The sequence below is a fragment of the Nocardia sp. NPDC003693 genome, assembly GCF_053981095.1.
The window spans coordinates 1-55,673 of record NZ_JBSFNO010000025.1; the positions used below are offsets into that span (position 1 = coordinate 1).

At 69.4% G+C, this 55,673-nt stretch carries 58 protein-coding genes (1 of these 58 running past the window's edge); 24 read left to right on the top strand and 34 right to left on the bottom strand.

The window, feature by feature from the left end; all coding sequences use genetic code 11:
* The coding region (locus ACWDOP_RS24940) for a glycosyltransferase family 4 protein (RefSeq protein WP_456347000.1) at positions 1-1,127 on the bottom strand (1,127 nt) is incomplete at its 3' end.
* 244 nt (positions 1,128-1,371) lie between these two features.
* Positions 1,372-2,514 carry a cell division protein ZapE gene (gene zapE / locus ACWDOP_RS24945; protein ID WP_456347001.1) on the bottom strand — a complete coding sequence of 381 codons (1,143 nt, stop codon included), beginning with the start codon at positions 2,512-2,514 and terminating at the stop codon, positions 1,372-1,374.
* Between the two features lie 79 nt (positions 2,515-2,593).
* Between zapE and ACWDOP_RS24950 the strand changes: the two genes are divergently transcribed.
* Complete coding sequence (locus ACWDOP_RS24950; RefSeq protein ID WP_456347002.1) at positions 2,594-3,328, top strand: TetR/AcrR family transcriptional regulator; 735 nt, start codon at positions 2,594-2,596, stop codon at positions 3,326-3,328.
* Positions 3,329-3,344: 16 nt separating this feature from the next.
* On the opposite strand, the gene ACWDOP_RS24955 is transcribed toward ACWDOP_RS24950, so the two are convergent.
* Both ACWDOP_RS24955 and ACWDOP_RS24960 read right to left on the bottom strand, forming a co-directional pair.
* Positions 3,345-3,653 carry a hypothetical protein gene (locus tag ACWDOP_RS24955; protein WP_456347003.1) on the bottom strand — a complete coding sequence of 103 codons (309 nt, stop codon included), beginning with the start codon at positions 3,651-3,653 and terminating at the stop codon, positions 3,345-3,347.
* Positions 3,654-3,737: 84 nt separating this feature from the next.
* Positions 3,738-4,085 carry a DoxX family protein gene (locus ACWDOP_RS24960; RefSeq protein WP_456347004.1) on the bottom strand — a complete coding sequence of 116 codons (348 nt, stop codon included), beginning with the start codon at positions 4,083-4,085 and terminating at the stop codon, positions 3,738-3,740.
* A 121-nt stretch (positions 4,086-4,206) separates the two neighbouring features.
* Between ACWDOP_RS24960 and ACWDOP_RS24965 the strand changes: the two genes are divergently transcribed.
* From ACWDOP_RS24965 to ACWDOP_RS24975, 3 genes are all read left to right on the top strand, one after another.
* Entirely contained in the window at positions 4,207-4,401 is a 195-nt protein-coding gene (locus tag ACWDOP_RS24965) for a DUF5808 domain-containing protein (protein WP_454204797.1), read from the top strand.
* Between the two features lie 68 nt (positions 4,402-4,469).
* Positions 4,470-4,688, top strand: a complete 219-nt coding sequence (locus tag ACWDOP_RS24970) for a type II toxin-antitoxin system VapB family antitoxin (protein WP_354989745.1) — start codon at positions 4,470-4,472, stop codon at positions 4,686-4,688.
* Entirely contained in the window at positions 4,685-5,119 is a 435-nt protein-coding gene (locus ACWDOP_RS24975; RefSeq protein WP_354989746.1) for a PIN domain-containing protein, read from the top strand. Before ACWDOP_RS24970 ends, ACWDOP_RS24975 begins: the two co-directional genes overlap by 4 nt.
* Before the next feature lie 140 nt (positions 5,120-5,259).
* On the opposite strand, the gene ACWDOP_RS24980 is transcribed toward ACWDOP_RS24975, so the two are convergent.
* From ACWDOP_RS24980 to ACWDOP_RS25005, 6 genes are read right to left on the bottom strand one after another with little or no spacing between them, the layout of a single operon-like run.
* Entirely contained in the window at positions 5,260-6,435 is a 1,176-nt protein-coding gene (locus ACWDOP_RS24980; protein ID WP_454204789.1) for a lipid-transfer protein, read from the bottom strand.
* Positions 6,432-6,845: a MaoC family dehydratase gene (locus ACWDOP_RS24985; protein WP_454204788.1), complete on the bottom strand. Its 414-nt coding sequence runs from the start codon at positions 6,843-6,845 to the stop codon at positions 6,432-6,434. Before ACWDOP_RS24985 ends, ACWDOP_RS24980 begins: the two co-directional genes overlap by 4 nt.
* A complete protein-coding gene (locus ACWDOP_RS24990; RefSeq protein WP_456347005.1) occupies positions 6,842-7,807 on the bottom strand; it encodes a bifunctional MaoC family dehydratase N-terminal/OB-fold nucleic acid binding domain-containing protein in 966 nt (321 codons plus the stop codon). The genes ACWDOP_RS24985 and ACWDOP_RS24990 overlap by 4 nt, the downstream gene beginning before the upstream one ends.
* 19 nt (positions 7,808-7,826) lie before the next feature.
* Positions 7,827-8,996: an acyl-CoA dehydrogenase family protein gene (locus ACWDOP_RS24995; protein ID WP_454204786.1), complete on the bottom strand. Its 1,170-nt coding sequence runs from the start codon at positions 8,994-8,996 to the stop codon at positions 7,827-7,829.
* A complete protein-coding gene (locus ACWDOP_RS25000; protein WP_456347006.1) occupies positions 8,981-10,048 on the bottom strand; it encodes an acyl-CoA dehydrogenase family protein in 1,068 nt (355 codons plus the stop codon). Before ACWDOP_RS25000 ends, ACWDOP_RS24995 begins: the two co-directional genes overlap by 16 nt.
* Positions 10,049-10,073: 25 nt before the next feature.
* Positions 10,074-12,242 (bottom strand): acyl-CoA dehydrogenase, encoded by a 2,169-nt coding sequence (locus ACWDOP_RS25005; protein WP_456347007.1) that lies wholly within the window; start codon positions 12,240-12,242, stop codon positions 10,074-10,076.
* Positions 12,243-12,400: 158 nt separating this feature from the next.
* Here ACWDOP_RS25005 and kstR point away from each other — a divergent pair, with 158 nt between their 5' ends.
* The 5 genes from kstR to ACWDOP_RS25030 all read left to right on the top strand — a co-directional run bounded on the left by kstR (position 12,401) and on the right by ACWDOP_RS25030 (position 19,114).
* Positions 12,401-13,048, top strand: coding sequence for a cholesterol catabolism transcriptional regulator KstR (kstR, locus tag ACWDOP_RS25010; protein WP_454204783.1), 648 nt, complete (start codon positions 12,401-12,403; stop codon positions 13,046-13,048).
* Positions 13,049-13,324: 276 nt separating this feature from the next.
* Complete coding sequence (otsB, locus tag ACWDOP_RS25015; protein ID WP_456347008.1) at positions 13,325-15,895, top strand: trehalose-phosphatase; 2,571 nt, start codon at positions 13,325-13,327, stop codon at positions 15,893-15,895.
* Positions 15,896-16,300: 405 nt separating this feature from the next.
* On the top strand, positions 16,301-17,257 hold the full coding sequence (locus ACWDOP_RS25020) for a metal ABC transporter solute-binding protein, Zn/Mn family (protein WP_456347009.1): 957 nt from the start codon (positions 16,301-16,303) through the stop codon (positions 17,255-17,257).
* A 10-nt stretch (positions 17,258-17,267) separates the two neighbouring features.
* Positions 17,268-18,239, top strand: a complete 972-nt coding sequence (locus ACWDOP_RS25025; RefSeq protein WP_456347010.1) for a metal ABC transporter ATP-binding protein — start codon at positions 17,268-17,270, stop codon at positions 18,237-18,239.
* Positions 18,236-19,114, top strand: a complete 879-nt coding sequence (locus ACWDOP_RS25030; RefSeq protein ID WP_456347011.1) for a metal ABC transporter permease — start codon at positions 18,236-18,238, stop codon at positions 19,112-19,114. Before ACWDOP_RS25025 ends, ACWDOP_RS25030 begins: the two co-directional genes overlap by 4 nt.
* A 329-nt stretch (positions 19,115-19,443) precedes the next feature.
* On the opposite strand, the gene ACWDOP_RS25035 is transcribed toward ACWDOP_RS25030, so the two are convergent.
* Complete coding sequence (locus ACWDOP_RS25035; RefSeq protein WP_456347012.1) at positions 19,444-20,313, bottom strand: A/G-specific adenine glycosylase; 870 nt, start codon at positions 20,311-20,313, stop codon at positions 19,444-19,446.
* 130 nt (positions 20,314-20,443) lie between these two features.
* Between ACWDOP_RS25035 and ACWDOP_RS25040 the strand changes: the two genes are divergently transcribed.
* A complete protein-coding gene (locus ACWDOP_RS25040; RefSeq protein WP_454204777.1) occupies positions 20,444-21,067 on the top strand; it encodes a carbonic anhydrase in 624 nt (207 codons plus the stop codon).
* Positions 21,068-21,428: 361 nt separating this feature from the next.
* Positions 21,429-22,097, top strand: a complete 669-nt coding sequence (locus ACWDOP_RS25045; protein WP_454204776.1) for a hypothetical protein — start codon at positions 21,429-21,431, stop codon at positions 22,095-22,097.
* A 747-nt stretch (positions 22,098-22,844) separates the two neighbouring features.
* Here the strand turns inward: ACWDOP_RS25045 and radA are convergent.
* A complete protein-coding gene (radA, locus tag ACWDOP_RS25050) occupies positions 22,845-24,233 on the bottom strand; it encodes a DNA repair protein RadA (RefSeq protein WP_456347013.1) in 1,389 nt (462 codons plus the stop codon).
* A 245-nt stretch (positions 24,234-24,478) separates the two neighbouring features.
* The gene (locus ACWDOP_RS25055) at positions 24,479-25,111 is read right to left on the bottom strand and encodes a hypothetical protein (RefSeq protein WP_456347014.1); all 633 of its coding nucleotides are present in this window, start codon (positions 25,109-25,111) and stop codon (positions 24,479-24,481) included.
* A gap of 356 nt (positions 25,112-25,467) precedes the next feature.
* On the opposite strand from ACWDOP_RS25055, the gene carD reads away from it, so the two are divergent.
* The 6 genes from carD (at position 25,468) to ACWDOP_RS25085 (ending at position 30,379) form a co-directional block, all read left to right on the top strand.
* The gene (gene carD, locus ACWDOP_RS25060) at positions 25,468-25,956 is read left to right on the top strand and encodes an RNA polymerase-binding transcription factor CarD (RefSeq protein ID WP_067569016.1); all 489 of its coding nucleotides are present in this window, start codon (positions 25,468-25,470) and stop codon (positions 25,954-25,956) included.
* A 2-nt stretch (positions 25,957-25,958) separates the two neighbouring features.
* The gene (gene ispD / locus ACWDOP_RS25065) at positions 25,959-26,687 is read left to right on the top strand and encodes a 2-C-methyl-D-erythritol 4-phosphate cytidylyltransferase (RefSeq protein WP_456347015.1); all 729 of its coding nucleotides are present in this window, start codon (positions 25,959-25,961) and stop codon (positions 26,685-26,687) included.
* 17 nt (positions 26,688-26,704) lie between these two features.
* Entirely contained in the window at positions 26,705-27,172 is a 468-nt protein-coding gene (gene ispF, locus ACWDOP_RS25070) for a 2-C-methyl-D-erythritol 2,4-cyclodiphosphate synthase (RefSeq protein WP_454204836.1), read from the top strand.
* A gap of 94 nt (positions 27,173-27,266) precedes the next feature.
* Positions 27,267-28,667, top strand: a complete 1,401-nt coding sequence (gene cysS / locus ACWDOP_RS25075) for a cysteine--tRNA ligase (RefSeq protein WP_456347016.1) — start codon at positions 27,267-27,269, stop codon at positions 28,665-28,667.
* A 227-nt stretch (positions 28,668-28,894) separates the two neighbouring features.
* Positions 28,895-29,878, top strand: a complete 984-nt coding sequence (gene rlmB / locus ACWDOP_RS25080) for a 23S rRNA (guanosine(2251)-2'-O)-methyltransferase RlmB (protein ID WP_454204771.1) — start codon at positions 28,895-28,897, stop codon at positions 29,876-29,878.
* Between the two features lie 222 nt (positions 29,879-30,100).
* Positions 30,101-30,379, top strand: a complete 279-nt coding sequence (locus ACWDOP_RS25085) for a DUF4190 domain-containing protein (RefSeq protein WP_454204770.1) — start codon at positions 30,101-30,103, stop codon at positions 30,377-30,379.
* Positions 30,380-30,434: 55 nt separating this feature from the next.
* Here the strand turns inward: ACWDOP_RS25085 and ACWDOP_RS25090 are convergent, their stop codons facing one another.
* From ACWDOP_RS25090 to ACWDOP_RS25100, 3 genes are all read right to left on the bottom strand, one after another.
* Positions 30,435-31,247, bottom strand: a complete 813-nt coding sequence (locus ACWDOP_RS25090; protein ID WP_454204769.1) for an enoyl-CoA hydratase/isomerase family protein — start codon at positions 31,245-31,247, stop codon at positions 30,435-30,437.
* A gap of 30 nt (positions 31,248-31,277) precedes the next feature.
* Complete coding sequence (locus ACWDOP_RS25095; protein ID WP_454204768.1) at positions 31,278-32,447, bottom strand: acyl-CoA dehydrogenase family protein; 1,170 nt, start codon at positions 32,445-32,447, stop codon at positions 31,278-31,280.
* A gap of 183 nt (positions 32,448-32,630) precedes the next feature.
* On the bottom strand, positions 32,631-33,401 hold the full coding sequence (locus tag ACWDOP_RS25100) for an alpha/beta fold hydrolase (protein WP_456347017.1): 771 nt from the start codon (positions 33,399-33,401) through the stop codon (positions 32,631-32,633).
* A 73-nt stretch (positions 33,402-33,474) separates the two neighbouring features.
* On the opposite strand from ACWDOP_RS25100, the gene ACWDOP_RS25105 reads away from it, so the two are divergent.
* From ACWDOP_RS25105 to ACWDOP_RS25115, 3 genes are all read left to right on the top strand, one after another.
* On the top strand, positions 33,475-33,789 hold the full coding sequence (locus tag ACWDOP_RS25105) for an antibiotic biosynthesis monooxygenase family protein (protein WP_454204766.1): 315 nt from the start codon (positions 33,475-33,477) through the stop codon (positions 33,787-33,789).
* Between the two features lie 202 nt (positions 33,790-33,991).
* A complete protein-coding gene (locus ACWDOP_RS25110; protein WP_354988220.1) occupies positions 33,992-34,189 on the top strand; it encodes a CbtB domain-containing protein in 198 nt (65 codons plus the stop codon).
* The gene (locus ACWDOP_RS25115) at positions 34,180-35,001 is read left to right on the top strand and encodes a CbtA family protein (protein ID WP_456347018.1); all 822 of its coding nucleotides are present in this window, start codon (positions 34,180-34,182) and stop codon (positions 34,999-35,001) included. The genes ACWDOP_RS25110 and ACWDOP_RS25115 overlap by 10 nt, the downstream gene beginning before the upstream one ends.
* 121 nt (positions 35,002-35,122) lie before the next feature.
* Here ACWDOP_RS25115 and ACWDOP_RS25120 read toward each other — a convergent pair whose 3' ends face one another.
* The 4 genes from ACWDOP_RS25120 to ACWDOP_RS25135 form a co-directional block, all read right to left on the bottom strand.
* Positions 35,123-35,566, bottom strand: coding sequence for an OsmC family peroxiredoxin (locus tag ACWDOP_RS25120; RefSeq protein ID WP_456347019.1), 444 nt, complete (start codon positions 35,564-35,566; stop codon positions 35,123-35,125).
* Between the two features lie 139 nt (positions 35,567-35,705).
* Positions 35,706-36,146, bottom strand: a complete 441-nt coding sequence (locus tag ACWDOP_RS25125) for an SRPBCC family protein (RefSeq protein WP_454204764.1) — start codon at positions 36,144-36,146, stop codon at positions 35,706-35,708.
* A gap of 69 nt (positions 36,147-36,215) precedes the next feature.
* Complete coding sequence (locus tag ACWDOP_RS25130) at positions 36,216-36,536, bottom strand: DMT family transporter (RefSeq protein WP_456347020.1); 321 nt, start codon at positions 36,534-36,536, stop codon at positions 36,216-36,218.
* Position 36,537: 1 nt separating this feature from the next.
* Positions 36,538-37,185 (bottom strand): FMN-dependent NADH-azoreductase, encoded by a 648-nt coding sequence (locus ACWDOP_RS25135; protein ID WP_456347021.1) that lies wholly within the window; start codon positions 37,183-37,185, stop codon positions 36,538-36,540.
* Between the two features lie 101 nt (positions 37,186-37,286).
* On the opposite strand from ACWDOP_RS25135, the gene ACWDOP_RS25140 reads away from it, so the two are divergent.
* Positions 37,287-37,889 carry a TetR/AcrR family transcriptional regulator gene (locus ACWDOP_RS25140; protein WP_454204761.1) on the top strand — a complete coding sequence of 201 codons (603 nt, stop codon included), beginning with the start codon at positions 37,287-37,289 and terminating at the stop codon, positions 37,887-37,889.
* An 11-nt stretch (positions 37,890-37,900) separates the two neighbouring features.
* Here ACWDOP_RS25140 and ACWDOP_RS25145 read toward each other — a convergent pair whose 3' ends face one another.
* Both ACWDOP_RS25145 and ACWDOP_RS25150 read right to left on the bottom strand, forming a co-directional pair.
* Complete coding sequence (locus ACWDOP_RS25145; RefSeq protein ID WP_456347022.1) at positions 37,901-38,893, bottom strand: ABC transporter permease subunit; 993 nt, start codon at positions 38,891-38,893, stop codon at positions 37,901-37,903.
* Positions 38,894-38,904: 11 nt separating this feature from the next.
* The gene (locus tag ACWDOP_RS25150) at positions 38,905-39,801 is read right to left on the bottom strand and encodes an ABC transporter ATP-binding protein (protein ID WP_456347023.1); all 897 of its coding nucleotides are present in this window, start codon (positions 39,799-39,801) and stop codon (positions 38,905-38,907) included.
* Positions 39,802-40,194: 393 nt separating this feature from the next.
* Here ACWDOP_RS25150 and ACWDOP_RS25155 point away from each other — a divergent pair, with 393 nt between their 5' ends.
* From ACWDOP_RS25155 to ACWDOP_RS25165, 3 genes are all read left to right on the top strand, one after another.
* Complete coding sequence (locus ACWDOP_RS25155) at positions 40,195-41,412, top strand: sensor histidine kinase (RefSeq protein ID WP_456347024.1); 1,218 nt, start codon at positions 40,195-40,197, stop codon at positions 41,410-41,412.
* Between the two features lie 154 nt (positions 41,413-41,566).
* The gene (locus ACWDOP_RS25160; RefSeq protein WP_456347025.1) at positions 41,567-42,229 is read left to right on the top strand and encodes a response regulator; all 663 of its coding nucleotides are present in this window, start codon (positions 41,567-41,569) and stop codon (positions 42,227-42,229) included.
* A 168-nt stretch (positions 42,230-42,397) separates the two neighbouring features.
* Positions 42,398-43,192: an LLM class flavin-dependent oxidoreductase gene (locus ACWDOP_RS25165; RefSeq protein ID WP_456347026.1), complete on the top strand. Its 795-nt coding sequence runs from the start codon at positions 42,398-42,400 to the stop codon at positions 43,190-43,192.
* 77 nt (positions 43,193-43,269) lie between these two features.
* Here the strand turns inward: ACWDOP_RS25165 and ACWDOP_RS25170 are convergent, their stop codons facing one another.
* The 12 genes from ACWDOP_RS25170 to ACWDOP_RS25225 all read right to left on the bottom strand — a co-directional run.
* Positions 43,270-45,828, bottom strand: a complete 2,559-nt coding sequence (locus ACWDOP_RS25170; RefSeq protein ID WP_456347027.1) for an ATP-dependent Clp protease ATP-binding subunit — start codon at positions 45,826-45,828, stop codon at positions 43,270-43,272.
* Positions 45,829-46,097: 269 nt separating this feature from the next.
* The gene (locus tag ACWDOP_RS25175; RefSeq protein ID WP_456347028.1) at positions 46,098-46,982 is read right to left on the bottom strand and encodes an esterase/lipase family protein; all 885 of its coding nucleotides are present in this window, start codon (positions 46,980-46,982) and stop codon (positions 46,098-46,100) included.
* Positions 46,983-47,262: 280 nt separating this feature from the next.
* Positions 47,263-47,904: an anthrone oxygenase family protein gene (locus tag ACWDOP_RS25180; protein WP_456347029.1), complete on the bottom strand. Its 642-nt coding sequence runs from the start codon at positions 47,902-47,904 to the stop codon at positions 47,263-47,265.
* 150 nt (positions 47,905-48,054) lie between these two features.
* Positions 48,055-48,678, bottom strand: coding sequence for an FHA domain-containing protein (locus ACWDOP_RS25185; protein WP_454204753.1), 624 nt, complete (start codon positions 48,676-48,678; stop codon positions 48,055-48,057).
* 198 nt (positions 48,679-48,876) lie between these two features.
* A complete protein-coding gene (locus ACWDOP_RS25190; protein ID WP_354988234.1) occupies positions 48,877-49,239 on the bottom strand; it encodes a histone-like nucleoid-structuring protein Lsr2 in 363 nt (120 codons plus the stop codon).
* A 117-nt stretch (positions 49,240-49,356) separates the two neighbouring features.
* A complete protein-coding gene (gene lysS, locus ACWDOP_RS25195) occupies positions 49,357-50,823 on the bottom strand; it encodes a lysine--tRNA ligase (protein WP_454204834.1) in 1,467 nt (488 codons plus the stop codon).
* A 418-nt stretch (positions 50,824-51,241) separates the two neighbouring features.
* Entirely contained in the window at positions 51,242-51,676 is a 435-nt protein-coding gene (locus tag ACWDOP_RS25200; protein ID WP_454204752.1) for a rhodanese-like domain-containing protein, read from the bottom strand.
* On the bottom strand, positions 51,673-52,299 hold the full coding sequence (locus ACWDOP_RS25205; protein ID WP_456347030.1) for a cysteine dioxygenase: 627 nt from the start codon (positions 52,297-52,299) through the stop codon (positions 51,673-51,675). The genes ACWDOP_RS25200 and ACWDOP_RS25205 overlap by 4 nt, the downstream gene beginning before the upstream one ends.
* A 234-nt stretch (positions 52,300-52,533) precedes the next feature.
* Positions 52,534-53,331 (bottom strand): type III pantothenate kinase, encoded by a 798-nt coding sequence (locus ACWDOP_RS25210; RefSeq protein WP_454204750.1) that lies wholly within the window; start codon positions 53,329-53,331, stop codon positions 52,534-52,536.
* 95 nt (positions 53,332-53,426) lie between these two features.
* Positions 53,427-53,849 carry an aspartate 1-decarboxylase gene (gene panD / locus ACWDOP_RS25215; RefSeq protein WP_456347031.1) on the bottom strand — a complete coding sequence of 141 codons (423 nt, stop codon included), beginning with the start codon at positions 53,847-53,849 and terminating at the stop codon, positions 53,427-53,429.
* A gap of 13 nt (positions 53,850-53,862) precedes the next feature.
* A complete protein-coding gene (gene panC, locus ACWDOP_RS25220) occupies positions 53,863-54,789 on the bottom strand; it encodes a pantoate--beta-alanine ligase (RefSeq protein ID WP_456347032.1) in 927 nt (308 codons plus the stop codon).
* Positions 54,789-55,673, bottom strand: the 3' portion of a protein-coding gene (locus tag ACWDOP_RS25225) for a Rossmann-like and DUF2520 domain-containing protein (protein WP_456347033.1). The gene runs 66 nt beyond the window's last position; the window shows 885 of its 951 coding nt (coding positions 67-951); its start codon lies beyond the right edge, outside the window — the gene reads right to left on this strand; the stop codon is at positions 54,789-54,791. Before ACWDOP_RS25225 ends, panC begins: the two co-directional genes overlap by 1 nt.

The window sequence follows — 55,673 nt, forward strand, 5'->3', positions numbered from 1 at the left end:
GCGGACCAGGATCGGTCGCGCACACTGCGCTGTGCCGCGGCGGCGGTCCGCTCCCGCAGGCGCGGATCGTCCACCAGGCGGCGCACGTGGTCCACCAGGGCCGCCGTGTCACCCGGCGGGTACAGGAATCCGGCCCCGGGATCGACCACGTCGATGGGACCGCCCGAGCGCGGCGCGACCACCGGCACACCCGAGGCCAGCGCCTCCTGGGCTGCCTGACAATAGGTTTCGTGCCGGCCGGTGTGCACGAAGACGTCGAGCGAGGCGTAGGCCGCGCCCAGCTCGTCCCCGTGCAGCACACCCAGGAAGGCCGCGCCCGGCAGCAGTTTGCGCAGGCGCTTCTCCTCCGGGCCACCGCCGACCACGACCAGGCGCACGCCGGGCAGCGGGCGCAGATGGGCCAGGAGTTCGAGTTCCTTCTCCGGGGCCAGGCGGCCGACGTAGCCCACGAGGGTTTCCCCGTTGGGCGCGAGGCGTTCTCGCAGTTCCGGCGAGCGGCGGAAGGGGCCGAACTGCTCCAGGTCGACCCCGCGCGGCCAGCGCGCCAGGCCCGGGATGCCCATCAGCTCCAGCTGGCGCAGGCTCGCGGTGGACGGGGCCAGGGTGCGATCGACCTGCAGGTGGATGCGGCGGGTGAGCGCGGCCATGGTGCGCACACCGCCCGGCAGGTCGTAGCGTTCGGCGAAGCCGACCAGATCGGTCTGGTAGATGGCCACGGTGGGGATGCCGAGTTCGCCCGCCACCCGCGCGGCCTGATAGCCCAGGGTGGCCGGGGAGGCGATGTGCACCACGTCGGGCTCGAATTCCCGGATGACGCGGCGCAATCGGCGGCGGGTCTCGAGGCCGATGCGGAAGTCACGGTAGAAGGGAAGTCGCGCCCCCCGCACCACGTGTACCCGGAAGCCCGCGTACCTGGGTGGTCCGGTGGGCGCGACGAGCACCGCCTCGTGGCCCTTGGCGGCCAGGTGGTCGAGAACCCGGCGGACGGAATTGGTGACGCCGTTGACCTGGGGAAGAAAGGACTCGGCGACAACCAGCACCCGCAGCCGGACGCCGGGGATGCTCGGATTCCGGCGGCCGGAACCCCGGGATTGCTGGGCCTTGGCGGTCTGCTCGCGGATTCGCATCGGTCCCCTCCGGTTCGGTGCTGCCTCCTCCAGCACGGTAGAAAGACGGCCGCAACGCGAGACCCCGTGCGCGTGGCCGGAACATGAATCCCGCGCGTCGATCTGGTCGGCGGGTTCACCCGGGCGTCGCCAGGCGGTTGTTCGCCGGACTCCGGGTGCGGGGTGGGGGCCGGCGGGCACGCCCGAGCATCAGCCGGGTACGCGGGTCCAGCCGGGGACGACACCGGTCGCGAGCACCGAGCGGCTAGCGAGTGGCGGGCTGCGGCTCGAGGGTCAGCTCGCCGAGGCGGCTCAGGGTGCGGTAGAGGTCGGGGACGCGGGCGACCTGCGCGCCGAGGGACGTGCGCGGGACGTCGGCGTAGAGGGTCAGGGGGAGGTCGGCGTCGTAGAGGATGTCGACCAGGTTCACGAAGCGCATGACCCAGTCGGCGGGGACGGTGGTGAGGTCGGGGACGGCGCACACGGTCCAGTGATGGAAGCGCTCGGTCAGGGGCAGGTAGTCCGAGGCGGCGACCGGGATTCCGCACAGGTCGGCGAAATCGACCGTCAGGGCATCGTTCTCGGCGGCGCGGGCCGTCATGCTGCGGTGGGCGATCGGGACCTCGGCGTGGCCCGTCAGCGGGCAGGGGCCGACGATGTAGGACCCGGCCGCGAAGCCGGTGTTCCGTTCGCCCAGGGTGCGGTAGTCGACCGGGCCGTTCACCGGGAGCACGTCCAGGTGTTCCAGGAGGAGGTCGATCGTCGGCTCGAACATGCTGTGGAACAACGGGTTCGGGAGCAGATCGCGGGGTGCGTAGTTCGAGGTGAGCACCAGCGTGATCGGGCGGGCGAAGAGCACCTCGAGCAGGCGGGTGACCAGGCGCGCGTCGCCGCTGTCGTGCACGTGGAATTCGTCGAAGCAGATCAGGTCGGCGTCGCCGAGCAGGGCGAGGGCGGCGGCGTCCACGTCGCCGTAGTCGTGAATGGCGGCGTGCAGTCGGGCGTAGAAGCCGTGGAAGTGGAAGCGGCGGGCGCGTTTCGGGTCGACCTCGGCCAGGAAGCGGTCCATGAGCATGGTTTTGCCGCGGCCGGGGCCGCCGTGCAGGTAGAGGCCGCGTGGGGGCGGGGAGGTCCGGTGCGCCGGGGCATGGGATGTGAACAGCCCGGACAGTCGGCGGGCCCACCGTCCCGGCTGATGGTCGCGCCGGGAACGCGCCGGCGGCATGATCCGGTCGCCGGGCTCCGATGCTTCATCGCCGACGGACCGGCCATCGATACCTCGGCCGTTGCCCCGAAGGCGGTGATCGGACGGCTCTCGGCGGCCCCAGCCCGCCGTGCGGGTCAGGGCGGCCAGCCGGTCGGCGGCAATGCGCTGGTCGTGGTCGAGAACCAATCCACAGGTATCCACAGCAAACCTCCCAAGCTCTCTACATTCGTAGAGGAACCTCTATAGTTGTAGAGGATTGCCGGGGCGAAGAGGAGCGAAGGTGACCATCTCCACAACCGATCGGCGCGTGCTGATCGTGGACAGCGCGATCGATCTCGTTGCCGCGCAGGGACTCCGGGCCCTGACTCATCGCGCGCTCGACACCACGCTGGAGCTGCCCGCGGGGTCGACGTCCTATTACTTCCGCACCAAGCGCGCGTTGATCGAGGCGATCGTCGACCGCATCGCGCTGCGCTCGCGCACCGATTTCGCGGCCGCGGGTGGCATGTTGCCTGCCGATGGAACTGCAGGGCGGCCGGCCGGCGCGGACCCGGATTCGGCTGCGGGAGAAGAAGGTGAGCCGTTCGGCGCAGACCTGCATCCGGCTGCGGCAAGCGATGCAGGCGTCACGAAGGCCGGTGTGGAACAACCGCCGAGGTCCGGCATCGATCCGGCCGTACCGGCGCGCGGCATCGCCGAGTGGCTGGATCGCCTACTGGCACAGCGCCGTAACCACCTGATAGTGCGCCACGCCTTGATCATCGACCTGCTACCCGACGCCGAACTGCACTCCAGACTCGTCGGCTGCCTCTTCTCGCATCGGCACGCCACCGAGCTGTGCCGAGCCCTGGGCGCGGCGGCGCCCGCCGACGCGGCGGCCGATCTCATCGCGGTGATCGAGGGCCTGGTCTTCGACAGGTTCGCCGGGGCCAGAACAACTCTCGCCGCGGGGACGCCCGACAGCGTCCGGCAACTCGAACGCGTCCTGACGACCCAACTGAGCGGCTACCGCTAGCGCTCGGCCCGATCCCTCAGCAGGTGCTGGTGATCCGGATATCCGGCCACGGCGGGCGACGTAGCATGGCCCCGGTCGCGAAGGCGGCCGCGATCAATCCCGTCAGCACCCCCAGCAGCGCGACCAGTTGCTTGTCGGTCGCGGGCTCCCAGGTGACCTCTCCCCCGTGCACCACGAACACCCCGAGCGGGCGCGGGCGGGGCCGGAAGAACCCACCGGTCCCCGTCACCGTGATGACGGTGGCGCCGTCGGCGGTCTCGTGCGGTGGCCCGTAGATGAGCGAACCGTCTACCGCCGCAATGTCTCTGAATCGATCCTGAATCATCCCCAGCCCCTTCCCGTGCCCGGCCATCTCCCAAACTACGCTCGTCGGCCGGGCACGACATCCCCTGGCGAAACTTCGCACCCCTCACACCGCGAGCTGCAGTACCAGCGTCGCGATGGCCGGAATCATGTACAGCAGCGGGAAAGGCAGCGTCTTGTACGACCGCGCCCGCAGAATCGTGATCTCCGCCCCGGCGAAGTACAGGATCAGCCCGATGGCCGCCGCGATCCCCACGGCCGGGATGAAGAACCCCACGATCAGCCCCAGCGCGCCGGCCGCCTTGGCCAGCCCCAGCCAGTTCCACCAGCTTCCCGGCACCCCGTACTCGACGAGCGGCTCGGCGACGAACGCCTGCCTGGTGACGATCGAGTACGCCGAGAACCCGATCCAGAGAGCGGCGACAACCCCGACGACGTGGTAAGCGGTGTTCATGATCGTGTCCTTCCAACGGTGTGGATCCATGTTCACGAGAAGGACGACACGACCCCCCGAGGTGTGACATCCCGGCCGCGCGGTTCCACCCCCGCCCGCCGAAAAGCTGTTAACTGGCCTCATGACCGAATCCGACCGCGTACCTCCCCCCGATCCCCAGGGCCACTTCCTCGGCATGCCCTACGACTGGCGCCGCCCGACCCGAGCCCGCGCGAAGGCCCGCTGGTGGAATCCCGACGACCCCCGGTTCCTGACCCCCAAAACGTTCGGCTGGGGCTACGACTTCAACCTCTACCGCCTCTTCCACCGCCGCTGACCCATCCATCGGGCCCGTCGCCCCGAATCCTCCAGCAATATTGCTGAGCATATTGCCGGAGACATATCATGAGACATATGAAAACGATGATCGACCTGAACGACGAAGCGCTGGCGCTGGCGGCCAAGGAACTCGGGACGACCACGAAGAAGGACACGGTCAACGCGGCACTGGAGTTCGTGGCGCAGCGCCGGCGGCGGATAGAGCAGGTGCTCGATGACCCGTACGGCTTCGGCGTCGGACCGGACATCGGCGATCCGGAAGTCATGCGCAAGGCTCGCCGTTGACCGACCCCACACCGCTGCGGCTGCATTTGATCGACACCTCCGCGGCAGCGCGGTTGCGCCACGAGTCCGTGCGCAATGTTCTGACCGGCCTCATCGCGGACCGAGCCGCGGCGACCTGCGTGACGGTGGATCTGGAAGCGGGCTACTCGGGCCGAAACCTCGCCGATGTGCAGAACATCGCACAGCGCCGCCGCGCCATGTACATCAACCTGCCGATCAACGAGGCCATCGCCGATCGCGCCCGGGAAGTGCAACAACTGATGGCCCGCCAGGGTTTACATCGAGCCGCGGGCATCGTCGACCTGCTGACAGCGGCGGTGGCCGAGTACCACGGCGCCGTTCTGGTCCACTACGACGCCGATTTCGAACACATAGCCGCCGTGACCCGGCAGTCTCAGGTGTGGGTCGCCCCTTCCGGCAGCGTGGACTGAAGCGTGCCGCGCTGACGAGGAGCCGAGAATACGAAAATGACTGAGCGAGAAGATATCTCGCTCAGTCATTTCGTTCGATAGATTCAGCTGACGAAGCTACCGGAACCAAGCCGCTGACGCCGATCGGCGACACGCGATGCTCAGTTCGTGGTCAGGACCAACCCCGAGGTCGGGACGCCGGTCCCGGCGGTCACCACGATGTTCTCCAGGCCCTGGACCTGGTTCACCGACGTGCCGCGGATCTGGCGGACGCCCTCGGCAATTCCGTTCATCCCGTGGATGTAAGCCTCGCCGAGCTGGCCGCCGTGGGTGTTCAGGGGGAGGCGGCCGCCCAGCTCGATCGCGCCGTCGGCGATGAAGTCCTTCGCCTCGCCGCGGGCGCAGAAGCCCAGTTCCTCGAGCTGCATCAGTACGAAGGGGGTGAAGTGGTCGTAGAGGATCCCGGCCTGCATGTCCTCGGGGCGCAGACCGCTCTGGGACCACAGCTGGTCGCCTACCAGCTTCATCTCCGGCAGGCCGGACAGGCCGTCGCGGTAGTAGCTGGTCATCACGTACTGGTCCGCACCGGAACCCTGTGCCGCACCGGCGATCAGGGCCGGCTTGTTAGGCAGATCCTTCGCGCGCTCGGCGGACACCACCACGATCGCCACGCCGCCGTCGGTCTCCTGGCAGCAGTCCAGCAGGTGCAGGGGCTCGGCGATCCAGCGGGACGCCTGGTGCTCCTCGAGGGTGATCGGCTTGCCGTAGAAGTGCGCCGCCGGATTCACCGCCGCGTGCTTGCGATCGGCGACCGCGACGCGGCCGAAATCCGCACTGCGCGCGCCGTATACGTGCATGTAGCGGCGCGCCACCATCGCCACCTGGGCGGCGGGGGTGCCCAGGCCGTGGGTGTAGGAGAACCCGTTGTCCACGCCCGAGGAACTCGGATTGCCGGTCGCCAGGTGAGTGGCGAACTGGCCGAAGCGATTTCCCGAACGCTCGTTGAACGCGCGGTACGCCACAACCACATCCGCGACACCGGTCGCGACCGCCATGGCGGCCTGCTGCACGGTCGCCGCGGCCGCGCCACCGCCGAACGGGATGTTGCTGAAGAACTTCAGGGACGGAATACCGGCGGCGCGTGCCACGGCGGCCTGGGTATTGGTGTCCATGGTGAAGGTCGTCAAGCCGTCCACATCGGCGGGGGTGAGCCCGGCGTCGGCCAGTGCGGCGGTGACGGCCTCGGCGGCCAGGCGCAGCTCACTGCGGCCCGAGTCCTTGGAGAAATCGGTCGCGCCGATGCCGACGATCGCGGCGGCGCGGCTCAGGCCACTCACTGCGCCTCCTTCAGGGAGATAACGGCTTTCGCCGTGATGTGATCGCCGAGCGAATCCTTGCCGACCACGTCGATGGTGATATCCGCGCCGTCCACGGCCGCGACCGTGCCCGACAACGTCAGGGTGTCCCCCGCGTACAGCGGCACGCCCAGGCGCAGCGCGATCGACTTCACGCGGGCGCTCGGCCCGGCCCAGTCGGTCACGAACCGCTGCACCAGGCCGGTGTCGGTCAGGATGTTGACGAAGATGTCCTTGGACCCGCGAGCCAGCGCCTTGTCCCGGTCGTGGTGCACGTCCTGGAAGTCCCGGGTGGCCAGCGCCGTCGAGACGATGAACGTGGTGTCGGCGTGAATCACCAACTCCGGCAACGCGGTTCCGACCTGCACGGCCGACAGTTCGACGGTGGTCATTTGACGGCCTTCCAGTAGGGCACGGTGTTGTCCTCGTCCAGCGCCAGGAAGCCCGCCTCGACGGCCATCCCGATCTCGACCTCGGACGGATCGACGCCGGTCAGCTCACCGAGCATGCGCACGCCCTCCTCGAGCTCGACCAGCGCGACCACGTACGGCAGCTGCCGTCCCGGCACCCGGGGCGCGTGATGCACCACGAAGCTGAAGACGGTGCCGCGCCCGGAGGCCACGACGTAGTCGCTCTGCTCGGAGTGGTCCTGCCACAGCGCCGGAACCGGCGGATGCTGCAGCGAGCCGTCGGGCCGCCGCTGGATGCGCAGCTCACCGGCTTTGACGCCGTCCCAGAAGAATTCGGTGTCCTTGGAGACCGTCGGCCGCACTCGCTTGGCGAGATCCTCGGCCGGCACCGCACCGGAAGCCTCGGGGGCAGTAGTCTTTCCGGTCCCGGGCGCGAACTTCAGCATCCGGAACTTCATCTCGGTCACGAGCTCGTCGCCCACGTACCAGTTGGTGAGGTAGGTGGTGAACCAGCCGTCCCCGAGCCCGGTCTTCTTGGGGCCCACGATGTCCCCGATGCTCGAGCGCACCGTGACCTGCTCGCCGACCTCGAGGTAGCGGTGGTAGACCTGCTCGCAATTGGTGGCCACCACCGAGGTGAACCCGGCCGCGTCGAACAGATCGTTGGTGCGGGTCATCGGATCGTCGTCGGCGCGAATACCGCCCAGCCCCAACATGGTCCACACCTGCGCCATGGCCGGCGGCGCCACGATCCCGGGATGCCCGGCCGCCCGCGCGGCGGCCTCGTCCACGTAGATCGGGTTGACGTCGCCCAGGGCCTCGACCCAGTTGTTGATCATGGGCTGATTGATCGGATCGCGGCCCGCGCGGGGCGCGGACTCACCGTCGGCCTTGATCTTCTCCAGGCCGTCGCGGATCTCGTCGGCCGTGAAACTCTTCGTCACGCTCTCACTCCTTCGCGAACTAGCGCGGCACCCGCGGCAACCGCAGGCCCATCTGGGCGATCAGCTCGCGCATCACCTCGTTGACGCCGCCGCCGAAGGTCACCACCAGGTTCTGCTTGGTGCGCCGGTCCAGCCACACCAGCAGCTCCGCGGTCGCCGGCTCGGCCGGGTCGCCGTAGCGGCCCACGATCTCCTCGGCCAGGCGACCGGCCTCCTGCAGCGCCTCGGTGGAGAACACCTTGGTCGCGGAGGCGTCGGCGATCACGTCGGCCGGATCGGCGTCCGGGCGCTCCATGTTGGAGGACACCTGCCAGTTCAGCAGCTCGTTCAGCCGCACCATGGCGTGCAAACGGCCCAGCGAACGCCGCACGTCGGTCTCGCCGAGCACGCCGTTGGCCTGCGCCCAGTCGCGCGTGCGCTCGTAGAGCTGCTCGATCTTGCCGGACGGGCCCAGACCCACGCGCTCGTGATTGAGCTGGGTGGTGATGAGCTTCCAGCCGCCGTTCTCCTCGCCGACGATCATGTTGGCGGGAACGCGCACATTGTCGAAGTAGGTGGCGTTGGTGTGATGCGCGCCGTCGGCGGTGATGATCGGGGTCCAGGAGTAGCCCGGATCCTTGGTGTCCATGATCAGGATCGTGATGCCGCGGTGCCGCGACTCCACCGTGCCCGTGCGCACGGCCAGCCAGATGTAGTCGGCCTCGTGCGCGCCGGTGGTGAAGATCTTCTGCCCGTTGACGATCCAGTCGCCGTTGGCGTCCTTGACCGCGCTGGTGCGCAGCGCGGCGAGGTCGGTGCCCGCGTCCGGCTCGGAGTAGCCGATCGCGAAATGCACGTCACCGGTGAGGATTCCGGGCAGGAACTTCTTCTTCTGTTCCTCGGAGCCGTAGGTCTGCAGGGCGGGACCGACGGTCAGCAGCGTCACCAGCGGGACGGGCACGTCGGCGCGCACCGCCTCGTTGTAGAAGATCTGCTGCTCGAGCGGCCCGAAACCCTGCCCGCCGAACTCCTTCGGCCAGCCGACGCCCAGCTTGCCGTCCGCGCCCATGCGCTTGACGACGGCCCGATAGGCATCACCGTGCCGGTTCACCAGCATCTCGGCCTCCTCTTCGGGAGTGACGAGACTGGTGAAGTACGAACGCAATTCGTCCCGCAATCCGCGCTGTTCGGCGGTCAGTTCGATGAACATCTGGCTCCCAAACGGTCCAGCCGGAACGATTCGCCGCCCAGCCAGCGCGCGATGTCCTTGGCCTGTGAGTAGTAGCGGTGCAGGGGGTGGGTGATATCGACGCCCAGGCCACCGTGCAGGTGATGACACTTCTGCATGGCCGCCGGCAGCTCCGAGGCCACCGTGTACGCGAGCACGTCCAGATCGTCGTCGGTGCGCTCGCGGTGTTCCGCGCCGGCCTCGTCCTGCGCCAGTGCCCAATTGGCGGAGGCCGCGGCCGCGTGCAGCGTACGCGAGACCACGTACACGTCGGCGATCTGCTGTGCGACGGCCTGGAACTCGGCCAGCGGGCGGCCGAACTGCTCGCGGGTGCGCACGTGCTCCGCGGTCAGGGCGAGCACGCCCTTGAGCAGGCCGTCCGCGACCGAGCCGATGCCCGCCAGGGCCAGCCGGTGCAGGTCGGCGATGCCGCCCGGCAGCAGCTGCTCGGCCGGAATCGAGACGCCCTGCAAGCGCACCGAGAACTCGGGCACCCCATCGGACGTCGGCCCCGCGGTCTTGACCAGGCCCGCCGCCTCGCCGTCCACGACGGCGAGCCCGGAGTCGGTGGGCACCAGGATCCAGCGCGCGGTGCCCGCGTAGGGCACCGCGACCTTGGTGCCGGTGATGCGCACCGTGGCGCCCTCGGACACCGCGGTGGTCTCCGGCTTCTCGGTGAAGGGCGCGCCCGCCTCGTGCAGCGCGGCGGTCAGCACCGCGCCCTCGGCGACGGCCGGAAACACCTTCTCCGCCAGGGCATCCGGGATACCGGCCGCCAGCAGCGGCAGCACCCCGAAGGCCAGGGTGGTCAGCGCCGGAATCTGGACCGCGTCGGTGGCGAGCTCGGTGAGCATGGCCGACACCTCGAGCAGCCCCATCTCGTCGCCGCCGAAGCGCTCCGGCAGCGGAACGGCCAGCAGACCACTGCCCGCGAACACCGGCCAGAGGGCGATATCACGCGCGCTTTCACGTTCTAGCAAACTTACGACAACCTCGGCGACAGCGTCCTGGCTCTCGTCCCTGGTGAAGTCCAATGCAATGCTCCCGTTGAGGTGTGGACTAGGCGTGCGACTCGCGCGGCAGCCCGAGAATTCGTTCACCGGCGACGGTCAAAAGAATCTGCTCGGTACCGCCCGCGATCGACAAACAGCGCGTGAGCAGGAATTCTTTCACCACATCGGTTTCCAAGGCACCCGCCGCGCCAGCCACTTCCACGGCAAATTCGGCGACCGCCTGACGGTGTCTGACACCGACCAGTTTGCGAACGCTGCTCTGCGGGCCCGGGTCCCCGCCGGACAGCAGCTTCTGCGCGGCACGCGCGTCCAGCAACGTTCCAGCAATCGACTCGGCGACCAACCCGCCGAGTCGGTCGGCCACCAGTTCGGCGCCGGGACCGGACTTCGGGGCGGCGGCGATCAACGCCTCCAGCTCCGCGCCGATTCCCTTGCCGCCCATGGCGACCCGCTCGGCCGAGAGCGTCGAACGAGCGATCTTCCACCCGTTGCCCAGCTCCCCGACCAGGCAGTCGTCCGGGACGAAGACATCGTCGAGGAAGACCTCGTTGAAGCGCGCCTCACCGGTGATCTCGATCAGCGGCCGGATGTCGATCCCGGCGCTCTTCATGTCCACCAGGAAGTAGCTGATGCCGCGGTGCTTGGCCGCGCTCGCGTCGGTGCGCGCCAGGCAGATGCCCCACGTCGCCTCGTGCGCCAGCGAGGTCCAGACCTTCTGACCGCGCAGCTTCCAGCCGCCCTCGACCCGCTCGGCGACCGTGCGCAGCGCCGCCAGGTCGGAACCGGCGCCCGGCTCGGAGAACAACTGGCACCAGATGACCTCACCGGTCAGCGTCGGCAGCGCGTAGCGCTCGATCTGCTCGGGCGAACCCCACTGCAGCAGTGTGGGAATGGCCCAGTTGGCGATGGCCAGCTCGGGCAGCTCGATCCCCGCCTTGCGGATCTGATCGTCGAGCCAGGTGCGCTGGATCGGGCCCGCGCCCCGGCCGTACGGCGCCGGCCAGTGCGAGGCCAGCAGCCCGGCGGCGGCGAGCGCGCCGCGCTGCTCGGCGGCGGGCAGGGCGGCGATGTTGGCCAGTTCGGCCGCCAGCACCGCGGCCTCCTCGGCACTGGAACCCACGGCGTCCCAATTCGGTTCGCCCGCGGTGCCGTCCGCGGTCAGGTCGAGACCGACCGTGCGGCGCACACCCGCGACGGTGAGCTCGGTGACCCGCGCCCGCCAGTGCGCGGAACCGCCCAGCAACTGGCGCGTGGCGGTGGCCCGGCGCAAATACAGGTGGGCGTCGTGCTCCCAGGTGAAACCGATTCCACCCAGGACCTGAATGCAATCCTTGGCGGTTTCCACGGCGGCGTCCAGCGCGATGGCCAGCGCGACCGCGGCGGACAACTGCAGTTCCGCGCTACCACTGTCCACGGCGGCCGCGGCATCGGCGGCTACGGCGCGAATTTGTTCGGCCCGGCACAGCATCCACGAGCAAATGTGTTTCACCGCTTGGAATTCGCCGATCTTTCGACCGAATTGCTCACGCACCTTGGCGTATTCGACCGCGGTCTCCAGGCACCAGCCGGCAATTCCGGCGGCCTCGGCGGCGGCCAGCGTGGCGGCGATGTCCAGCACCGAGTTGGCGGGCTCGAAGATATGGTCCGGCGCCACAGCAACATTCGCGCATTCGACACGCGCCAGCGGCACACTGCGGTCGATCGTGTCCAGCGGCTCGATGGCGAGACCCTCGGCGCCGGCGTCGATCAGACACCACAGCGTCCGCTCACCGTCGCGCACGGGCACCAGAACGGCGGTTCCGGGGGCGGCGCCCGGCACCGAATCCCAGACCCCGGTCAGGGTGAGGCCGGACGCCGGGTCGATCGGGGCCGATATCGCGATTTCGCCCCCGAGGGCGACACCGCACGGCGTATTCTCGTCGAGCATCTCCCCGGCAACGAGGCCGGCGAGCGCCGTGGTGAGAACCGGTCCGCCGACCAGATCATGCGCCGCCTGTTCCACCAGGACAGCGAGATCGCCGACGGAACAACCGGCGCCCCCGGCCTCCTCCGGCACCGCGACCCGGAAAATTCCGAGATCGGCCAGACGCGACCAGTATTCGCGCCAATAGTCGGGCCCACCGGAACGCATTGTTGCAATTGGGCGCACCGACGCCGCCCATCCGCGCATGGACTCCTGAACGGCTTTATGCTCGTCAGTGGTGGCTATGGTCACACTCCATACCGCCTTTCTGGGGTGACTTCCACTCCTAGAACATGTTCTAATGTTCGAGCCGGGCGTAAGTCAAGCGCCGCCCGGCTGGTACGAACTCGTAGCCAGCCGACGCTGGGTGAGTGCACCGAACGATTCGTGCAGGAAAGGACTCTCAACCGATGGCCAGTCCCTCCCGATCGCAGGCTGCCGACGGGCCCGCCGCCGCGCGCACCGCGCCCGCCACCACCCTGAGCGAGGAGGATCTGAGCTCCGCCGCCCAGCGTGACCGGCGCAAACGCATCCTCGACGCGACCTTGGCGCTGGCCTCCAAGGGCGGCTACGACGCGGTGCAGATGCGAGCGGTCGCCGAGCGCGCCGATGTCGCCGTGGGCACCCTGTACCGGTATTTCCCGTCCAAGGTGCACCTGCTCGTCTCGGCCCTGGCCCGCGAATTCGAGCAGCTGGAGGGCCGGCGCAAGCCGCTGCCGGGCAACGATCCGCGCGAGCGCATGCACCTGATGCTGCACCAGATCACCCGCGCCATGCAGCGCGATCCGCTGCTGACCGAGGCGATGACGCGAGCGTTCATGTTCGCCGACGCCTCCGCGGCCGCCGAGGTCGATCGCGTCGGCAAGGTGATGGACCGCTTCTTCGCCCGCGCGCTGTCCGACGAGACGCCCGACGATCGCCAGCTCGCCATCGCCCGCGTCATCAGCGACGTGTGGCTCTCGAATCTGGTTGCCTGGCTGACGCGGCGGGCCTCGGCCACCGACGTCACCGAACGCCTCGAGCTGACCGTCGATCTGCTCATCGGCGACGCGAAGTAAGCGAGATCACCCCGGGGCGAACGCAACCCGGCTTTCGCACGTATGACCGGAGGGTCGCCCACCTCTCGAGGTGGAGCCGGCCCTCCGTCGTCGTTCCGGAACGTGACTGGTCACAGCCACGAAAGCCGGGGTACACCAGCGGGAATCGGACATCTGGTGAACGGCGCGCAAGGGTCTTGTAAACGCTATGTATCACCGTCAAAACGAGCGGGCAATCAACACCCAGTAGAGTCACGCTCGCCCTGAAGAAACTCCTCCGATCATTAGGTTGGATGCGTGAGCGCACAGGATTTGCCACTGGAACTTCGCCGTGCGTTGGCGGCTGTCGCCCGCGTGCCACGGCTGCTTGTCGCCTCGGACTACGACGGGACGATCGCGCCCATCGTGTCCGACCCCGCGAAGGCCTATCCCCATAGGGAGTCCGTGAACGCGCTGCGCGCGCTTTCCGGACTCACCGGTACCACCGCGGCCGTCATCTCCGGCCGCGCGCTGCGAGATCTCGCAGCGCTGTCCCGATTGCCCGTCGAGGTGCAACTCATCGGCAGCCACGGATCCGAATTCGACGTCGGCTTCGTGCACGCCATCGACAACGACGCCAAACAGCTACTGCAGGAAGTGCAGTCGACGCTGGCCCAGGTCGCCCAGGACAACCCGGGCGCCACGGTCGAGATCAAACCGGCCAGCGTCGCACTGCACGTGCGCAACGCCAGCCCCGAAATCGGCCGTCGCGCACTGGTTCAGGTGCGTCAGGGTCCGGCCAGCTGGGTCGGCGTACAGACCACCGAGGGCAAAGAGGTCATCGAACTCGCGGTGATCGAAACCGACAAGGGCGCGGCGCTGGACATCGTCCGGCATCAGCAAGGCGCGTCCGCGGCGGTCTTCATCGGTGACGACGTCACCGACGAGAAGGCGTTCAAACGCCTGTCCGGACCCGATGTGGGCATCAAGGTCGGCGAGGGCGACTCGCTGGCCAAACACCGGGTCGCCAGCACCGAGGAGGTGTCCAAGGCGCTGGCCTTCCTGCTGGAGGAGCGGCGCACCTGGCTCGCCGGCGCCAGCGCGCCCCGCATCGAGCGGCTCACCATGCTGGCCAGCCCGCGCACCAAGGCGCTGGTCACCCCGGACGGAACCATCACCTGGCTGTGCCATCCGGAACCGGATTCGGCGGCGGTGTTCGCGCACCTGCTCGGCGGACCCGGCGCGGGGCACTTCACCATCGCGCCCGAACGCGCCGGACTGCCGCTGTCGCAGCGGTACATCGACGGCACCATGACCGTCGAAACCCGTTGGTCCAGTTTGTCGGTGGTGGATTACCTGCCGCACGACGTGGTGGCCGAGCGCACCGACCTGACCCGCGTCATCAGCGGTGACGCCAAGGCGGTCGTAACCTTCGCTCCCCGACCGGAATTCGGCCAGGTGCCGGTGCGCATCGTGCGCGATCCGGCCGGCCTGCGCGTCCAGGGCACCAACGATCCGATCGTGCTGCGCTCCCCCGGCGTCGAATGGGAGATCATCGACGACGGCAACCACCACACCGCGCGCGCGGTGGTGGACCCGAGCCAGGGCCCGATCGTGCTCGAAATGCGCTGCGGCACCTCCGATCTCGCGCCCTGCATGACGCCCGAGAGCGATCGCCGCCGGCTCGCCGAGCGGTACTGGGCCGACTGGGCCGGCACCCTCGAACTGCCGCCCCTCAAACCCGATCTCATGAAGCGGTCCGCGCTCACCCTGCGCGGACTGGTGCACGCGCCGTCCGGCTCCATCATGGCCGCGGCGACGACCTCGCTGCCCGAAGACATCGGCGGCGTGCGCAACTGGGACTACCGCTACTGCTGGCTGCGCGACGCCTCACTCACCGCGTCCGCGCTGGTATCGCTCGGCTCGCTCGGCGAAGCCGAGGAACTGCTCGCCTGGACCCACCGCGTCCTCGAGACGCTGCCCGGTCCCGAGCGACTGCACCCGCTCTACACCCTCTACGGCGAAACCCTGCCGCCCGAGGCCGTCATCGACCAGCTGCCCGGTTACGCCGGATCGCGGCCGGTGCGCGTCGGCAACGCGGCGAACATGCAGGTCCAGCTGGACGTGTTCGGGCCCATCGTGGACCTGATCTCCCAGCTCGCGCACGCCCGCGAACGCAAGGGCATCACCGATCCCGCCAAGGCGCTGCCGGACGCGGACTGGGATCTCGTGCACGCCATGGTCTCGGCCGTGCAGCGGCGCTGGCGCGAGCCGGACCACGGGATCTGGGAGATTCGCGGCAACCCGCGGCATCACGTGTACTCCAAGGTCATGGGCTGGCTCACCGCCGACCGGGCGATCACGCTCGGGCGGCAGTTCGGCCGGACCGTCGACCCGGAGTGGGAGAAGCTGCGCGACACCATCTCCGAGGAGGTGAAGGTCGAGGGCTGGAACGAAGAGGTCCAGTCCTACACCGCCGCCTACGAGGGCACGGACCTGGACGCGGCCACCCTGCACATCGGTCTCAGCGGGCTCATCGATCCGTCGGATCCGCGCTTCGCCGCCACCGTCGTGGCCACCGAGGCCGAACTCCGCAGCGGCTCGACCGTGTACCGCTACCACCACGACGACGGGCTGCCCGGCGGGGAAGGCGGCTTCCACCTGTGCGCCGCCTGGCTCGTCGAGGCGTACCTGCTCATCGGCAAGCGCGAGGACGCCGAGGCGCTCTTCGCGCAGCTGGTGGACGTGGCGGGACCGACCGGGCTGCTGTCCGAGGAGTACGACCCGGTCGCCGAACGCTCGCTGGGCAATCACCCGCAGGCGTACAGCCACCTGGGCCTGCTGCGCTGCGCACAGCTGCTGAGCCAGCCGGTGGGTGCGTTCACCTAGGTCCGGACCGGACCCGAGACATCCGGCCCCCGCGAACGATCGTTCGCGGGGGCCGGACTCGTGCGGGGGAAGAACTCGTGACGCCCGGCCCATCCCGGGAACGGGCAGCGGACCCGATCCGCTACGAAGGGGCGACCGCGGTGCGGCCTACCGACCCGGGGAAACTCCCGGACATAGCAGCGGACCAGGCCGGGCGCAGATTTCGCGGCAACGGTGAGAATCGCGGTTCGCAGGACTCGGCCCCGGAATCCCGTCCAGACGCCCGCGACAACGGCGGGACCGGCGCGGCGGGCGCGTGGTGCGCACCACACCTACCGGTCGGAATTCGTCGGGGCGCGGATTCGTGGGTTACATTTTATTGGCAATCGTTTTCGTTTTTGTTAGGCAGCTTCAGGAGTGGTTCGCGTGCGCAACAGCTATGCCAGAGGATTCGCGGTCGCAGCCGCCGGGCTGGCCGCCGTGGCCACCCTGACCGCCTGCGGGAACTCGACCACCGACTCCGACGCCATCACCGTGGTGGCCTCCACCAACGTGTGGGGCGACATCGCCAAAACCGTCGCCGGACCGGACGCGCAGGTGGAATCGCTCATCTCCGACCCGACCGTCGACCCGCACTCGTTCGAGATCACGGCCGTGCAGGCCGCGCGCATCAGCGACGCCGACCTCATCGTCTACAACGGCGGCGGCTACGACGAGTTCATCGACAAGGCCATCTCCGGCAAGAGCAAGCGCAACGTGAACGCCGTCGAGATCGCCGCCGAGGGCGAGCACGGGCACGAGGAGAGCGCACCCGGCGCCACCCCGGCCAAGGAGAGCGAAGGCCACGGGCACGACCACGGCGGCGCCAACGAACACGTCTGGTACGACGCGCACACCGTCGGCCACGTCGCCGAGCACATCGCCGAATCCCTCGGCGAACTCGACCCGGCCAACAAGCAGGCCTACGCCGATCGCGCCGCCGCCTTCGCCGGCCAGCTCGAGGACATCGAGGCCATCACCGCGAAGATCGCCGCCGACAAGCCGAATCAGCCCGTCCTGCAGACCGAACCGCTCGCGTACTACCTGCTGACCGCCGCCAAGGTCGACGACCGCACCCCGCACTCGTTCCAGGAAGCGGTGGAACAGGGCACCGACCCCTCCCCCGCCGACGTGGCCGCGGTGCGAGACCTGCTGAAGGCCAAGCAGGTTCGCGCGCTGGTCTACAACATCCAGACCGAGGACTCCACCACCAAGGACATGCGCGCCACCGCGCAGGCCAACGGCATCGCCATCGTCGAGGTGACCGAAACCCTGCCCGAGGGCCTGGATTACATTCAGTGGATGACCGGCAACGCCAAGGCACTCGCCACGGCGCTCGCCTAGGTCCGGGGCAATGCCTGCCACCGCCGCACCTACCGAGGGAGTCGCGCTGACCGAGCCCACCGAACGGGTCACCCGGCAATCTTCGAGCGCATACCCCGCGCCCGAGCGCTCCCCCCTGCCCGAAACCCGTTCCGCCGCAACCCCGGAACCCGCCCCCGCGGTCGAGCTCGCCAACGCGCGCCTGTCCTACGGGGACCGGACGCTGTGGCAGGGACTCGACCTACAGGTGCGGCCCGGAGAATTCGTCGCCGTGCTCGGCCCCAACGGTTCCGGCAAGACCTCGCTGCTGCGGATGCTGCTCGGCCAGGTCGCGCTGTCCGAGGGCACCGCCCGGATCGCGGGAGCGCCCGCGCGCGTCGGCAATTCGGATATCGGCTACATCCCGCAGCAGAAGACCATGGACGCCGGCGCGCAACTGCGCGGCGTCGACCTCGTCGGGCTCGGCGTGGACGGACACCGCTGGGGCCTGGGCCTGCGCGGGCGCGCCGAACGCAAACGCAAGGTGGCCCGGGCGATCGCGGACGTCGGGGCGGAGAAGTTCGCCTACGCGCCCATCGACGCGCTCTCGGGCGGCGAACAGCAGCGCCTGCGCGTAGCCCAGGCCCTGGCCGGCGACCCGCGGGTACTGCTCTGCGACGAACCGCTGCTGTCGCTGGACCTGGCCAACCAGCGCCTGGTCTCGGAACTGATCGACAAGCGCCGCCGCACCCACGACACCGCCGTCCTGTTCGTCACCCACGAGATCAATCCCATTCTGCCGCTGGTGGATCGGGTGCTGTACCTGGTCGACGGCAAGTTCCGGATCGGCACCCCCGACGAGGTGATGACCACCGCCGTGCTCTCGGAGCTGTACCGCACCGAGGTCGAGGTACTGCGCGTGCGCGGGCGACTGGTCGTGGTCGGCACCGGCGACGCCATGGACGCGCTCGGCGCGGCCGGGGCGCACTGCCACGGCGAACAGGTTCCGGAGGCCCGCCGGTGATCGACAAACTCGCCGACGTCTTCGGCAAGATGTTCGACTTCTCCACCACCGCACACCTGCTCGGCTACGACTTCGTCCAGCAGGCCGTGCTGGCCGCGGCGCTGCTCGGACTGCTGGCCGGAGCCATCGGCCCGCTCATCATCAGCCGGCAGATGTCGTTCGCGGTGCACGGCACCAGCGAGCTCTCGCTCACCGGCGCGGCCGCGGCGCTGCTCGCCGGGGTCGGCGTCGGACTCGGGGCCATCGCCGGATCGGTGGTGGCGGCCGTGCTCTTCGGGGTCCTGGGTTCGCGTGCGCGCGAACGGGATTCGGTGATCGCGGTGGTGCTGTCGTTCGGCCTCGGGCTGTCCGTGCTGTTCCTGTGGCTCGGCCCCGAACGCGCGGGCTCGAAATTCTCGCTGCTCACCGGCCAGGTGGTGAGCGTCGGCTACAACGGGCTCACCCTGCTGGCCACCTGCACCGTCGGGGTGCTGGTGGTGCTGGCCGCCATCTACCGGCCGCTGCTGTTCGCCAGCTCGGACCCGGAAGTGGCGGTGGCGCGCGGGGTTCCGGTGCGCGCGCTGTCGATCGTGTTCGCGGTGCTGCTGGGCATCACCGCCGCCTTCGGCGTGCAGATCGTGGGCGCGCTGCTGGTGCTGGCGCTGCTGATCACGCCCGCCGCGGCCGCCTGCCAGCTCACCGCGAGTCCGGTGCGCGCGACCATCCTGGCCGTGGTGTTCGCCGAAATCGCCGCCGTCGGAGGGATTCTGCTGTCCCTCGCCCCCGGCGTACCGGTGTCGACCTTCGTCACCACCATCTCGTTCACGATCTACCTGATCTGCCGCGTCGCCGGTGCGCGCACCCGCAACCGCCGCCGCGAACTCGTGCCCGCCTGAGGTTCGGGCCCGTACTCGCCACCGCGAACACGGGCGGGTACGGAACGTGAACTCTTCCCCAACCGAGGATTCGATCTTCGTCACCGGGGTAACCCAAGCCCGCGATCTACCGCGTGAGGGGCGGTAGAACGCGCCCGCCGCATCCCTCCCGGGGCGAACGCCCCCTCGTCCCGTCCCGGGAGGAATGCGTGCCGAGCCGCAGAATCACCGGCGGCCCCCTTCGGATCGATACAGCCCGCACGCCTGTCCGCGCACGCCCAGCTGCCGTATCCAACACCCGAGCCGACCGGCGCGACTCCGTCACCGGTGCGGGGTGAACGCTTCCGCGCTCAGCCCTCGCCGGCCAGGGCGAACAAGCCGTCGGCCGTCTGCTCGATCAGACCGTCGACCAGCAGGGAATCCAGGGCGCGGGCGCGCTGGCCGGGATCCCGGGTCCAGGCCAGATCCAGGCGGGCCTGCTCGACCGGGCCGGTGGCGTCACGGAGCACATCCAGTAGGCGGCCGCGGGCCTGGCGGTCGGTGCCCTCGAACTTCTGCACCTTGCGGACCACGTCCGAGGGCGGGCGGCCGGCGCTCACCCAGGCGCAGCTGGGCAGCGGGCAGCGGGCGCAATCGGGGGTGCGGGCCGTGCAGATGGTCGCGCCCAATTCCATGATGGCGGCCGAAAAGACCGCCGCGCGTGGCACATTCACCGGCAGCAGCGCCTCGGTCTCGCCCAGATCGCGGGCCGCCGGATTGCCCGCCTCGGCGCGACCGTGCACCGCCCGCGCCACCACGCGCCGAACATTGGTGTCCACCACCGGAACTCGCTGACCGTAGGCGAAGCACGCCACCGCGCGCGCGGTGTAGGCGCCGATGCCGGGCAGCCCGAGCAGCACCTCCACATCCGCGGGCACCTCGTCACCGTGCTGTTCGGCCAGCACCCGCGAGCACTCGTGCAGGCGCAGCGCCCGGCGCGGATAGCCGAGTTTGCCCCAGGCGCGCAGCACGTCGCCCTGCGGCGCGGCGGCCATGGCCGAGGGCACGGGCCAGCGCGCCACCCACTCGCGCCAGATCGGCTCCACCCGGACCACCGGGGTCTGCTGGAGCATGATCTCGCTCATCAGAATCTGCCACGCCGCCACGCCGGGCCGCCGCCACGGCAGGTCCCGGGCGGTGTCCCGGTACCAGTCGATCAATACATCGCTGTCCACTGTCATTCGTGCTCCGCCGTCGCCTCGATCCGCGCCACGGGCTCACCGCCCGGGCGGCGCCATGGTCGGTGACCGGTTGCCGGACCGTAACGTCGCGGACTCGCCAGTAACCGACCCCGTATGCAGAATGGGACACATGCCGCATTCCAACCCGATCAGTGCCTGGAAGTCCCTGCGTGAGGGCAACGAGCGCTTCGTCAACGGCACGTTGCAGCATCCTAGCCAAGGCGCCGCCGACCGGGCCAAGCTCGTCGCCGGTCAGCAGCCCCAAGCAATCCTCTTCGGCTGCGGTGACTCCCGCGTGGCCGCCGAGATCATCTTCGACCGGGGCCTCGGCGACATGTTCGTGGTCCGCACCGCCGGTCACGTCGTGGACTCCTCGGTCCTGGGGTCCATCGAGTACGGCGTGCACGTGCTGAACGTGCCGCTCATCGTGGTGCTGGGCCACGACAGCTGCGGCGCGGTCCGCGCCACCATCGACGCCCTCGATCACGGCAACGTGCCCGGCGGGTTCATCCGCAGCGTCGTCGAGCGCGTCACCCCGTCGATCCTGCTCGGCCGCCGCGACGGCCTCGAGTCGGTGGACGACCTCGAAGCCCGCCACGTCGAGGAGACCGCCCGCCTGCTGATGCAGCGTTCGGTGATCATCTCCGAGCGCGTGGCGGCCGGCGAGTGCGCGATCGCCTGCGTCACCTACAACCTCGGTGAGGGCCAGATCAAGCTGCGCCGCGTCATCGGCAACATCGGCGAGGTCGTGTAGCCGCTCGCGAGAACTCCCGGGCCTCGCCGCCGAACGCGGCGGGGCCCGGACTCGTCGGCGGGCATCCCGCGGGATGGCGGCCGAGCGTTGGCTCACGGCAGGGGCCGGGCGAGTCGGGAGGGTGGGGAGAAACGGGGCAGAACGGTCGACACGGGCAGTCGGGGGTTGCCGGGGGTTGACGGGGCGGCAAACGGGACGGTCGGTGCGCCGGAAGTTCGGGCGGGCAAGGGTATTCGCGAAGATCGGGCCTGAACAGCGGTTCCGGAGCCGGGGAAATCTACCTGGGGTGCGGCCCTTTTCAGCTCCGACACGCCGAGACCCTGCGCCGGATGCGCCCGACGGTGCCCTTACCGTTGTCAGCGTGCTGGAACCGAATGGACCGCTGCCGCCGGAAATCTACTGGCGCCGTCGCCTGATCGCGATCGGTGCCGTGGTGGTCGCTCTCGCGCTGGTCATCTGGGTGGCGTTCGCCCTGGTGCGCGGCGGTGGCGACGATAAGAAGGCCGGGGGCGAGACCACGTCCGCCGCCCAGGCGTCCCCGAGCAAGAGCGCGGCGAGCCCGACGTCGGGCGCGCCCGAGACAAGCAAACCCGCCGGGAGCGCGAGCCCGAGCGCCGCGCCCGCCGGCGCGCCCGCGGGCCAGTGCCCGGATCAGTCGCTGGCCGTGAAGGTCAACGTCGGCCAGCCCACCTACAAGGCCGGGGAACAGCCGGTCTTCGGCATCGTCATCACCAACATCTCCAGCGGTGCCTGCGAACGCGACATGGGTTCTGGCCTGCAACTGGTGTCGGTGCAGTCGCTGGACGGCCAGCGCAGGCTCTGGTCCAGCACGGACTGCTACCCCGACGGCACCCCGGACATGCGCACGCTCAGCCCCGGCCAGCAGGCGGCCTTCACCGTCACCTGGTCCGCGCAGTCCTCCCAGCCCGGCTGCGCGGGCGAGCGTATCCCGGTACCCGCGGGCCCCTACACCGTTGTCGCCCAACTCGGTTCGGTGCGCAGCGCACCGGAACCCTTCAATATCGCCTGATCCCAGCACACCCGCATCGAAGGCCGGAACCACACCGTGGTCCCGGCCTTCGCCGTTCTCGCGGCGGGACAGCGCGTTCGGGCCGATCCCGCGCAATCGGGCTGGCGCCACCCGAGTTTCGGCACGATGCTGCCGGATAACGGGTGCTCCCACCTATTTTCGGCGAATTGCACAATCGACGCGGGGTGAATTCCGCGCGCGAATTCGAATCCGTCAGCGGATCCGTTGATGCACTCGTGATATCACCGGATGCCGAACGCTATGAGTCGGGCTGTGTTCGCCCGCAGAATCCGAACGATTCCGGGTCACAATTGCGGGCTCGAAACCGGTCGTTCGATCATCTGCGCGCCGGTAGCCGGAATTCGGCGCGATACCCGCGAATCCCGCTCGGCGCGAACGATCCACACCCATCCACGGGAGCGGCGCGCGTGTCCCGGTACGGCGAAATTGCCGAATCGCCCCGGCATTCGAATCGCGCGGGAATCGGTGAGATACGTCCCCGACGGGCGTCAAGCCCCCTTACCGCGACACGCCCGCACGCCACGCGGGCGTTATGCGGCTTCCACACCGCCGCCGGGCGCACTTCGCACCCGCGCGGCAGTCCTCCTCGGACCCGAGCGGCAACACTGTCGGCCCCGACATCGCGTGTCGCGCCGAGCCGCTGCACTGTCCCGCCGCACCGCAGCGGTCTCGAGCCTGCGCGGCCGTCTCGAGCCTGCGCAGCGGTCGCGAGCCTGCGCGGCCGTCTCAAGCCTGCGCAGCGGCCCGGCGTCGCGGCCGCAGACCGCTCATCGACAGCGCCGCACCGAGATCGGCGACCTCGCGCAGGGTCATGCTGCGGCCGGTGCGATCCACCCCGGGCGGCACCAGGGCCTCGGTGAAGCCGAGCCGCTCCGCCTCGGCCAGCCGCCGGGTCAGCCCGGTCACCTGCCGCACCTCCCCCGCCAGCCCCACCTCGCCGAGCACCACCAGGCCGCTGGGCAGCGCCCGATCCTGACTCGCGCTCGCGATGGCCAGGGCCACGGCCAGATCGGCGGCGGGCTCGGTGAGCCGCATACCGCCCACGGTGGCCGCGTAGACGTCCTGCTTGCCCACGTAGACCCCGCAGCGGCTCTGCAGGACGGCCAGGACCATGGAAACGCGGTTGTAGTCCAGCCCGCTCACCGCGCGCCGGGGCGCGGGCACGGCGGTGTCGACCGTAAGGCCCTGCACCTCGCCCAGCATCGGGCGCTTGCCGTCCATGGCCACGGTGACCGCGGTCCCGGGCACCGAAGCGCCCCGATGATGCAGGAACAGCCCGGAAGGGTCGTCCACACAGGCGATTCCGGCCTCTTTCATCTCGAAACAGCCCACCTCGTCGGTGCTGCCGAAGCGATTCTTGATGCCGCGCACCATGCGCAGCGAGGTGTGCTTGTCGCCCTCGAAGTGCAGCACGACGTCGACCAGATGCTCGAGCGTGCGCGGACCCGCCACCGAACCGTCCTTGGTGACGTGCCCGACCAGCAGCACCGCGATACCCGTCGCCTTGGCCAGCGAGGTGAGCGCCGCGGTCACCGTGCGCACCTGGGTGACACCGCCGATCACGCCGTCCGCGTCCCCGGCCAGCATGGTCTGCACCGAGTCGACCACCAGCAGCGTGGGCCGCACCTGCTCGACATGCCCGAGGATCGTGGCCAGATCGGATTCGGCCGCCAGATAGACCTTTTCGTGCACCGCGCCCGTCCGGTCGGCCCGCAGCCGCACCTGGCCCGCCGATTCCTCGGCCGTGACGTAGAGCGCGATTTCGTCGCGCGCCCGCGCCCAGCGATGCGAGACCTCGAGCAGCAGCGTCGATTTCCCGACGCCGGGCTCCCCGGACAGCAGCACCACCGACCCGGGAACGATGCCCCCGCCCAGCACCCGGTCCAGTTCGGACACGCCCGTGCCGCGCGCCTGGGTGCGCTGGGAGTCGATCGCCGAGATGGGTGTGGCGGCGGTGCTGGGCAGCATGGCTTTTCGCCCCACGCCCGCCGACGCGGCGGCGCCGGCCACCTCCTCGATGGTCCCCCAGCCCTCGCACGCCGGGCACCGCCCGACCCACTTGGCGACCTCGTTCGAGCACGCAGCACACCGATACAGCGATTTCACCTTGGCCACGCGCGCAGCCTAATGACCGGCTCCGACAGGAACCCTCACGCCCGCTCTCACCGGCGCGCCCGAAGGAAACAGGGAATATCGCCCGCCGCACCGGAACCGGTCTCGACAGGCTTCTCGGCCGTCCGCGCCCAGCGTCCGGACCGGCGGCGCCGATGCGGGAGTCCAGGTCGCGAGGATGCCGAACGCACCTCACCCCGCTCCGGAACCCGGGGCGGGGTGCGATCGAACGTCTGCGAGCTGCCGGCTCAGTGTCCGCCGGAGCCTTCGCCTTCCTTCTTCGCGGGCTCGGGGCGCGCGAGGTCCGGCCCGGCGTCGACCGGCACGTTGATCGCGACGGTGCCGTTCCGCTTGAAGTTCATGGTCACCTGGTAGGTCAGGCCGGGGGTGACGTCCTTGGTCAGACCGGTGACCTCGATGAGCAGCGGGTTGGCCGCCGGATCGGCGGGCTTCTCCGCGGCGCTGGTGGCCGGGGCGGTGGTGGTCGGCGCGCCGTGCGAGTCGTCGTGCCCGCCCGCGCCGTGGTCGTCGGCCTTGGCCGACTTGTTCGGCAGGTCCGCGACCAGGGTGGCCTGCGGCTTGATCTCGGCCTTGCCGTTGACCTTCACCTGGCCGATGTCGGTGGTGATGCTGACGAGCTCGTCGGGCTCGTACTCGCCGAGGTTGGCGGCGCTGAACGCGAGAACGGCCTTGCCGCCCTTGGCGTTCTGGTACTCCTCGCTCTGCGGGAGCAGGAAGCGCACATCGCGCAGCGCGATCTTGCCGACCTCGGCTTCGTTGCCATTGACGGCCGCGACCTGGTCCGCGGTCTGCGACACCTGTCCGGCGCCGCAACCCGTCAGCACGAGCGCCGCGCCCGCGGCGAGTGCGGCAACTGTCACGGCACGCGCCTTAGACAAGGTGGTGGCTTTCAGGGCAGTCACGGGTTGTCCTCCATGTCGACCGGGCTCACTCCACTATGCAGAGTAGTAGTCAAAGAGAGTAATGCGTGCGATCGGACGCCTCGCGCGGGGGCAGTGTCGTTTATGCGAGGGTGCCCACCGCGTATGCGAAGAGGGGCCCGGCATATGCCTGCGAACACCGCCCCGCGCTATCCCGTTATGCCACAACAAGATGCACACGATTCCCGTTCTGTCAACCCCCGCCGCTGGCTCGTTGTGGCCCTGACCTGCGCCGTTGATCGCGCCGTTACCGAGTCGCATGTTAAACTGTGAACATCGAAAGGGGCACGGGACAGATGATTTTTAAGGTCGGAGACACCGTCGTTTACCCCCACCACGGAGCGGCGCTGATCGAAGCTATCGAAACTCGCACCATCAAGGGTGTACAAAAGGAGTATCTGGTCCTGAAGGTCGCGCAAGGCGACCTGACCGTTCGGGTTCCCGCAGAGAACGCAGAGTATGTCGGCGTCCGCGACGTCGTCGGCCAGGAAGGCCTCGACAAGGTCTTTCAGGTACTGCGTGCACCGCATACCGAAGAGCCCACCAACTGGTCTCGCCGCTATAAGGCCAACCTCGAGAAGCTCGCCTCCGGCGATGTGAACAAGGTGGCCGAGGTCGTTCGCGATCTGTGGCGCCGGGAGCAGGACCGCGGCTTGTCCGCCGGTGAGAAGCGCATGCTGGCCAAGGCCCGCCAGATTCTCGTCGGCGAGCTCGCGCTCGCGGAGGGCACCGACGATGTTCGTGCCGAGACCCTGCTCGACGAGGTTCTCGCAGCGGCTTCCTGACAGTGAACGCATCACGCGGCGCGAGCCGTGTTGTCGCGCTGGTGCCTGCCGCCGGTCAGGGCGTACGTCTCGGTGAGTCGAGGCCGAAGGCATTCGTCCCGGTCGGCGGCATTCCCATGCTTCGCCTGGCCATCGATGGTCTGCTCGCATCCGAGTCCGTCGACGAGGTGGTGGTGATCGTGCCCGCCGACCTCGTCGACGAGACTCGCGCCCTCCTGCCCGACAGTCACGTTCCCGTACGCGTGGTCCCCGGCGGCGCCGAACGCACCGATTCGGTGCGGGCCGGCCTGAACGCCGCCCCCGCGGCCACGCACTATCTCGTACACGACGCCGCGCGCGCACTCACCCCGCCCGATCTCGTATCGCGGGTGGTCGACCGGTTGCGCGCCGGTGCGGTCGCGGTGGTCCCGGCCCTGCCGGTCACCGACACCATCAAATCCGTCGACGCCGCGGGCGCCGTCACCGGCACGCCCGACCGTTCGGCGCTGCGCGCCGTGCAGACGCCGCAGGGGTTCGACGCGGAATTGTTGCGCTCGGCGCACGCCACCGGAATCCACGCGACCGACGACGCGGGTCTGGTCGAATTGCTCGGCGCCGTCGTGCACACCGTGCCGGGCGCGGCGATGGCTTTCAAGATAACGACTCCCCTGGACCTCGTGCTGGCCAATACACTGGTGGCGCGGGGCGAGTCCGGTCCACACGAATCCAGAGAGGCGGTGCCGACGCCATGAGCTTCGATCCCACCTCTCTGCGGGTCGGCGTCGGCAGCGACGTGCACCCGATCGAACCCGGCCGTCCCTGCTGGATGGCCGGTCTGCTGTTCGACGGCGACAGCGGTTGCGCCGGGCATTCCGACGGTGACGTGGCCGCGCACGCGCTCTGCGACGCGCTGTTGTCCGCGGCCGGGCTCGGCGATGTCGGCGCGATTTTCGGCACCGGCCGGCCCGAATGGGCGGGCGTCTCCGGTGCGGCGATGCTCAAAGAGGTCCGGCGTCTGCTGGATGAAGCGGGCTTGACGATTGTCAATGCCGCTGTACAGGTCATCGGAAATCGGCCGAAGATGGGCCCGCGACGCGCCGAGGCGCAACAGGTGCTCGGTGAAATTCTGGGTGCGCCGGTATCGGTGTCCGGCACCACCACCGACGGCCTGGGACTCACCGGCCGCGGCGAGGGCGTGGCGGCGATCGCCAACGCCCTGCTGTGTTGTCGGGACTGACCCGACCCGCCTGTCGCCTCGAAAATCCCCAGCGGCCGCCCGAAGCCGTATCCGCCCGTCTTCCGCCATATCCCAACAGCTAGGATGCCTTGTCGTGACTCTGCGCCTGTTCGACACCGAGACGCGGACCCTGCGTGAATTCACTCCGCTGGTCCCCGGCCACGCCTCGGTGTACCTGTGCGGCGCGACCGTTCAGGGCGAACCCCACATCGGCCATGTGCGCAGCGGCGTCGCCTTCGACGTGCTGCGACGCTGGTTGTCCGCCAACGGTTTCGACGTGGCCTTCATCCGCAATGTCACCGACATCGACGACAAGATCCTGCACAAGGCCGCCGAGGCGGGGCGCCCGTGGTGGGAGTGGGCCGCCACGCACGAGCGCGCCTTCGACCGCGCCTACGCCACCCTCGGGGTGCTGCCGCCGTCGGCCGAGCCGCGCGCGACCGGGCACATCACCCAGATGGTCGACATGATGGAACGGCTCATCGAGCGCGGGCACGCCTACCCGTCCGAGGGCAACGTCTACTTCGACGTGGTCAGCTTCCCCGACTACGGCAAGCTCTCCGGTCACAAGCTCGACGACGTGCACCAGGGCGAGAGCGCCGGCCAGGGCAAGAAGGATCAGCGCGACTTCACGCTGTGGAAGGCCGCCAAGCCGGGCGAGCCGAGCTGGCCGTCGCCGTGGGGCCCGGGCCGCCCGGGCTGGCACCTCGAATGCTCCGCCATGGCCGAGTACTACCTCGGCGCGGAATTCGATATCCATTGCGGCGGAATGGATCTGGTCTTCCCGCATCACGAGAACGAGATCGCGCAGTCGCGCGCGGCCGGTGACGGGTTCGCCCGCTACTGGCTGCACAACGGCTGGGTGACCATGAGCGGCGAGAAGATGTCCAAGTCGCTGGGCAACGTGCTCTCGATTCCGAACGTGCTCGCGCGCCTGGACGTGCGGCCGGTGGAGCTGCGCTACTACCTGGGCAGCGCCAACTACCGCTCCATGCTCGAATACTCCGATCACGCGCTGACCGAGTCCGCGGCGTCGTACCGCCGGATCGAGGCGTTCATCCATCGCGTGGTCGAGCGCGCCGGGGACGCGCCGATCGGCGCCTGGACCACCGGGTTCGCTGACGCGCTGAACGACGACCTCAACGTGCCCAAGGCGCTCGCCGAGATCCACGGCGTGGTGAACGAGGGCAACAAGGCCGTGGACGCCGAGGACCTCGACACCGCCCGCACCCTCGCCGGTCAGGTCCGGGCGATGCTCGCCGTCCTGGGCGTGGATCCGCTGGACGCGCACTGGGCGGCGCCCGCCGACTCCTCGTCGGCGCTGGCCGCCCTGGACGTGCTCGTCGGCGCGGAACTCGAACGACGGCAGCAGGCCCGGGCCGACAAGGACTGGGGTGCGGCCGACGCCGTCCGCGATCGGCTCAAAGCGGCGGGCGTGGAGGTCACCGACACTGCCCGCGGTCCGGAATGGTCACTGACCACAGCGGATCGTTGATCGGGCCGGGCTCGCCCGGCAGTACCCGGTCTCGGACTCGTCCGAGGCGACACCCGGCGCGGTACCACCGCGCCGCACCCGCGCTACGAGGCGGTAGCGCACCAGAAGAACAGGGCGCAGCCGTTTGCTGCGCCGACCGGATGCAGGTTTCCCGCATGATCGACCGAGAGCGGGTTCTCCCGTGACCGGCCGATGCGGGTTCCCCGCGTGATACGGAAGGCGAAGTAATGGCAGGCAATTCGGCGCGACGCGGTGCGGTGCGCAAGAGCGGAACCAAGAAGGGGCAGGTCGTCGGGTCCGGCGGCAAGCGCAGCCACGGCCTCGAGGGCAGGGGCGCCACGCCGCCCGCCTCCGAGCGCACCAAGCACCCCGCGGCCAAGCGGGCCCGGGCCGCGGCCAAGGCGCAGAACGCCACCGCGAACAATCGGGCGCGCAACGCGAGCCGCCCGATCGCCGGTCGCAAGGACAACGCGGGCCCGGAGCTGGTGCTCGGGCGCAACCCCGTGGTCGAGTGCCTGCGCGCCGGGGTGCCCGCCACCGCGCTGTACGTCGCCGTCGGCACCGAGAACGACGAGCGGCTCACCGAGGCGGTGAAGATCGCGGCGGACACCGGCATCAGCATCCTGGAGCTGCCGCGCACCGATCTCGACAAGATGAGCCACAACGCCATGCACCAGGGCCTGGCCCTGCAGGTGCCGCCCTACCGCTACGCGCATCCGGACGATCTGGTGGAGAAGGTGCGCGCCTCGGGCGAGCCCGCGCTGCTGGTCGCGCTGGACAACATCACCGACCCGCGCAATCTGGGCGCGGTGATCCGCTCGGTGGCGGCGTTCGGCGGTCAGGGCGTGGTGATCCCGCAGCGCCGCAGCGCCAGCGTCACCGCGGTCGCCTGGCGCACCAGCGCGGGCGCGGCGGCCCGGCTGCCCGTCGCGCAGGCCACCAATCTGACTCGGACACTGAAGGATTGGGCGAGCAAGGGATACCAGATCATCGGCCTGGACGCCGGTGGCGACACCTCGCTCGACGAGTTCGACGGCACCGCACCGACGGTCATCGTGGTCGGATCCGAGGGCAAGGGCCTGTCCCGCCTGGTGCGCGAGAACTGCGACGCGATTCTGAGCATCCCCATGGCCGGTCCGGTCGAATCGCTCAACGCCTCGGTGGCGGCGGGCGTGATTCTCGCCGACATCGCCCGGCAGCGCCGGGCCTGACCATCCGTCTGCCGCGCGGCGACGCGCCCGCGGCACACGTAAATAACTGCGCGCGAAGCGCTTTCACGAACTCCCCGGATCGCCTCGGCGCCGGGGAGTTCGCTCGTCGGAGCCCCTTTTCGCCGCGCGCGGCGGCGCGGGCGAGGCCGTTCGAGCAAGTGCCGCAAGGGAACACCGCGCGTCTGCCTGTCGCACGGGCCGATTCGACCGTAAAATCGGGCGGTGGCCATCCATCATCAGCCCATCGGCTCACCGATCGAGCACGAATATGCCACGACGGTGCTGTTACTCGGGGTGCTCAGCGTGTTCTGCTGCGGGGCGCTGGGGCCGGTGGCCTGGGCCATGGGCCGCCGGGCGATGAACGACATCGAAGCCTCCGGCGGCGCGATCGGCGGCGGCGTACAGGTGCGCGTGGGCCTGATGCTCGGCATCCTCGGCACGATCCTGATGATCTGCTTCGGCATCCTGTTCTTCATGATGGCGCTCAGCGGCCGGGGCTGATCGCCCGCTCGTTCCGCCGAACCCGTCCCGCACGCGTAGTCGCGTGCGGGCGAACTCAGTCCAGGCCGGGGCGATCCGCGCCGCCGGTGACCGCGTCCCAGGCCGGCCACTCCCCGCTCACGCTGCCCGTCCACTTCGGCGGGCGGCGGTCCTTGAGCGCGGCGACGCCCTCGCCGCCGTCGGCGCTCGTGGCGATGTACTCGTTGAGTTCGGTTTCCAAGCGGCCCACCGTTTCCGGGGACATGGTCGGCGCCTCCCACAGCAGCCGCTTGGACAGTGCCACCGGCAGCGGCGCGGAGCCGTGCGCGATGTCGTGCGCGATCGAGAGCGCGGTGGGCAGCACCTCGCCGGCGGGCAGGCAGGAATTGGCGATGCCGAGCGCCTGCGCCTCCTCCCCGTCGAAGGTGCGGCCGGTGAGCAGCAGGTCGGCGGCGACCGAACTGCCGACCAGGCGGGGCAGGGTCCAGTGCGCGTACCCGCCCGCGATCGCGCCGCGGCGCACCTGGTTGAGGCCGTAGACCGCGTCGCGGGCGAAGTACCGCAGATCGCACTGCAGCGCGATCTCCAGGCCGATGCCCACCGCGTGCCCGTTCACCGCGGCGATGACGGGTTTGCGGATGCGGAAGGGCGCGGGATCGATGAGACCGTTGACCTCGCCGGTCTTGAGCGACAGATCCGCGCCCGCGCAGAACGCGGGCGCGGTGCCGGTGACGATGACCGCGCCGATGGCGTCCTCGGTGTCGCAGCGCCGCAGCGCCGCACCGAGTTCGGCCGCCATGGCGGGTGTGAGCGCATTCTGCTGAGCGGGCCGGTTGAGCGTGAGTACCGCGACTCCGCCGGACACATCAACATGCAGTTCCGAGCTCATGCGGGGAATGCTAGTGCACCTGCGAAGCGATCACCGCAGGATCTGGCGGCCGATGGCGTACTTGTGCACCTCGGTGGGGCCGTCGTACAGGCGGAAGGCGCGCATGTCACGGAAGATCATCTCCACCACGGTCTCGTCGCTGATGCCGATGCCGCCGAGCACCTGCACGCAGCGGTCGGTGACCTTGAACAGTTCCTCCGAGACGTACGACTTGGCGATCGAGCTCTCGTGCCGTGCCTTCTCGCCCTGATCCATGAGCCAGCAGGCGTGCCAGATGGTCAGGCGGCACTGGTGCAGCGCGATCTCGTTGTCCGCCAACAGGAACGACACGCCCTGGTGCTCGCCGATGGTCTTGCCGAAGGCGGTGCGGGTCTTGGCGTACTCGATGGCGATGGACTGCGCCCGCTCGGCCGCGCCCAGCCAGCGCATGCAGTGGGTGAGCCGGGCGGGGGCCAGGCGCAGCTGGGCGTAGCGCAGGGCCTGGCCGGTTTCGCCGAGCACCGCCTCGCGCGGGAGCACCAGGTTCTCGAAGTTCACGACCGCGTGCCCGCCCACGTAGTTGCGGTCCATGGTGTTCATGATGCGTTCGATGACGATGCCCGGGGTGTCGCCCTCACAGAGGAACAGGGTGGGGCCCGCGGGCAGGTGGTCGTTCTCGGCCAGGCGCGCCATGATGATCCACGTCTTCGCGCCGTCGGCGCCGGTGATCAGCCATTTGCGGCCGTTGACGGTGAAGTTCTCGCCGTCGAAGACGGCCTCGGTGGCGAGCTGGTTGGGGTCCGAGCCGGCGCCGTTCGGTTCGGTCATGGCGAAGACCGACCGCTGGTGGCCGTCGATGACCGGCTGCAGGAAACGCTCGACCTGCTCCTGGTTCGCGATCTTGGAGAGCATGAACATGTTGCCCTCGTCCGGGGCGGCGCAGTTCATGGCGACCGGGCCCAGGGTGGACCAGCCCGCCGCCTCGTAGAGCACGGCCTGCTCGATGTGGCTGAGGCCGCGACCGCCCAGTTCGACGGGGGCCTGCACGGTGAGCAGCTTCTCGGCGCGGGCCAGCTCGACCAGTTCCTGCCGGAGTTCGTCGGTCGGGCCGTGCTGGGTCAGGCGCGGGTCACGCTCGTACGGGACGATCTTGTCGATGACGAATTGCCGCACTCGATCGCGTTCGGCGGCGAGTTCGGCGGGAATCGTGAAGTCGATCATCGTTGGTCACCATTCATTCCGGGTCGGCTGCTCGCCGAGCATACGACGACCGCCCGCGAAGACTGAAGGCACCCGCCTTCACAACCCGCCGCGGCGTGTCGGACGATCCGATCCCGGCGCCGGATACGCAGGTCGGAGGGGTAACTCCCGGACAGAGCGGATCCGGGAGACCGGCGCGGCGCGCTACAGCACGCGCCGCAGGAAGCGTTCCACCTCGGCGCGGTAGGCGGCCGGCTGATCGTCGTGCACGAGATGCCCGGCGTCCGCGATCACCACGTGCCGGGCGTCCGGGTGGATCTCGGCCATGCGGACCATCTGGCCGGGCGGGGTGATCGTGTGCTCGCCCTCGAGCAGCAGCGCCGGAACCGTGACGGCCTTCCACTGTCCCCAGAACTCGCGAGTTCCCCACTCCTCGGAGATGTCCCGGAAGGTGTCCACCTCGCCGTGCAGGTGATACCCGTCGGCCTCGCGCCGGAAGGAATCGAGGAAGTAGCGGCCCGCGACCGGCCCGAAAAACTTCAGCATCGCCGCCTCGTCCGGGAACGGCTGCGGCCAGGCGTGCACCATGGCCGCCCAGTCCGCGGCGGTGCGGCCCTGGAAATCGGGCGCGATGTCCTCCACGACGAGCGCGCGCACCCGGTCGGGGTGCGCGGCGGTGAAGACCCAGCCGTGCAGCGCGCCCATCGAATGCCCGATCACCACCATCGGTTCGGTGATGTGCGCGGTGGCGGCCGCGAGATCGGCGACGAACGCCTCGGTGGTCAGCTCGGCCGGCGCCGGACGGCCGTGCCCGGCCGCGTCGAAGGTGTAGACGTGGCCGAACTCACGCAGCCAGTCGAGGTGGCTGTTCCAGGTGCGGGCGCTGCCCATCAGACCGTGCAACAGCAGCAGGGGCACACCGGCGCCGCCCGCGTCGTGCAGGGCGTTCACGGCGGAATCTTCGTCATGCGACACGCCACCAATGTAGGGCGCGCGCAGCGGCCGCGGGTGTGTCGTCTCCTCGGGCGGGCGGCGTAGATTCGGACATATGGCTGTCGTCAAGATCAATGCAATCGAAGTTCCCGAGGGCGCGGGCCCCGAACTGGAGAAGCGGTTCGCCGCCCGCGCGCACGCGGTCGAGAACTCGCCCGGTTTCCTCGGCTTCCAGCTGCTCCGCCCGGTCGCCGGTGACCAGCGCTACTTCGTTGTCACCCAATGGGATTCGGAGAGCTCCTTCGAAGCATGGCGGGACGGCCCGGCCCGCACCGCACACGCGGGAGGCGAACAGCGCAAGCCCGTTTCCACCGGTGCGTCCCTGCTGGAATTCGAGGTCGTCCTCGACGTTCAGGGCAAGAACGCCTGATCAGCCCGTGTTGACGAGTGGCCAGCGGGGATGTCACAGTTCGAGGTGAAGTATGCGACGGTGACGCGTAAGCCGGTGAGATTCCGGCGCGGTCGCGCCACTGTATCCAAGCATCACCCCTAGGGCAGATGCCGGGAAAGCCAGACACCGGCATCGTCGCACCCATCTCGACAGGGACGCGAATTCCCTTAGGAGGATTCGAATGGCCACCATTCACTCTCCCAGCGAGGCATCGGGCGACGCGCTCAAGGCGCTGTTGATCTCCGCTGCCGTCGTTCTGTTTGCGCTGCTCACGCTGTACCTGGTCGGCTTCGACCAGGGTGCGGTCTCCCGCACCGGCATGTACATGCACGAGCTCATGCATGACGGACGGCATCTGCTGGGTGTCCCGTGCCACTGAGCGACACGATTCAGCCGCCGCGTGCGGCGAGCGCCCTGACCGGTTCGCTCAAGACCCTGTTGATTCGAGGCCTGCTGGCCGGCTTGATCGCCGGTCTGCTGGCGGCCACCGTCGGCTACTTCGTCGGTGAGCCCAAGATCGACGCGGCCATCGCCATCGAGGAGGCCGCCGGTGGCGGTCACACCCACGGCGAAGCCGCCGAACCCGCCGCCGCGGGCGCTCCGGCGGAAGAAGAAGAGGAAGCCGAAGTCAGCCGCCCCGGCCAGAAGGCCGGGCAATTCCTGGCCCTGGGCCTGGCCGGTATGGCCTTCGGCGCCCTGTTCGCCTGCGCGGCCAACGTGGTCCGCCGGTACACCACCCTGTCCGGCCCGCGCCTCGCGCTCGGTCTGGCCGCCGGTGGCTGGCTGGCGATCGTCGCGGTGCCGTTCTTCAAGTACCCGGCCAACCCGCCCGCGGTGGGTGACCCGGAGACCATCACCGACCGCACCTGGCTGTGGGTCGCGGTGGTCCTGCTCGGCTTCGCGGCCGTCGGGCTCGCCGTCTACGCCTACCGGCTGCTGAACGGACAGCTCGACACCGTCCGGTTGATCGGTGCGACAGCGACATTCGTGCTGGTCGTCGCGATCGGCTACATCTCGCTGCCGGGTATCGACGAGGTGAAGGCCGACTTCCCGCCGTCGCTGCTGTGGCAGTTCCGGGTGGCGTCGCTGGCGCAGACCGCGACCCTGTGGGCCGCGCTGGGTCTGGCCTTCGCGGCGCTGACCGAGTTCGCCACCCGCGGCGAGCGCGAACCCGCGGCGGTCGCCGCGTAGTTCACCCCTCGCGAGACACAGAAATGGGCAGTGCCGTAGGAACCGGCACTGCCCTTTTCGTTGTCCGAGACCGATCCGGATCGGGCGAGCGGGTCGCCGAAGCCGGTTCAGCCGCGGAGCATCACGCCTCGAGCGTGGCGTCCAGCTCGATGGTGTCCACGCCCGCGAGGGCCTTGGAGACCGGGCAGCCCGCCTTCGCGGCGGCCGCGGCCTCGGCGAAGCCCGCGGCGTCGATGCCCGACGCGCGGCCGACGACCGTCAGCTTGATCTTGGAGATGCGGAAGCCGCCGGCCGGATCCGGGCTCAGCGAGACGTCGGCGGTGACGTCCAAGCTCGTAGGGGTACCACCGGCGTTACCGATCTGCGCGGACAGCGCCATGGCGTAGCACGAGGAGTGCGCGGCGGCGATCAGCTCTTCCGGGCTGGTGGTGCCGTCGGCGTTGTCGGCGGCGCGCTTGGGGAACGAGACGTCGTACTTGCCGACGCCGGAGCTCGCCAGCTCGACCTGACCGGAGCCGTCCTGCAGGCCGCCGGTCCAGGCGGTGCGCGCGGTACGTGTGGGCATCACTGTCCTTTCACTCAGGGGAATGGGGGCCGCTCCCGGCCACCGGGTTCACGCTCCGGCTCCCGCGGAGGGGCACGGTCGAAACTACCCCGCCGTGAGAGACGCGGGGTAGCAACGAGATAGGCGGCCGGTCAGCGGGTCACACGGTGGCCGCGGTCCGCAGGTCCAGGCGTTCCAGAATGCCCGGCCAGGATTCGCGGTGCCGGTCCCTGGCTGCGGCGGTGGCGAACCCGGCGTGTGTGAGCAGCAGCGCCGACCCCGCGCCGTGCGGTGAGAGTTCCACGGTGAGAACGGTTTCCGCGCCCTCGGTGCCCGCGGTCACCCAGGTCAGCTCGACCAGGCGTTCGGGAATCAGGCGCAGGAACCGACCGTAGTGCGGGTGCCCGCCGCCCGCGGTGAAGAAGAACGGCTCGTTCACCGCGGGGCGCGAGAGCACCGAGCCGGGATCGGCGAACCACAGGCTCAACTGCCGGGTGCACATGGCATAGAGCTCATCGGGGGAAGCGGCCATGATGCGCTCGGCGACCAGGGAGAACGGCCGCTCGGACAACTCGGGTAACCGGATCGGGGCAACGTCCATGCGCGAGCACGATACCGGCCCCGATCCCCGTTCCCGCGTGGCGCCCGGGGCGGGTCGGCGGACCCGCCCTCACGCCGGATCGGTCGCCCGGGCCAGCACGATCCCGCCGACTATCAGCGCGAGCGCCAGCACCCGGCCGGCCGAGAGCGGATCCTTCTGCAGCACAACGCCGAGACCGATCGCGCCCACCGCGCCGATGCCGGTGAAGACCGCGTACGCGGTGCCGACCGGCAGGGTGCGCATGCTGTAGGACAGCAGCCAGACCGCGACGGCGGCCAGCACGAAGCAGATCAGGGTGGCCAGCGGGCGGGTGAAGTTCTGCGTCGGCTTGATCGACTGGGACCAGGCGACCTCCACGAGGCCGGCCGCGATCAGGACGAGCCAGGCCATCTCAGTACTCCTTCCCGAGCCGGCGGGCGGATTCGAGCGCGGCGGCATAGGAGGCGTCGTGCCGTTCGCGCGCGTGGGCCAGGTGCGGGTCCTGGCGGGCGTTCGCCCATTCGGCGGTGACGAAAACGGTGTCCTCGACGGCGAAGTGGCCCGCGAAGAAGTCGCGCAGGAAACGCTCCTGATAGTCGAACGCGGCCTTCGGCGAACCCGGGGAGTACGCACCGCCGCGGGCGGTGGTGACCACGAAACGGGTGGGCGCCAGCGACATTCGCGGGAACGTGATCTGGTCGAGCCAGGCCTTGAGCGCGGCGGGGATCGAGTAGTTGTACATCGGGGTGCCGATGAGCACCACGTCGGCCGCGCGCACCTGGGCGAGCAGCGGCTCGACGACCGCCCACGCCTCGGCCTGGGCGGGTGAATCCACCAGGTCCGCAAGGTGATCCAGGTCGGTGCAGCCGTGCGCGAGGACGCGATCGCAGAGTTCGGTCCAGCCTTCGCCTAGGAAGGGGATCGGGTCGGCGGCCAGGTCGCGATACTCGTAGCGCCCGGTTGGGTGTTCGGCGCGCCAGGATTCGGCGAAGGCGGCGCTCAGTTCTCGGCTGATCGCGGTGCGGCGGGCGCTGGCGTCGAGGTGCAGCAGGGTCGGCATGGCGTTCTCCGGTCTATGTGGACAGTCTGTCCGTTTCGCTCGAACGTTAGCCGCAACCGGACACATTGTCCACTTATTCCGGGACGAGCTACAGTGGCCGTATGGACCCCGTCGGATTGCCGCTGCTCGACGGCGCGGACTCGAGCGCCCCGGCCGAACGCGCCGACGCGGCCCGCAATCGAGCCAAAGTCCTCAGTGCCGCAGCCGAACTCTTCGCCAGCAAGGATCCGCGCACCGTCACCATGGACGAGGTGGCCAAGGCCGCCGGGGTCGGGCGCGGGACGCTGTACCGGCGGTATCCGGACGTGGTGTCGATCGCGGTCGCCCTGCTGGATCAGCACGAACGCGAACTCCAGGAGCAACTGCTGCGCGGCGCGCCGCCGCTCGGACCGGGCGCTCCCCCGGGCGCCAGGCTGGCCGCGTTCTTCACCGCGATGGTCGAGCTGCTCGACGCGCACGCGGATCTGGTGCTGGGCGCGGAGACCGGGGGCGCGCGCTTCCGGACCGGGGCCTACCAGTTCTGGCGCGTGCACGTCCGCGCGCTGCTCGTGGAAGCCGGTGTGGCCGAAGTGGATTCCCTGGTCGACACGCTGCTCGCGCCGCTGGCGGCCGAGGTGTTCCGGTACCAGCGCGAGCACGGGCTCGACGCGGCGCGGATCAGCGCTGGGCTGACCCGCGTCGCGCACGGGGTACTCGGGCCGTAGCGGCTCGGCGCTCAGATCAGGTCGCGGCGGCGGATGAGCCAGGTCGTACCGACCGCGAAGGCCGCGATGTAGAGGGCGAGCAGCGCGAGGGACTCACCCCGGCTCAGGATGTCCAGGACGCCGGGGGTGGCCGGGCCGGAGTCGGCGCGCAGGGAGCCGGCCAGCGAGCCCGCGGCGGTGCCGGGGAGGTGATCTGTCAGGGGGCGGATCGGGTCGAAGATCGCGGCCACGCCGCGCAAGAGGTTCTCCACCACCAGGACCCACACCAGACCCAGGCCGACCGCGAGGGCCGGACCGCGGGCGATCGCGCCGATCAACGCGCCCGCCAGGGTCCACATGCCGAGAATGACCGTGCCCGAGGCTATTCCGAGCAGTGCCCGGCCCGCGGACGGCAGCGCGAGCGACTCACCCTGCGTGGCCGCGATCAGTGCCGCCACCCCGGTGTCGACCACGAAAGCGGTCAGCACCAGGGCGATCACCGTCAGCGCGAGGGCGACGATCGCCCCGCCCAGCGCCGACACCCGCGAAGGCCCCTGGGTCAGAACGGTTTTCCAGCTACCCCAGCTGTATCCGGAGCCGATCGCCAGCGCGCCCAGCACCAGCATGAGCGCGCCGCCGAACATGGCCATGCCCTGGGTGAAGACCTCGGGCACCGCGGCGGGCAGCAGCTGGCGCAGCAGCACCTCGCGGGGCTGGCCGTTCGACATCCGGCTGTCCGATCCGCTCGTGTAGGCCAGGTAGTTGAACAGGTAGGCGAAGGTCAGATTCAGCAGGATCCAGGTGCCGAGCACTATCCAGAACGCGGGCCATTTGCGCAGGCGCAGTAGCTCGGCTCGCGTGCTCGCCGGCAGGTCGCGCGCGGTGGATCCCGGCCGAGTGCGCGAGGGGACGACGGGCGGCGCGGCAGCCGGGGATCCCGCGTCCGCATCGGCCGCCGTCCGACGGTCCGCACCGAACGTGGCGGGGCCCGGGAGGCCGCGTGCCGTCTCATCGCTCGGATTCATTGCTCGATCCGTCATTTCGCCGTCTCCGTCATCTCGAAAAACACTTCTTCCAGGGACTTTTCGTCGGTGCGCAGTTCGAGCAGGTCCGCGCCGGACTCGATGACCGCGCGTGCCACCGCGGGCGCCAGTGCCACACCGGCATCGACCTTGATGCCGGTGGCGGTGAGCAGCGCGGACCGGTCGCCGGCCACCCGGCGCACCGCCGGGAAGGCCGTCTCGAGGGGCTCGGCCCGCACGAACAGCGATGCCGCGCCGCGTAACTCGCGCACGGTGGCCTCGGTGAGCAGGCGGCCGCCGGAGATGACGCCGACGCGATCGCAGATCTCCTGCACTTCGGCGAGCAGGTGACTGGACAGCACGACGGTGTGCCCGTCGGCGGCTACGGCGGTGATCAGCTCTCGCATCTCGGCCATCCCCGCGGGGTCGAGGCCGTTGGTGGGTTCGTCGAGGATCAGCAGGTCGGGATGGCCGAGCAGGGCCGCCGCGACGCCGAGGCGCTGTTTCATACCGAGGGAGTAGGCGCGAAATCTGTCGTCGCCGCGGTCGCGCAGGCGCACCCGATCGAGGACGCGCTCCACGTCGGCGCGGTCCACACCGCGATAGCGGGCCAGCACCCGCAGGTTGTCGCGGCCGGACAGGTAGGGGTAGAAGCCGGGGCCCTCGATGAGAACGCCCATGCGGCGCAGGACTTCCGGCGCGCCCGGCGCATGTCCGAGCACCGTGGCGGTGCCGCCGGACGGGCGGATCAGACCGGCCAGCATGCGCAGGGTCGTGGTCTTGCCCGCGCCGTTGGGGCCGAGGAATCCGTAGATCTCACCGCGCCGCACCCGCATGCTCACCGCGTCCACCGCGAGGTGCGGTCCGTAGCGCTTGGTCAACCGCTCGGTATCGAGGATCGCTTCGTTCATGGTTTCAGCGTCCGCCCGGGGCGATCGGGAAACATCCGCCACACAGCGCGATTCGAGGTACGCACCGCGACGTAGGTCCGGCCGCCAGAGGCTGCCGCCGAGCCACCTCTACCCGGCCGCCTATCGCCGGATCGCTGCGGCGGACGGGCTCGCCGCCGACGCCGAGGTGCGTCTTCCTCCAGCTGGACGCGCCCGGTCACCGCCGCCCCACGGGACATATCCGGCGCGATCGGGCACGCGTTCGACAGCCGCTACCGCCCCGCCGCGATTCCACCGGCGACCGCCCGGACGGGCCCCGCCCGCGCGGAACATCCGGCGCGACCCCGTACGTACGCGGACGTATTTCCCGTCGAGACGGTGTCGCGGAAGCCCGCGCGGCGTTAGCGTTCAGCTATGGGTGCGGCGCGGTGGGGTCTGCGGAGCGGGGACATACGGGGCTCGGACGCGCTGATCGCGGTGGTCATCGCCGTCGTCCAGCTGGGCGGCGGGACGGCGGCCAACGCGCACCAGGACGTGCTGCGCGACCTGGACCCGCTCGGGTACGCGCTGCTGGCGGCGGGTCCGCTGCTGCTGCTCGTGCGGCGGCGATATCCCGAACCCGTGCTGTACGGGACCATCGCGGCGGCCGCGGCGTATCTGCTGCTCGGGTACGGGTACGGGCCGATCTTCCTGTCGCTGGTGGTCGCGTTCCTGACCGCGGGCATCCGCGGATCACGATGGCGCACCTATCCGCTGGTGCTCGCCGGATACCTCGCGATGGTGTGGCCGGTGCCCGGGTGGCGGGGCTACGCGAGCAACAGCTGGCAGCAGTTCGGGCTGCTGGCGTGGCTCGTCGTGCTGGTGGCGATCGCCGAGGGCATCCGGCAGCGCCGGGCCGCGCTGCTCGCGCGCCGGGAGCAGGAGGCCGAGGCGCTGCGCAACGCCGAAGCCGAACGCGCGCGCGAACTCGCCGAACAGGAGCAGCGGGCCGGCGAGGAACGACTCGCCATCGCGCGCGAACTGCACGACGTGCTCGCGCACAGCCTCTCGCTCATCAACGTGCAGTCCTCGGTGGCGCTGGAGCTGTTCGATCGCAAGCCCGAGCAGGCGGCCGTGGCGCTGGCGGCGATCAAGGCGGCCAGCAAAGACGCACTCGGGGAAGTGAATTCGCTGCTGCGCTCGATTCGCGGCGGCACGGCCACGGTGTCGGCGCCGATCACGCCCACGGTCGGCATCGGCGACCTCGAGGCGCTCACCGGGCCCGCCCGCACCGCCGGGGTGCAGGTGCGGACCATCGTGACCGGGACGGTCCGGCGGCTGCCGGCCGTGGTGGAGGTGGCCGCCGCGCGGATCGTGCAGGAGGCGCTGACCAATGTGGTGCGGCACGCTCCCGGCGCGAGTGTGCTTGTGACCATTCGCTATTCGGCGGAACGCCTGTTCGTGTGCGTCGAGAACACCCCGCCCGCGCGGGCCGCGACCGAGACGAGCGGGGGCGGGCACGGCATTCGCGGGATGACCGAGCGGGCCAACGCGCTGGGCGGGCGCCTGGCGGCGGCGCCCAAACCCGACGGCGGATTTCGAGTGGAGGCGCGGCTGCCCGCACATCTGACCCAGCCCGAACCCGCGACGTAGCCGGGCCCGGCGAATCCCGCGCACACGAGCCGTGGACCGGCGGGCGCGTAGGTTCGAGGCAGCCGCCGGCCGGCGGCCCCGGCGCTCACGCCCGCGGCCGTCGGCCCGCCCGGCCCGTCCCGGATACCGAAAAGCATGCGCACCCGGAGGTTTCGTGAGTATTCGAGTCGTGATCGCGGATGATCAGGCGCTGGTGCGCGCGGGTTTCGCGGCGCTGCTGAACGCGCAGGACGACATCGAGGTCGTGGGTGAGGCCGAGAACGGGGACCAGGCGGTGCGCCGGGTCCGCGAGTTCGAGCCCGAGGTGGTGCTCATGGACATTCGCATGCCGGTACTGGACGGGCTGGCCGCGACCCGAGCCATCGCCGCCGACCCGGACCTGGCCGGGGTGCGGGTCATCGTGCTGACCACCTTCGAACTCGACGAGTACGTCTTCGAGGCCATGCGCGCGGGGGCCACCGGATTCCTGGTCAAACACACCGAACCCGCCGACCTCGTGAAGGCCGTGCGCGTGGTCGCCGGCGGTGACGCGCTGCTGTCCCCCAGCGTGACCCGCCGCCTGGTCGCCGAGTTCGCCACCCACGCCAAGCCCGCGCCGGCCGCGACCCTGACCGTCCTGACCGATCGCGAACGCGAGGTCATGGCCCTGGTCGCCGAGGGGCTCACCAACGCCGAGATCGCCGGACGCCTGTTCATGAGCCCCGCGACCGCCCGCACCCACGTCAGCCGGATCCTGGTGAAACTCGGCGCGCGCGACCGCACCCAACTGGTCGTGATCGCCTACGAGTCCGGCATGGTGCGGCCGGGCTGGCAATAGATCCCCGGCGCGAGGACCTCCGGCCACGTGCCGATCGGGAGCGGCCGGAATCGGCATACGACTCCGGAACCAGAACGTTCCGCGCGTGCCCGCGTACGTCCGCGGACGTAGTCCGAACACCGCCCGCGCGCAGATTTCAGGCGGCGCGATCGCGCGCATGCTCGAAACATGAACATGCACTTCGGAATCGTCCTGGCTCCCCGTTCCGGCGCCGAATGGGTGCGGTCCGCCCGGGAGGCCGAGCAGCAGGGGTACGCCACGCTCATGCTCCCCGACACCCTGTATACGCCGTCGCCGTTCCCCGCGCTGGCGGCCGCCGCGGCGGTGACCGCCACGATTCGACTGCGGCCCAACGTGCTGGCCGTGCCCATGCGCACCGCCGTCGCGACCGCCCGGGAAACCTCGGCGCTGCAACTGCTTTCAGATGGCCGCTTCGAATTGGGTGTGGGCACCGGCCGTCCCGACGCGAGCCGTGAGGCCGAGCGGTTCGGCGTTCCCTGGGGTTCGGCCGCCGAACGCCGCGCCCAATTGCTGGCGACCATCGAGACCGTCCGCGCCACAGTGCAACCCGCGCCGCCGATCGTCATCGCCGCCGGTGGCCCGCGCATGCTCGCCACCGCCGCCGCGCACGCCGACCGCATCCACCTCGCGGTCCGGCCCACCGCCACCGAGGACGACCTGGCCGCGGCGATCGCCACCGTGCGCGATCACACCGACCGCGCGATCCCCTTCTCGCTCCAGGTGGTCGGCGTCGGAAACCACCTCCCCCACTACATGACCACCCACATGGGCATCACCGCCGCCGGCCTCCGCGAGGTGGACGCCGCCGCCCTGCTCCCCGCCGACCCCGGCGCGGCCGCCGAACTCCTGAAACACCGCCGCGAGAAGTACGGCATAGACGAGCTCCTGGTCCCCGGCGACCTCGCCGCGGCCTTCGCCCCCATCGCGGCCCGCTTCCACTGAACACCGCACCCGCGACGCTCATCGGAACGCGAAAAAGCCCCCGCACCCGAAGGTGTGGGGGCTTTCTCGTTGAACTCTTACTCGCCGGAGGCCGCGGGGGTCGCGGGGGTGTCACCGGCGGCGGCGACCGCCACCGGCTCCTCCGGAGCGTCCTTCTTGGTCAGCTTGGCGCGGGCGGAGAAGGTGAACTTCGCCTTGTCGCCCTGGCCTTCGCCGTCCCAGCCCTCGACGTCGACCTTCACGATCTGACCGGCGCCCAGCTCGCCGAAGAGGATCTTCTCCGACAGCTGGTCCTCGATCTCACGCTGAATGGTGCGACGCAGCGGGCGCGCGCCGAGCACCGGGTCGAAGCCGCGCTTGGCGAGCAGGCTCTTCGCCTGTTCGGTCAGCTCGATCTCCATGTCCTTGTTCTTCAGCTGCTTGGCGACGCGGCCGATCATCAGGTCGACCATCTGGATGATCTGATCCTGGGTCAGCTGGTGGAACACGATCACGTCGTCGATGCGGTTGAGGAACTCGGGGCGGAAGTGCTTCTTCAGCTCGTCGTTCACCTTGAGCTTCATGCGCTCGTAGTTCGAGCCCTCGGCGTTGCTCTGGGCGAAGCCGAGGCCGACCGCCTTCGAGATGTCCGAGGTGCCGAGGTTCGAGGTGAAGATCAGCACGGTGTTCTTGAAGTCGACCGTGCGACCCTGACCGTCGGTCAGGCGGCCATCCTCGAGGACCTGCAACAGGGTGTTGTAGATCTCCTGGTGGGCCTTCTCGATCTCGTCGAACAGCACGACCGAGAACGGCTTGCGGCGCACCTTCTCGGTGAGCTGGCCGCCCTCTTCGTAGCCGACGTAGCCCGGAGGGGCACCGAACAGCCGCGACGCGGTGAAGCGGTCGTGGAACTCGCCCATGTCGATCTGGATGAGCGCGTCGTCGTCGCCGAACAGGAAGTTCGCCAGCGCCTTCGAGAGCTCGGTCTTACCGACACCGGACGGGCCGGCGAAGATGAACGAGCCCGAGGGACGCTTGGGATCCTTCAGACCGGCGCGCGTACGGCGGATCGCCTTGGAGACCGCGCGAACCGCGTCCTCCTGGCCGATGATCCGCTTGTGCAGCTCGTCCTCCATGCGGAGCAGACGGGTGGTCTCCTCCTCGGTGAGCTTGAAGACGGGGATACCGGTCCAGTTGGCCAGCACCTCCGCGATCTGCTCGTCGTCGACCTCGGCCACGACGTCCAGATCGCCCGAGCGCCACTGCTTTTCGCGCTCGGCACGCTTTGCGACGAGCTGCTTCTCCTTGTCGCGCAGGCGCGCGGCCTTCTCGAAGTCCTGCGCGTCGATCGCGCTTTCCTTCTCGCGACGGGCGTCGGCGATCTTGTCGTCGAACTCGCGCAGGTCCGGCGGCGCGGTCATCCGGCGGATGCGCATGCGCGCGCCCGCCTCGTCGATGAGGTCGATCGCCTTGTCCGGGAGGAACCGGTCGTTGATGTACCGGTCGGCCAGCGTCGCCGCCGCCACCAGCGCGGAGTCGGTGATCGAGACACGGTGATGCGCCTCGTACCGGTCGCGCAGGCCCTTGAGGATGTTGATCGTGTGCTCGACGGTCGGCTCGCCGACCTGCACCGGCTGGAACCGGCGCTCGAGCGCGGCGTCCTTCTCGATGTACTTGCGGTACTCGTCGAGGGTGGTCGCGCCGATGGTCTGCAGCTCACCGCGCGCCAGCTTGGGCTTGAGGATCGAGGCCGCGTCGATCGCGCCCTCGGCCGCGCCCGCACCCACCAGGGTGTGCAGCTCGTCGATGAACAGGATGATGTCGCCGCGGGTGTTGATCTCCTTGAGCACCTTCTTCAGGCGCTCCTCGAAATCACCGCGGTAACGGCTGCCCGCGACCAGGGAACCCAGGTCGAGGGTGTACAGCTGCTTGTCCTTGAGCGTCTCGGGCACCTCGCCGTTGACGATGGCCTGGGCGAGACCCTCCACGACGGCGGTCTTACCGACGCCGGGCTCACCGATCAGGACCGGGTTGTTCTTGGTACGGCGGCTCAGCACCTGCATGACGCGCTCGATTTCCTTCGAGCGGCCGATGACCGGGTCGAGCTTGCCCTCGAGGGCGGCCTGGGTCAGGTTGCGGCCGAACTGGTCGAGCACCAGCGACGTCGACGGGGTGCCCGCCTCGCTGCGCGTACCCGAACCCTCGACCGGCTCCTTGCCCTGGTAACCCGAGAGCAGCTGAATAACCTGCTGGCGCACCCGATTCAGATCGGCGCCCAGCTTGACCAGCACCTGCGCCGCCACGCCCTCACCCTCGCGGATGAGGCCGAGCAGGATGTGCTCGGTGCCGATGTAGTTGTGGCCCAGCTGCAGCGCTTCGCGCAACGACAGCTCGAGCACCTTCTTGGCACGCGGGGTGAAGGGGATGTGACCGGACGGCGCCTGCTGGCCCTGCCCGATGATCTCCTCGACCTGCGACCGCACACCCTCCAGCGAAATGCCCAGCGACTCCAGCGACTTCGCCGCGACGCCCTCACCCTCGTGGATCAGGCCAAGCAGGATGTGCTCGGTGCCGATGTAGTTGTGGTTGAGCATCCGGGCCTCTTCTTGGGCCAGGACAACGACCCGCCGCGCGCGGTCGGTGAACCTCTCGAACATCGCTCCCTCACTTCCTGCTCCGCTTGCTACGGCATCCGGCGCTTCAGACCCTGTGCTGCCCTTCTGGTCGCCAGCCTGCCATGAAGCCCTGGGGTTGCATCCCCCGCCTCCACTCTAGTTGGCGGGGGTCACGCACGTCGTCCGTCCACCCTATTGCGAACCGGCGACAGTACGTCTCATTCCCTCATAACGGAGCTGTAGCCGGGATCGTTTCCACCCCGGCTACGCCCACAGCTGAATTTTCCGCACCCACGCCGTGACGGCGGTGTTTATCCGGTGAAGGGCGGGATGAACCTGCACTCGACCGGGCGCGGGTGGGCGGGGTCCAGGGCGTTCAGGACGTAGGTGGCCGCTCGCGAACTGCCCGCGATCGCCAGGTGATCGGAGAAATCGGTCGGGCAGCCGTCCTGGACGACGATGTTGGTGGCGTTCGAGCCTGGGATGAGCCCGGCCGTGTGCGGGAACGCGATCTCGTCGTAAACAGTGGCGATATTGGTATACGTGATCTCCGGCGCATAGACCCCGTCGGCGTTCAGGGCCGCCATGAAGGCCGAACCGGCGGTGAGCTGCGGGATGCTGGGCATGGGGAAGTTCACGGTGTCGAGATCGATGCCGAGCCGCTGGGCCGTCTCGCGGATCACCGTCATCGAGTCGCCGCCGACGCCGACCCAGGGTCCGGCGATCGAGACGAACTTGTCCACCCGGGCCGCGCCGCCGAGCCGCTTGACCATGTACTGGCCGACCAGGCTGCCCTGCGAGTGACTGACGAAGTCCACCTCGGCCGCGCCCGTGGCCGCGAGCACGCGGTCCACGAAAGCCGCGACCTGGGCGGCGCTTTCGGGGACGGGGCGCATCCCGCCCATGGCCGAGAGCGGCCACGGGACGTCGGCACTGCCGTAGGTGAGGGCGAAGACGCAGTAGCCCTCGTTGGCCAGCAGCGGGGCGTACGCGCCCCAGTTGGTCTGGGCGCCGCCCGCGGTGCCGTGCAGCAGCACAACCGGATTCGGATGCGCGGCGGTGGGCACGCAGGAGAAGTCATTCGCACCCGGCAGCGAACCGCCCGGGTTGGACAGCTCGAACGGAATGCCCGCGAAGAAGTTGAAATCGACGCGGTAGTCGGCGTGCGCGACGCCGCCCACACCCGACCACAGCATGGCCAGTACCGCGGTGATCAGCAGTGATACGGGGGTCCGGCGGACCGCCCGACCCCGTAATGGACGACCCGGCATCACCGGTGCTCGGCGCTGCGGCGCACGACGCATGGTCCCTCCCAAAGTAGAACGCGTTCCATGAAGTTAATGGGAGTTCGCTTGCGGTGAGGGACTTACCGACGGGTAGTTTCTGTAACTTGTTCTTCCGAATGGAAACAGCGGCCGGAACCCGCCGCGGCAGAGGGCCGCGCACGGGTTCCGGCCGCCGCCGGAGTCGATGGGGTCAGGACCAGCCGGGCGCCGAACCGTGCGGGGCGCCCTCGCGCGGCGTCGCGATCGGGGCCGAGAAGCCACCGGGGACCTGCGGGAAGGCCGGGGCCGCGCCCTGCTCGGCCGCGGCGGCCGGCAGCGCCGCGTGCTCGGCGCGACCGTGCTGCAGACCCGCGACGAACAGCGCGCCCAGCAGCACCAGGAAGGCCAGCGTGTGCAGCACCGCGCGCACGGTATTCCAACGCACCCAATCGGATTCGAACTGCGCGCGCACCGCGGCCAGATCCGGGATGGCGTTCACCTCACCGGCGGCGGCCAGCTGGTCGTTGAGCGGGACGTTCAGCCCGGACGTCACCCCGAACGCGATCACGTTGAGCACCAGCGCCACCACGATCCAGATCAGGGTGGTGCGCACGTCCCCGCCCAGGTGCAGGGCCGCGGCCAGCACCGAGAAACCGACGGTGCCCATGAAGGCGATCATGAACCACGGATTGATGATGACCACGTTGATCTTCTGCATGACGTCGACGAGGGTCCGATCGTCGGCGCGGTTCAGCGCCGGCATCACCGAGATCACATACCCGTAGAAGAGTCCCGCGATCAGACCGGTCGACAGGGTGGCCGCCACCAGGGCCGCGATCCGAAGTCCGAACATCTCTTACTCCTGACTGAAAATCCGTCACCCGCGAAAACACCGGGTGCTCAACGACTTCTAGTCAACACCGCGACGGACCCCGCATTCCATCGCCGAGACGCTCGCCGACATCCGCGGTCGTCTCACGCGTCCGGACGACCCGAGGGTGAATCAGAGATCGCGTTCCGAGATTATGCCGCTCTGGAGGGCAAGGTTGGCCAGGCGCACGCGTTTGGCGTTCTGTGGCAGATCCTCCACGCCGAACTTGGCGAACAGGGCGCGCAGGTGGGTCTTGATCGCGTCCACGCTCAGGAACAGCTCCGCGGCGATCTGCTGGTTGGAGGCGGGCGAGGCGAAGCCGTCGTTGCCGCGCAGCGGACGGCACAGGGCGATCAGCACCGAACGCTGTGTCTCGGTGAGCGAGCGCAGCGTGGGCAGGCCGCCGGTGGAGGTCTGCGTGATGTCACCCGCGGCGCCGGAGAAATCGTGGAAGGTCACCCGCGAGGTCCCCATGCGGATCACGTCGCCGGGCTGCAGCCGGTGCCGGCCGACCAGGCGGGCGCCGTTGACGAAGGTCCCGTTGCGCGAGAGCCCGTCGTCGACGATGGTCCAGTGCGCGCTGAGGTATTCGGCGGTGGCGTGCAGGCGCGAAACCTCCACGTCCCAGGACAGCGAGAGATCGGCCTGCGGGGAGCGGCCGATCGTGATGCGGGGCTGGTCAGGGGTCAGCATCAACTCGTGTTGACGGCCCTCGTGATCCTTGACCCGCAGGAACGAACCGTGGAATGCGGTCACTGCGCCGATACCTCGTCTCTACTTCCAGCCAGTGACATCGTCCACACAGGTTCAATGGTGCCGTGCCGCCTCGGCCCGAGCAAGATCGCACCCGGGATATGGGCAGAACATACCCTACCTAGTTATACGCAAAGCGTATGAATAAACCACTGCCGCCCGGGCTCGCACGAATCACCCGAGCGGCAGTCGCAAAGACAACTAGTTCTTCGACGCGGCCTTGTTGTAAGCCTCCGTGATGTCCGCGGAGATACGGCCGCGAGCCGACACCTTGTGTCCATTCCGGCGCGCCCATTCACGAATCGCCGCGCTTTGTTCGCGATCGATCGAGACCCGGCTCTTCGGACCCGTGGCCGCGGCGGCCGCGACCTTGGTGCGACGGCGGCCGCTCACGCGACGCGCGTTGGAAACCCAGACTTCCAAACCGTCCCGCAGCTTGGCCGCATTTGCCGTCGACAGGTCGATCTCGTACGAGACGCCATCGATAGCGAACTCGATGGTCTCGTCCGCGATGGACTCACCGTCGACATCGTCGATCAGGCTAACGGTGACCTTCTTTGCCATGAGATGAACGTCCTCTCGAAATCGTGCGACCCGCATAGTTAGGCCGATTACCCAGAGCCAGAATACCGCTGAATTCGATAGTCCCAGAACGGGCACCGACAATGCAATCCAGCGAACTCAACGAGCAGCCGGACGCACAATTGGAAAGAGTATCGTTTCTCGGATTCCCAAGCCAGTCAGGGCCATCAGCAACCGATCGATTCCCATACCGGTTCCGGTCGTCGGCGGCATACCATGCTCCATCGCCGCCAAGAAGTCCTCGTCCAAGCGCATGGCCTCGTCATCGCCCGCGGCCGCCAAACGCGCCTGATCCTCGAAGCGTTCCCGCTGGATCACCGGATCCACGAGTTCGGAATATCCGGTGGCGAGTTCGAAGCCGCGCACGTACAGGTCCCACTTCTCGGTAACCCCGGGCTTGCTCCGGTGCTGCCGGGTCAGCGGTGAGGTCTCCACCGGGAAGTCGCGAACGAAAGTCGGCGCGTACAGCTTGTCGCCGTACACGTGCTCCCACAGTTCCTCGACCAGTTTCCCGTGACCGTAGCCCTTGTCCTGCGGAATTTCCAGACCTACGCGTTCGGCGAGCTCCAGCAATTCCGCCACCGACGTTTCCGGCGTGACCTCGACGCCGATCGACTCGGACAGCGACGGGTACATCTCGACGGTCGTCCACTCCCCCGACAGATCGTATTCGGTGCCATCGGCGAGGGTGACCACCAGCGTTCCGTAGACCGCCTGCGCTACTTCCTGGATCAATTCACGCATCATCTTCGCGGAATCGTCGTAGGTGCCGTAGGCCTCGTAGGTTTCCAGCATTGCGAACTCCGGGGAATGCGTGGAGTCGGCGCCCTCGTTGCGGAAGTTCCGGTTGATCTCGAAGACCTTCTCGATACCGCCGACCACGCAGCGCTTGAGGAACAGCTCCGGCGCGATGCGCAGGAACAGCTCCAGATCGAGCGCGTTCGAGTGGGTGACGAACGGGCGGGCCGCCGCGCCGCCGTGGATGGTCTGCAGCATCGGGGTCTCGACCTCGAGGAAACCCCTGCGCTCCAACGCATCTCGCAGCGCGCGGACCGCGGCGACGCGGGTGCGGGCCATCTCGCGGGCCTCCGGGCGCACGATGAGGTCCACGTAGCGCTGACGCACCCGGGACTCCTCGTTCATCTCCTTGTGCGCCACCGGCAGCGGGCGCAGCGACTTGGCCGCCATCTCCCACGCGTCGGCCATGACGCTCAATTCGCCGGTGCGAGAGGAGATCACCTCACCGTGCACGAAGACGAAATCGCCCAGGTCCACGTCGGCCTTCCAGGCCGCCAGCGACTCCGCGCCGACCCCGTTCAGGCTGATCATGGCCTGCAGCTTGGTGCCGTCACCCTCCTGCAGGGTGGCGAAGCAGAGCTTGCCGGTGTTGCGCAGGAAGATGACCCGGCCCGCCACGCCGGCGATCAGGCCGGTCTGGGTGTCGGGGGCCAAATCCGGGTAGGCGGCACGGATTTCGGCGAGGCCGTGGGTGCGCTCGACGACCACCGGGTAGGCCTCGCGCCCCTCGGCCAGCAAACGCTCCCGCTTCTCTCGGCGAATCCGCATCTGCTCCGGGACGTCCTGCTCCACGACAGGGGCTGCGGCAGCCTTCTGACCAGCGGCGGACTTGGTTTCGGCGGAAGAAGAGGAAGTGGGGGTGCTCACGGATGTCTAGCCTAGCTGCCGCGTCCACCCGAATACTCAGCGCCCGGTCGAGAGCGGTGACGCCCCCGCGTTCGCGAATAATCGCCGCCTGCCCGCGGCTCTACCCGGGTCCGCGCGGGGCCGGAAGCCCGATGCGCCGCGCATCGGCCGCCCGGCCCGCAACAACGTCGCTCGAGCACCGCACCGCAAATTGTCGGCAATACTCATCGAGCGCCGATTAAGCACACCACCGACTCGGAAAAGAAAAATCTCCGAGCCATGGCAAGGATCGCCCCCGCGCCGCGAAAGCAGGCCGGCGGCGCGACCGCAGCCCCCGGCGTCAGAGCCAGGCGAGCGTGGCGACCTCGCGCTGGAAATGCGGGGCGGTGGTCGCGGCCACCGTCAGCAGCCCGGCGGCCTTGAGCGCCTGGTAGCCGCCGACCAGGTCGGTGGCGCGGCGCAGGCCCAGCTGCTGCAGCGAGGACGCCGCCAGGCTCGAGGTGTAGCCCTCGGAGCAGGCGATGATCCACTCCACGTCGTGGTCGGTGGCCAGGGCCAGGCGGGCGCTGCTGGACGGGTCGAGCCGCCACTCCAGCACATTGCGCTCGATCACCAGCGCACCCGGCAGGGTGCCCTCGCGCAGGCGCTGGGCCTGCGGGCGGATATCCACCAGAATCGCGCCGCGGGCCAGGGCCTGCGGCAGTTCGATCGGGTAGAGGCGGCTCAGGCCCGCGCGGGCCTGGGCGAGCATGCCGTCGATCGTCAAGTGGGTCATTCGAGTTCGCGTTCGGGCTGGTCGGTGAGAACGGAACGGGTGCGCCGCAGGGTGCCGTGACCGGTGACCTCGTAATAGGACATGGCCGTCAGCGGCGGCGAGTAGGCGTGCACGCTCAGGGTGGGATCCAGCGGACCGGCGACGCCGGCGGCCGCGTCGGGGGCACGCACGACGTCGTGCACCCAGCCCAGCGGGAAGGAGGCCTGGTCACCGGCCACGAGGGTCCGGGGCCGCAATTCCTTACCGTTCCAACGGTATTCGGACAGCGCGCCGGACAGCACGGTGAGCGCACCCAGCGAGCCGGCGTGATCGTGGAGTTCGGTGTACTGATCCGCCACCCAGCTGATCAACCAGACGTCCACCTCGTCGTCCGCGTGCAGCCGGACGGCCCAGCGCTTCTCGGCGGGCCAGAGGCCGTCGGCGGGGAGCAGGTGATCGTAGCGGCCGAGCAGTACGTCCTCGGCGCCCTCGTCGGTCAGGCGCAGCAGATCCGCCGGGCGCAACCGAGTCGGCAGGGCGGAGGCGGTGGCCCGCTCGGTGATCTCGGCGGGCAGCGGCTCGGACACGGTCGCACGGGCGGACCTGGTCGCGGCCTGGGAAAGGGAAAGAACAGAAGATCGCATGAGCGAAACTCCAAAGAGTGTGTTTACGGTCGAGGGCAAAAACGCGGCCTCGACAAAATCGAGGCAATCAGCCTCGACAACACTCCTGGGCGCTCACACGGTTCGACACGAGGGCGAGCTTAGCAAACGCCGCGGGCGAAGCAACAGAGCCCGCCCGGATCGACTAGGTCACAAACCGGCTGGTCTGGCATCCGCGATGGCCGGCGCCGCGGGCGACGACCCGCGAACCGCCGTTCACCTCGGGGTGCGGCGCTGCTGATTGCGCTCGTACACCAGCCGCAGCCCGTCCAGGGTCAGATGCGGTTCGTGATGGTCGATGGTCTCCGATTCCGGGACGATCAGCGGGGCCGAGGCGCCGGTCGCGACCACGGCCACCGAACTGCCCGCGAACGCGTCGAATTCATCGCGAATACGGTCGATGAGACCGTCCACCAGACCGGCGAAACCGAAAATGGCGCCGGACTGCATACATTCCATGCTGTTCTTGCCGACCACCGAGCGCGGGCGCGCCAATTCCGCGCGGCGCAGGGCGCTGCGCTCGACCAGGGCCTCGGTGGATATCTCCACGCCCGGGGCGATGATGCCGCCCAGGAACTCGCCCTTCGCCGAGACCAGGTCCACACAGATCGCGGTGCCGAAATCGACCACGATGGACGGGTTCTGGAAGCGGTGATAGGCGGCCAGACAGTTCACGATCCGGTCCGCGCCGACCTCCTTGGGATTGTCGACCAGCAGCGGAATCCCGGTGCGCACACCGGGTTCCACCACCACGTGCGGCACATGACCCCAGTAGCGGTTCAGCATCTCGCGCAGTTCGCGCAGCACCGGCGGCACGGTCGACAACGCCGCGACGCCCACCACCTGCTCGGCATCGGCGCCGATGAGCCCGCGCACCTGCAGCGCGAACTCATCCGCGGTCAGCAGCGGATTGGTGTGCATTCGCCAGTGCCGCACCAGTTTCGCGTGTTCGCCGCTACCGGAGAACAGACCCAGCTCGATACTGGTGTTGCGGACATCGATGGTCAGCAGCATCGCTGATCCTTCCTTCGCATGAACGGAGCGCCCGCGCGGTCACGCTCCGCTACCGCCCTGGCGAACCGGCCGGAGGAGACCGGTCCGCGACCCGCTCAGTGCGCGAACGTCAGCGAGCGCGGGGAGATCAGGTCCGAGCCCTCGGGCGCGTGCGCCGGATCCGAGCCCAGTTCGACCTGGCGATTGCGATCGTCGACGAAGACCACGCGCGGGGCGTAGCTCTGCAGCTCCTCGGCGTCCATCATCGCGTAGGCGATGAGGATGACGAGATCGCCCGGATTCACCAGATGCGCTGCGGCGCCGTTGATTCCGATGACACCCGAACCCCGCTCCCCCGCGATGATGTAGGTCTCGAGGCGGGCGCCGTTGGTGATGTCGACGATGCAGACCTGCTCGCCCTCGAGCAGATCGGCGGCGTCGAGCAGATCCTGATCGACCGTCACCGAACCCACGTAGTGCAGGTCCGCGTGCGTCACCGTCGCGCGGTGGATCTTCGACTTCATCATGGTGCGCAACATCGTCGTCGCCTCCTTAAACGGTTGCCCGGTCGGACAGGTGGGGGGTGGTCGGATTGCCGTCGATCGGGGTACCGAGGCTGATGGGCAGGTTGTCGAGCAGGCGGGTGCCGCCGACGCGGGCCGCGACGAGCAGCCGCGCGTTGCCGCTGGGCTGCACCGCGCCGAGATCGGAACCGCGCAGCGCGAGGTAGTCGACCTCGATGCCCGGCACGGTGTCGAGCACGGCCTGCGCCGCGGCCAGCACCGCGTCCGCGCCCAGGCCCGAACTGTGCCGGCCGGCGGCCAGGGCGGCCGAGAGCGTCGTCGCGAGTTCGCGCTGCTCGGGATCGAGGAAGCGATTGCGCGAGGACAGCGCCAGGCCGTCCGGCTCGCGCACGGTCGGCACCGCGACGATCTTCAGATCGAAGTTCAGGTCCCGCACCATCTGCCGGATGAGCGCCAGCTGCTGATAGTCCTTCTCGCCGAAGAACGCCTGGTGCGGGCGGCAGATCTGGAACAGCTTGGCCACCACGGTCAGCATGCCCGCGAAATGCCCTGGGCGGACGGCGCCTTCGAGCTCGTCGCCGATCGGGCCGGGGTGCACGGTGGTGCGCGGGCCGTCCGGGTACATCTGCGCGGCGCTCGGGGCGAAGACCAGTTCCACACCCTCGGCGCGCAGCAGCTCCACGTCGGCGTCCAGCGTGCGCGGGTATTTGTCCAAGTCTTCGCCCGCCCCGAACTGCAGGGGGTTCACGAAGATCGACACGATGACGACCTGATTGGTTCGCTTCGCCTGACGCACCAGCTCGAGGTGACCCTCGTGCAGCGCGCCCATGGTCGGGACGAGCGCGACCGTCCGGCCGACCTGACGCAACGCCTTGGCAACCGCGGTCACGGTGGCCGGCTCGTGCAGCACGGTCAGCTCACCCCGCTTGTAGGTGCCACGCAGTTTCGGGTCCATCAGCGGTTTCCTTCTTTCGGCAGATCGGATCCGAGCAGCTCCAGCAGCGCGGGGTTGGTGGCGGCCCGCTCGGCCGTACGCAGGGACATCGCGCGATATCCGGCCGCGAGGCGCGGGTCGACCGACTCCACGGCCGTCAGGTGCGCGGCCACCGCGGCCACGTCACCGCGCGCCACCGGACCGGTCAGCGCAGCCTGACCCCGGCGCAAAGCGTTGTCGAGCGCGGCCGAGGCCAGCGGCGCCAGCACCCGCTCGGCAAGCCCGTTGGGGTTCTCGTCCACGGCCTGCTGACCCAGCAGACCCGGGCCCGCGAGGGCAGCCCGCAGCGCGGCCACCGCGTCGACGATGAGCGTGACCAGGTGATTACTGCCGTGCGCCAGGGCCGCGTGATAGAGCGTGCGGTTCTCCTCGGCCACCCGCACCGGCTCGCCGCCCATCTCGATGACCAGCGATTGCGCGATGGCGTAGCCGATCTCGTCCCCGGCCGTCACGCCGAAGCAGGCGTTGGCCAGGCGGGCGACATCCTCGTCGTGGCCGGTGAAGGTCATGGCGGGATGGATCGCCAGCGGCAGCGCGCCCAGTTCGGTGAGCGGGGCCAGGATTCCGATGCCGTTCGCGCCGGAGGTGTGCGCGACGATCGCGCCGGGCCGCACGGCCTTCGCCGCCGCCAAACCCGCCACCAGCCCGGCCAATTCGCTGTCCGGCACCGCCAGGATCAGCAGTTCGCTGCGCGCCGCGATCTCGGCGGCGGGCAGCACCCGCGAATCCGGCAGCCGCGTGGCGGCCCGCCGTAGCGAGGCGTCCGAAATCGCGGACACCCCGAAAACCACGTGGCCGGCACGTTCGAGTGCCACACCCAGAGCGGAGCCGACGCGTCCCGCCGA

Excerpts from the sequence above, each read along its gene's own strand:
- ACWDOP_RS25135 (WP_456347021.1), bottom strand. The coding sequence starts at position 37,185 with ATGCCGACCCTGCTGCACCTCGACGCCAGCGCCCGCCGCACCGCGATC.
- ACWDOP_RS24965 (WP_454204797.1), top strand. The coding sequence starts at position 4,207 with ATGACCGAATCCGACCGCGTACCTCCCCCCGATCCCCAGGGCCACTTC.
- ACWDOP_RS25110 (WP_354988220.1), top strand. The coding sequence starts at position 33,992 with ATGGCCACCATTCACTCTCCCAGCGAGGCATCGGGCGACGCGCTCAAG.
- ACWDOP_RS25165 (WP_456347026.1), top strand. The coding sequence starts at position 42,398 with ATGAACATGCACTTCGGAATCGTCCTGGCTCCCCGTTCCGGCGCCGAA.
- rlmB (WP_454204771.1), top strand. The coding sequence starts at position 28,895 with ATGGCAGGCAATTCGGCGCGACGCGGTGCGGTGCGCAAGAGCGGAACC.
- ACWDOP_RS24970 (WP_354989745.1), top strand. The coding sequence starts at position 4,470 with ATGAGACATATGAAAACGATGATCGACCTGAACGACGAAGCGCTGGCG.
- ACWDOP_RS25180 (WP_456347029.1), bottom strand. The coding sequence starts at position 47,904 with ATGTTCGGACTTCGGATCGCGGCCCTGGTGGCGGCCACCCTGTCGACC.
- ACWDOP_RS25155 (WP_456347024.1), top strand. The coding sequence starts at position 40,195 with ATGGGTGCGGCGCGGTGGGGTCTGCGGAGCGGGGACATACGGGGCTCG.
- ACWDOP_RS25040 (WP_454204777.1), top strand. The coding sequence starts at position 20,444 with ATGCCGCATTCCAACCCGATCAGTGCCTGGAAGTCCCTGCGTGAGGGC.
- panC (WP_456347032.1), bottom strand. The coding sequence starts at position 54,789 with ATGGACCCGAAACTGCGTGGCACCTACAAGCGGGGTGAGCTGACCGTG.
- kstR (WP_454204783.1), top strand. The coding sequence starts at position 12,401 with ATGGCCAGTCCCTCCCGATCGCAGGCTGCCGACGGGCCCGCCGCCGCG.
- ACWDOP_RS25190 (WP_354988234.1), bottom strand. The coding sequence starts at position 49,239 with ATGGCAAAGAAGGTCACCGTTAGCCTGATCGACGATGTCGACGGTGAG.
- ACWDOP_RS25210 (WP_454204750.1), bottom strand. The coding sequence starts at position 53,331 with ATGCTGCTGACCATCGATGTCCGCAACACCAGTATCGAGCTGGGTCTG.
- ACWDOP_RS25025 (WP_456347010.1), top strand. The coding sequence starts at position 17,268 with ATGCCTGCCACCGCCGCACCTACCGAGGGAGTCGCGCTGACCGAGCCC.
- lysS (WP_454204834.1), bottom strand. The coding sequence starts at position 50,823 with ATGCGGATTCGCCGAGAGAAGCGGGAGCGTTTGCTGGCCGAGGGGCGC.
- panD (WP_456347031.1), bottom strand. The coding sequence starts at position 53,849 with ATGTTGCGCACCATGATGAAGTCGAAGATCCACCGCGCGACGGTGACG.
- ACWDOP_RS25150 (WP_456347023.1), bottom strand. The coding sequence starts at position 39,801 with ATGAACGAAGCGATCCTCGATACCGAGCGGTTGACCAAGCGCTACGGA.
- ACWDOP_RS24955 (WP_456347003.1), bottom strand. The coding sequence starts at position 3,653 with ATGATTCAGGATCGATTCAGAGACATTGCGGCGGTAGACGGTTCGCTC.
- ACWDOP_RS25175 (WP_456347028.1), bottom strand. The coding sequence starts at position 46,982 with ATGCTGTGGTCGGGTGTGGGCGGCGTCGCGCACGCCGACTACCGCGTC.
- ACWDOP_RS25120 (WP_456347019.1), bottom strand. The coding sequence starts at position 35,566 with ATGCCCACACGTACCGCGCGCACCGCCTGGACCGGCGGCCTGCAGGAC.
- ACWDOP_RS25170 (WP_456347027.1), bottom strand. The coding sequence starts at position 45,828 with ATGTTCGAGAGGTTCACCGACCGCGCGCGGCGGGTCGTTGTCCTGGCC.
- ACWDOP_RS25105 (WP_454204766.1), top strand. The coding sequence starts at position 33,475 with ATGGCTGTCGTCAAGATCAATGCAATCGAAGTTCCCGAGGGCGCGGGC.
- ACWDOP_RS25095 (WP_454204768.1), bottom strand. The coding sequence starts at position 32,447 with ATGATCGACTTCACGATTCCCGCCGAACTCGCCGCCGAACGCGATCGA.
- ACWDOP_RS25130 (WP_456347020.1), bottom strand. The coding sequence starts at position 36,536 with ATGGCCTGGCTCGTCCTGATCGCGGCCGGCCTCGTGGAGGTCGCCTGG.
- ACWDOP_RS25035 (WP_456347012.1), bottom strand. The coding sequence starts at position 20,313 with ATGACAGTGGACAGCGATGTATTGATCGACTGGTACCGGGACACCGCC.
- ACWDOP_RS24985 (WP_454204788.1), bottom strand. The coding sequence starts at position 6,845 with ATGACCACCGTCGAACTGTCGGCCGTGCAGGTCGGAACCGCGTTGCCG.
- ACWDOP_RS24960 (WP_456347004.1), bottom strand. The coding sequence starts at position 4,085 with ATGAACACCGCTTACCACGTCGTCGGGGTTGTCGCCGCTCTCTGGATC.
- ACWDOP_RS25145 (WP_456347022.1), bottom strand. The coding sequence starts at position 38,893 with ATGAATCCGAGCGATGAGACGGCACGCGGCCTCCCGGGCCCCGCCACG.
- ACWDOP_RS25205 (WP_456347030.1), bottom strand. The coding sequence starts at position 52,299 with ATGCGATCTTCTGTTCTTTCCCTTTCCCAGGCCGCGACCAGGTCCGCC.
- ACWDOP_RS25200 (WP_454204752.1), bottom strand. The coding sequence starts at position 51,676 with ATGACCCACTTGACGATCGACGGCATGCTCGCCCAGGCCCGCGCGGGC.
- ACWDOP_RS24995 (WP_454204786.1), bottom strand. The coding sequence starts at position 8,996 with ATGTTCATCGAACTGACCGCCGAACAGCGCGGATTGCGGGACGAATTG.
- ACWDOP_RS25125 (WP_454204764.1), bottom strand. The coding sequence starts at position 36,146 with ATGGACGTTGCCCCGATCCGGTTACCCGAGTTGTCCGAGCGGCCGTTC.
- ACWDOP_RS25090 (WP_454204769.1), bottom strand. The coding sequence starts at position 31,247 with ATGAGCTCGGAACTGCATGTTGATGTGTCCGGCGGAGTCGCGGTACTC.
- carD (WP_067569016.1), top strand. The coding sequence starts at position 25,468 with ATGATTTTTAAGGTCGGAGACACCGTCGTTTACCCCCACCACGGAGCG.
- ACWDOP_RS25140 (WP_454204761.1), top strand. The coding sequence starts at position 37,287 with ATGGACCCCGTCGGATTGCCGCTGCTCGACGGCGCGGACTCGAGCGCC.